The sequence below is a fragment of the Actinomyces sp. HMSC065F12 genome (assembly GCF_001814535.1).
GTDB lineage: Bacteria > Actinomycetota > Actinomycetes > Actinomycetales > Actinomycetaceae > Pauljensenia > Pauljensenia radingae_A.
Window position 1 is genome coordinate 57,672 of sequence record NZ_KV816968.1, and the last position, 43,428, is coordinate 101,099.

The following is a 43,428-nucleotide window of genomic DNA, read 5'->3' on the forward strand; positions in this document are numbered from 1 at the left end:
AAACGGCCGCATTCACGGTATTGACAAAAGATGAAGCAATAATCGCTGTCAGATTCGGCAAGACTTCAAATAACACGATTCGTGGCATGGATTCGCCGTTTGCGCGCGCCGCCTGTACGAAGTCCCTTTGCCGTAACGACAGCGTCTGAGCACGTAGCACACGCGCTCCCCACGCCCAACCAGTAATTGAAATCACGAATGCAATCGTGAATTCAGATGACGTTGGCAATTGCCCCGTCACAATGATGATCAGAGGTAACGCGGGAATCACAAGGAACACATTTGATAGAGCTGAAAGGATATCGTCTCCGACTCCTCCGACAAATCCTGCAGTCACGCCAACGAGTACTGCAAGAGCAGTGGCGATAATTCCAGCCGAAAACCCAACGATCATGACACCGCGCGTCCCGACAAGAATTTGCGACAGAATATCTTGACCGGTGTTTGTCGTGCCCAGCCAGTGCGCCGCCGATGGGCCTTGCATAATGTCTGGCCCCAGTTTGTTGGGATCATATGGAGCGATCCACGGACCAATGACAGCAAGTATGGAGAAGAAAAGCAGGATCCCTACACCAGTTGCCGCCTTAGCGTTACGCAGGAAGACAAAGCGTACTCGTTTAGGCGCACGGACACTCTCCACCTTGCCCTCGTTGGTGACCGGATCCGGAGCGAGGCCTTGCTCTTCGGTCACCTCTGTTGTCGGTTGAATCGTCATCTCTTAGGCCTCCTGCCTAATACGGGGATCTAAGAACGCATAAACAACGTCTGCCAAGATGTTCGCCACCAGAACTGAGAACGTGATCACCAGGAACACTCCCTGCATCAGTGGATAGTCCTTGGACTGAACAGCCTGGTAGAGCACATATCCCACGCCTGGATAGGAAAACACCATTTCCATGACCAATGTGCCCGAGACTACGAAACCAAGGGATAATGCGAACCCTGATATTTGAGGCAAAACTGCGTTACGTGCTGCATACGCCACCATGACACGACCTTCGCTTAAGCCCTTTGCGTGGGCAACAGTGACGTAGTCCTCAGATGAAACTGTCACCATCATGTTGCGCATCCCGAGTATCCATCCGGCAATAGATGAAAGAACAATTGTAAAAGCTGGCAGTATCGCGTGGTACAGCACTGATCCGATAAATGTCGATGTAAATGCCGGGATCAGTGCTGACTCATATCCACCGGACGCAGGAAAGATAGGCCATGCTACTGCGAGTAGTGCAATTGCAAGAAGCCCAATCCAAAAATAAGGCACCGAAGAAAAGAAAGTGGTCAGCGGAATCAGCGAATCGGCCCACGTTCCTCGCCTCCATCCCAGATACATTCCAATTGCTGAGCCAAGGACAAAGGAGATAACTGTGGCAATACCGACCAGTGCAATAGTCCAGGGCAGGGATTGTGCAACGATGCTGATAACTGGCGAGGGAAAGAACGTAAAGGACAAGCCCAAATCACCGCGAAAAACCTGTTGAAAATAGGTGACATATTGTTCCCACAGCGATGTTTCCTTATCAAGGCCAAATAGTACCGTCAATGACTGGATGGCGTCTGTGCTCAGATTGCCTTGGTAGCGTGTCATGAGAGATTGGACAGGATCACCAGGCATCAGTCGCGGCACAATGAAGTTGATCGTCAATGCCGCCCATGCAGTAAAAAGGTAAAACAGGATCTTTCGAATGATCTGTTTCATAATGCCTCCTCTGAAAGTAACCAGCATGCTGCGAGACCATCTCGGCGATGAACCGGCACATATGGTGGCAGTTCTGTGGAGCATTGCGCCTTGGCGAGAGGACATCGAGGATGGAATCGGCACCCTGGAGGCGGCGTAATCAGGTTGGGAGGCTCACCGGTTGTGTCCTCTTCCGTTGCTTCAGCCAGGCGATCTGGGTCAGGTGCGGAGGAAACGAGGAGCTGTGTGTAAGGATGTTGAGGATTTTGAGTGACGTCTTCAGAAGGACCCTCTTCAACGATTCGCCCCGCATACATCACAATGGTGCGGTCGGCGAAGTAGCGTGCCGATGCCACATCGTGAGTGATATACAAGATGGCAATTCCATCGTCGTCGCGCAGGGACTGCAACAGGTTCAATATTCCCAGTCTGATCGAAACATCAAGCATCGATATGGGTTCATCGGCCAGAAGAACTTTCGGATGAGCTGCTAGAGCGCGAGCGATAGAGACCCTCTGACGCTGTCCTCCCGAAAGCTCGTGTGGAAACTTGTCGATCCACCGTTCTGGAGGGCTGAGCTGAACTCGCGACAAGAGCTCAAGAACACGTTTGTCAACTTCAGATCTGGACAGATGCCGGTTGTGAATTCTCACTGCCCGCGACAATACGTAGCGGACTGTGTGGATTCCATTAAGAGAGGCGAAGGGATCCTGAAAAATCATCTGCACCTCAGAAACGTGTTTGCGATATGAGCGGCGCCCACGAATTCGGATTGAATGCCTGTCCAGAAGGATGTCACCGTCCGTCTTACCTATAAGCGCGCAGAGTAGTTTGGCAACCGTTGATTTGCCGGAACCGGATTCTCCGACGAGGGCGACTACCTCACCTGCATGAATTGATAGATTCACCTCATCAACTGCATGCACGGACTTGCCGCGATTGGCGATACCGCGAACAGGAAAGTGTTTAGTGAGATTGCGTGCTTCGATCACAGGGTCATGACGTGTGATGTCGGTTGCTGGCATATCAGACGATCTCCTTGACATGAAATACAGTGACGCTGGTAGGAGGCTGCAGGCGGGACCAATTGGTTGAGAGCATGATGAAGGGGCGGCCAGCGTCTGCCGCACTTCCGCATGAAGAAGTGCGGCAGACCGTTAGCTTCGCACGATCTCCAATGAGAACATGCATATCGAATTTGATTACTTGACAGGCTCAAGCGACATCAAGATCAATGCTGCGCCTGGCTGTGTTGGGTCCGGCGACATGTAGGGATTGTCTTCATCGGGCCATCCTGTGTAGTACTTGGTCGAGTACTCAGCAAGCGCCGGACGGGCGGTCGTCACAATAGCGGGCACTTCATCAACAAAAATCTGTTGAATCTTTTCCAACGCTGCCGTACGCGCATCATCTGAAGATGCAGTCGCATATTCTGCCAGCGCGTCCGTTGCCTCTTGCGAGTCGTAGCGGCCGAAGTTCCAAGCAGCAGTTTCGCCCAATGGCTTGAGCTGCAGTCCATCCATGACGTTGGAATAGATATTCCACGGCGTTGATCCTGAGTCTGTCCAGTGCAGAATTGCATCGAACTGCCCCGTTGCGATGTTGGTATTCCATGTATCAACGTTTGGGGCATCAACTGTTGCATCGATACCGATTTCTTTGACGTTTTCAGAAATGATCTGCAACGCAGTCAGGTAGTCAGCCCATCCTGCAGGGTCTGCAAGTGTGAACGTCACCGGATTCCCTGAGGGATCCATCAATTTGTCACCGCTATATGTATATCCCGCATCCATGAGGACTTTCTTAGCACCATCAATATCAGGCGTGTATTCCTTGCCTTTGTAGTTTGCAGTTTGGAATTCATCACCAGCGGGGCTCGGCAGGCCAGTCACTGACTTTGTTGCAGGGAAAACGCCCGAAGAGGCCTGTGTCGAAATCGCATCCCGATCAATGACCATTGCTACTGCTTTACGTAAATCTGGGTTGTCAAAGGGTGCTTTAGTCGTATTCAGGAACAGTGCATCGACGCTCAGATTCGTTGGAAACCACGCCTTGTTATGGTCAGGATCCGGGGCTACATACACATTTTCGTAGTCGGCAATAAATGTCCATCCCCATTGCGCGTCACCTTTTATCAGTGCTGTCGTCAGCGCAGAGTTATCATTATAGGACGTGTACCGAAGCTCAGGAACTTTCGGCATTCCGTTCCAATACTCTGGATTAGCTTTCAAAATGACGGCTTGATTTGACCAGGATTCAAAAACAAATGGGCCTGTTCCCACGGGATTTTGGTTGAGGTCGGTAACAGGATCTGCAATGTCTTTCCAAATATGCTCAGGAACAATAAAAGTTCCTAGGACTTTCTGTGCATTGACAAACACAGGTCGAGTGAATTTGATCGTGACGGTATTTCCATCGACCGCGATATCGCCAATGGGAAGGGCGTCACTGTTCAACGCTTCATTGTCTTTCCGAATCTGGAAAGAATAGGCGACGTCATCGGCAGTCAAGTCTTCACCATCGGTCCACTTCACACCTTGCCGAACGTTGATCTTGACTTCCGTGTAGTCCTCACTGAATTCCCATGATTCTGCCAAACGAGGCTTGAAGTCTTCTTGCGGTTTAACTGCGTTGAAATCGGCCAATGGTTCATAAATAACCTGTACGTAGCCCATGACACGACCTGACGACGTGGCAACAAACGGATTGGAATTATTGGTTTGAGTTCCATCCGGCTTTCCAATTGTGAGCGCTACGCCGCCCTGAGTAGCTGCGCTAGAGCCTGAGGCAGCCTGACCAGACTGGCCGCCTGCTGCTCCTCCACCACATCCAGCTACCAGCGCAGCGCCTGCAAGCGATGCCACCAGCGCCATCAGTGTTCTTTTCGATCTCATTGCGTGCCTCCTTGCACTTGATGGGTTCCTGTGATCGATATGAATGCTTGAATCAGTCAGTTATTCAAGATGACTTGTGCCCGAATGTCTGTAGCCGACCTACCAATTAGAATTCGATAGGTTCCGTGTACATTCACCCATTGATGATCGGAGTCATCCCATGTTCTAAATGTGTGACGTGGTATCTCTACTTTGATGGTGTTTTGACCTCCTGGTGCAATAGTTTCTTTGGTGTAGCCGATCAACCAGTAATTCGGCAGAGCAATGGTCGGATTTGTCGGAACTGCATACGCTTGGATCACTTCCCTGCTCTCACGTGTACCCGTGTTTTTTACGTCGACACTGAGCGTCCATCCATCGTCGCATCGTTCACACGTTGCGTTGGAATACTCCCATGTGGACCAGCCCAACCCATGACCAAATGAGCAGGCGGGTACGCGTCCGGACTCCATGCCAAAGGAACGGTAGCCGACATTCAGTCCTTCTGAGTAAAGTACGCGTGACTCATCGTTCGGGATGGCATTGGGAATGGGCACATCTTCTGCCCGGGAGGGAAGGGTCCAAGGTAGCCGTCCAGATGGCTCTTTCTCCCCTGCCATAATCGCAGCAAGTGCGTCGCCACATACTTCTCCAGGGAACCAGGTCCACAACACAGTGCGAGCTCTTTCAAGCCATGGCAGCAACACAGGAGCACCGGCATTGACAACAATGATCGCATCAGGGGCTACATCCAGGACTGCATTGACTAGGTCATTCTGTCGTCCAGGCAGATCCAGATTTGTTCGATCCCATCCTTCAGATTCGACATCGTCATTCGTTCCCACCATGACGATGACAGTGTCAGCTTTTCTGGCCGTTTGAACCGATTCCTGAATCCTCTGGTTATCTGTCGGCCCGGGGAGTTCATGCCGGAGATAGGCCAAGGCAAAGTTTCCCCACAATGAGTGCACTACGGAGAATTGGGCATCAAAAGTAACTGAGGAGCCTCCCTCCACCTCGAACAAGTTCGTCAACGGATGGTTGATCGATGAATCAAGAACAACATCGTCGCCCACTTCGCGCTCAAACTGCTCGACAAGATTGCCGTTCAACGTGAGCTGGTGTGTACCCACATGTCCCAGGCCAATACGATGCGTTCCATGTTCGGGAAGATTGATGTTTCCCGTTAGGCGAATTGTCTCTGCTCCGTCGACAAGGTCGCGGACTTTTCCCCTCCACGCTTGCGTTTCACTTGATAGCTCGTGCCCATCTTTGTCATATTGTCGAACCAACACTCCTGGACACCCAGCCGGGTCACTTAGCCTTTCAGCAGATAGAGCCGGCGCGTGGATCCTGGAATTCACTCCCTGTGCGAGTGTGATCTTCGCATCAGGAAATGCGCGATGCATTCCTTCTTCAGGGGACACAACATGTGCTGGATTCACGTGCGCAGAACCCCCACCCTGGACGTACGCATCCACTGCATTTGGGCCTATCAGTGCCAGTGAGGAGGGCGGCGTACTGAGTGGGACCGAATTATGGTTTTTCAGAACTACTGTCCCAGCGGTGGCAAGGTCAAGCAGGACAGTGTGATCTGAGGCTTCCAGTTTTGCAGGTACATGTTCGCCCAACTTACCCACTTGATCTGCCAATCTCAGCAGACGACGCACTTTGTCGTCGATCAGTGACTCGTCAACTTTCCCTTTCTCCACTGCCTGAACAAGTTGGTCGCCCCATGGGCCGTCAGGGCCGGGCATCACAATGTCAAGACCTGCATTTGCAGATTCTTCTGTCGTTAAAGTAGCGGTCCAGTCTGAAATAATCGGTCCTTGAAAGCCAAGCTCTTTCTTGAGTACATCAGTGAGCAAGTGATGGTGATCAGTAGCGCGATTAGATTCCACTCCATCATCAATGGCGTTGTATGCAGCCATGATTGATGCCGGTTGTACCTCTTCGAGGGCGCGCTCAAAAGGAGCCAAATATACTGCCCGCAATACAGCTGGATCCACGGTCGAAATGTAGCGGATTCTCTCAGTTTCCGAATCATTGGCAACGTAGTGTTTCACGCATACGCCCACACCACAGCTTTGTATTCCGCGGATTATCGCATTTGCTGATCGGGATACAAGAAATGGATCCTCCGAAAAGTTTTCGTAATGCCGACCAGATACGGGAGTACGTTGAATATTCACGAGCGGAGCAAGAATAACGTCCACGCCGTGTCGTCGCGCCTCGTACGCCATGAGGCGCCCGGCTTGTTCCAAAAGATCCGCATCCCAGGTTGCGCTCATACATGTGGGAGAGGGAAATAAGAGTGAGGTTTCTTCGTCGGATCCGCCAGTCCCTCTCACGCCAACCGGACCATCCGACATGACAACAGATCGTAAGCCGATTGTCGGTTCCGCTGGCAGACTCCACGTGGTTTCACCAGTGAGCAGGCCAACTTTGGAGCGAAGATCAAGAGCACCGATCTTCGCGTCAATATCCTGTTCCGACGTGTATCGCCGAAGTCCAACGTAAGTCGACATTGTGATCTCCAGTGATCGAGTAGTTCACGCAAGTCATGCGCATTCCGTCTTTGTGTGAGCTAGATTAACACAACTTACTGACAAGTCAGTAAGTTACGGACGAAGTGTTACCAATGCGATACGATGTCTTCATGTCAGTCTCTGAATCGCCATCACGACGTCCTCGTGGCAACCGCGCCACCACACGACGAGAGATCTTGAAAGTCGCAATGAGTGTTTTTGGAGAGCATGGGTACCGCAATGGCTCACTCCAGGAAATAGGCAACCGAGTCGGGATGACGCACTCAGGGATACTTCACCATTTCGGTTCAAAGACAAATCTGCTTCTTGAAGTCGTCCGATTTCGCGACAAATCCGATCTGGAAGAAATCGATAGGGAAGAAGTTCCCAAAGGTGAAGAGCTCTTTAAGCATCTCATGAGAACCGTACAGATTAATTCAAAGCGGCCTGGCGTTGTGCAAACCTATGCAGTCCTGTCTGCCGAATCTGTAACCGATGGCCATCCGGCAAAGGATTACTTCATTGAGCGTTTCTACAATCTGCGCGAAGAAATCGCCGAAGCCATCCAACAATGGTACCCCGACAAGGTTTTTTCTGATGACAGACTAAGTGCAGCGGCATCAGCGCTGATTGGAGCGATGGACGGAATTCAGACGCAGTGGCTTCTCGATCCTGAACACGTAGACCTTGTTGAGTCCACCCGGCTTGCAGTCAACGCGATTGTTGCCCAGGTTGTCGATGAGCCCCGAGAACGTTTCGCCTAATTCCTCAATTACCTGCACTACATCGCCTCAAGATCGCGGCGCATCTCCACCATGGCACCGGGATCATCCACCACGTCGATTCCCACGTCGACAAGCAAGTCGCGAATGGTCACTGCCAGCGACCGAGGCTGATAGTCCCATTCGTTGCGCGCTTTCGCGCCTGAAACGTGTGGCAGATCCTCAAGGGCACCCAGTGACGCCGATGTGAAAATATCCGAATTGACCCACGATCCGATCTTTTCGCCCACGGGAGCCAGCCAGTCCACCCACCGCAACGGAAATACCGGCACCGCACGCCCCGAATGTCCTGCGAGCGCGGAAGCGATTCGCACCAGTGTCGACATGGATGCTCGAACGCCAGGCAACAAGTACTGCTGCGAGGTTTGGCCCTTCTCAAAGGCGTCGATCAGCCCTCCGGCAACATCGCGTACATCCACCCAGTCGAAGCCGCCAGCCACGACCGCAGGTACCCGGCCTCGTGCAGCATCCAAAATGATTTCGTTGACGCGCGACTGTGTCGGGTCGGTCGGCCCAATAATTCCGGTCGGCATACACACCACCGCGTCCAGTCCACGCGCGATCTGTCGACGCACCGCTCGATTTCCTGCCGCCTTTGAGCGGTCATACAGCGGGCGGTCAGGCCCGGCAGGCGGCGACTTTTCAGTGATGACCCCTTTAGTCGCATTGTCGAGGGCATGCACGGACGAGCAGTGAACCATTCGGATGTGGTGTTTCAGCGCCGACCTGGCCACGACTCCGGGTCCAGCCGAATTCAACCTCCACGCCTGCGGGTCACGTTTCTTCAAGGTGATGGCGGCCGCCAGGTGAATGACACCATCAACGCCGCGCATCGCCTCATCCACCTGGGCGGGTTCCAGCACTGATCCGGTGACATACTCTCGCTGCGCACTGCACACACCATCATGAACGAGGGCGCCCTGCGTACCACTGGCAGGTGCCACCTGATCGAAACAACGCACGGCATAACCTCGTGCTTCCAAAGTGGGCACGAGGTTGCTTCCCACATATCCGCTGGAACCTGTGACTAAAATGCGTGGGTATTCAGTGGCATTCGTGTGCATCGCTATCCCCTTTTCTCACCTTAGTGCGCGTTGACACCGAGGGGGCGTCCTGGGCGGGAAGACGTGTGGGCTGGGTTCAGTTATTCAGAGCGAACTCGACTTCCACCTCGACTGACGCGTTGAGCGGCAACGCGGCTACGCCGACGGCAGAACGTGCGTGAGGCGTTCCGAAGATGTCCTGGAAGAAGTCAGAGGCCCCGTTCAGAACACCAGCCTGGCCGGTGAAGCTTGGGCGGGAAGATACAAAACCGGTGACTTTGACGACGCGTGCCAGGCGGTCGACGTCTCCGGCGACGCTTGCTGCTGCCGCAAGCGCGTTGAGCGCGCAGATGCGGGCTGCCTCGTAAGCATCGTCTGGGTCTGCGCCGTCCTCTCCGACTGCACCGATGCAGGACAGCTCGCCGTTCTCCAATGGCAGCTGGCCTGATGTGCGAATCACTCCGCGGTCTTCAACTGCCGGAACATAGGCCGCAACCGGTGCTGCAACTTCCGGAAGTTCGTATCCTGCCTGCGACAGTCGCGCGCTCACCGATTCCATTGTGATCTCCTTAGTTCGAGCTGTTCATCTAACTAGGTTTATTTGACCATTTTGGTTCGAGAAAAGCGACGCAGCAGCGCGAGATGTCTCCACCTCGCGCATCCACCTGTCATGTCGCATTACAAAGGGTGGGCCGCGAACCTTGCGGTCGCGACCCACCCCAGTTGAACTAGATCATGCCAACTAGTTCACTATGCGTGTCGTCTCGGAGGAAGACAGGAATCTTGTCCAGAGGGCACTCGACATCGATCGACTGACCGCCTTCGTGCTTGTCACCCGTTGACGCGTCAGTCCAGGAAGCTCCGGCCGGCAGATACACCGATCGGGAGGTTGCAGCGGCTTCCAGAACTGGAGCGACCAGGATGTCTCCGCCTAGCAGGTACTGGTCGGAAATGGACCAGCACTTCTCGTCGAGCGGGAATTCCTGGAAGAGCCCTCTCATCACAGGTTGTCCTTCTTCATGGGCTTCCAACATGACGTCTCGCATGTAGTCGCGGAGCTTTTCTCGCAGATGAATATACTTCTCAAGCACGGCATACACGTCGTCTCCAAAGCTCCAGAGTTCATTCTCAGCACCGCTGGGCAGTCTGTAGGAGCCATCCTTGGAGCTGACCTCTTCAACTGGCCGTCGGTCACCGTGCAGCCTCATCACCGGGCAGAAAGCTCCGAACTGGAACCACCTGATGAGAAGTTCCTTGAATTTCGGATCTGTGATGACACCATCGTGGAAGCCGCCAATGTCGGTGGTCCACCACGGGATTCCTGCGGCACCCATGTGGATTCCCGCAGCAACCTGGCACCGCAGGTCTTTCCATGTTGAGCTAATGTCACCAGACCACACAAGAGCACCGTAACGCTGAGAGCCCGCCCAGGCGCACCTCAAGAGGTTAACAACGTCGTCAGTGCCGGATTCAACCAGTCCGTCGTAGAACGCTTTGGCGTAGTTCTGCGGATAGATATTTCCGACCTTGACGTTGGGGCCAGCGTTGTAGCGGTAGTTATCGAAGTCGTAGGCACCGTATTCGGGCTCAGCCTCATCGAGCCAGAAAATCTTGATGCCGTACTTGCCGTAATTTTCTTTGCACTTCTCCCAGATGAACTTTCTTGCCTCGGGATTGGTCATGTCAATGAAAGCGCTCGGTCCCTGGAACGCCATATGAACATCTAGGCCGCGTTCTGCCCGTGCCAGCAGGTTGTTCTTCTTCAGCTCATCCCAGTTCTCGGATGCGTGCGCAACCTGGGTCCACACCGAAACCATGAGCTCAACGCCCATGCTATGGAGTTCATCAACCATTGCCTGAGGATCCGGCCAAAATTCCTCCTCGAAGCGATAATCTCCCATGTGGGGCCAGTGGAAAAAGTCGATCACGATGACGTCCAAGGGCAGTCCACGACGCTTGTGTTCTCGCGCGACTTCAAGGAGCTGCTCCTGGTTCCAGTAACGGAGCTTGCACTGCCAGAACCCCAGTCCGTGTTCTGGCATCATAGGAGCGAATCCGGTTGCCGCGGCATATGCCTTACTGATTTCCCGAGGGCTGTCTCCAGCCGTGATCCAGTAGTCGAGTTGATCGCAGCGCTCTGCTGACCACTGAGTTACGTTCGATGAGAAGCTTACTTGCCCGATGGCAGGGTTGTGCCACAGGAAGCCGTAGCCCTTGCTGGAAATCACAAAAGGAACGCTCGCCTGGGAGTTGCGATGAGCAAGTTCAAGAGTGCTTCCCTTGAGATCACCGATACCCTCTTGGTACTGGCCCATTCCCCACAGATGCTCTTCTTCTGGAGACTCGAACGACATTGTCAGGGAGATATCGCCGCCAAGAACGGGACGCAGATCGCGAGCCTTCAAGTCGAGAGACCCGCCCCGATCCCTTTCACGCAGTAGTGGTGTTCCATCCGTTTTCTCAAAACTGATACTGCAATGGAAAGTCTCGTACCCAACTTTTCCATCACACATCGCAGTTTGACGCAAGATGACGCGTAGCGATCCGACCTCGAGTACAGCTTCATCGCCCTTGAGTTCGACGCTCGATTCCTGATCTTCAGGTTGATCAAGCAGAGCCCAATTCGATTCGATGACATCTGCCATGAGTCGTGAACGCACACGGACTGCGTCCTTTCCCCAAGGCTGAACTGAAAGTGTTGTTCCGTCACCACGCCACCGTAGTCCTAGACCGTCTTTTTCAAACGCCTGCTGCAAGGCTCTTTCCTTTCATTCACTATTCATGAATTACGGCTTTTCACTACGCAGTTTCACGCATGAACAGCCCCTCAGCCAGCCCTGCTTCAGGCTCCTAGTGTTGTGCCATCTGTCCGGGATGGACGATCGACTTCAGCGTGGTCGGCGCGGGCTTGTTGATGATGGGCTGGTCAGCTTCGTCGAGGGCGTAGTGATCAGTGCACAGGCGATCCAGGTCGACCGCTCCACTGGCTACCAGGTGGATGGCTGTGGGCCACGTGTTGTTGTAACGGAAAATCCCGGTCACGTTGATTTCGTGCGCGGTGATGAATCCAACCGGCAGTGACATGTCATCGTCACCCATACCAATCAGCACTGCGGTGCCGCCAGACGCCAGGCGCATGATGCCGTCCTGCACAGCTGCAGTGACGCCCGTCGCGTCGATGAACGCGTCAAAGTGTTGACCATCTAGTGCCGGGTCACCTGGCTCAACAGCCTGGGTTGCTCCCAGCGACAGTGCCAAATCGCGCCGACCTTCAACAGGATCACTGACGACCACCTCGGCAGCGCCAAATGCCCGCGCAACCTGGATGACGATCGCACCGATCGGACCTGCGCCGGCAACAAAGACGCGGTCACCCACTTTCACGTGGGCTTTGCGGATTCCGGCAATACCCACGCTCAGGGGTTCCATCAAGGCTGCCGCATCCCACGAAATGGAGTCGGGAACCTCGTAGGCGAAATCGGACTGAATCAGGACATATTCGCAAAAGGCTCCGTCAATGGGCGGCGTCGCGTAGAACTCGATATCGGGGCACAGGTTGTATTCTCCGCGCTTGCAGTATTCGCACACTCGGCAGCACCGTTGCGGCTCGATGGAAACGCGCTGGCCGATGCGGGCCGGATCCACGTCATCGCCCACGGCCACAATCTCTCCGGAAGCTTCGTGCCCCAGGATCATCGGCTCGTTCACCACAAAGTCACCGATGCGGCCCTTGTGGTAGTAGTGCACATCCGAGCCGCACACCCCCACCGACTCCACGCGAATCAGCACCTGGTCCGCATCCGGTGTCGGAACCGGTCGTTCCTCCATCTCAATGAGACCCTGGCGAATCAGGACGTTGGCTTTCATGGTCTGTGGAATCTGCGTCATCACTGTGCCTTTCCTGCGCGTTCCATCACGCGCGCTGCTTGACGGGCGGCGCCCAACGCTACGTATTCTCCCGACTTGGGTACCGTAACTGTTGCGCCGAGGAATTCTTCGGCCAGTTCGAGGACGGCGCGCGATTTCGCTCCGCCGCCGACCATGATCACGTGTTCGAGCTTCACATCCAGTGCGCGCACCGCATCCAGAGCGAACTTCATCAAGTTCAGCAGTCCTTCCACCGTTGCGCGTGCCACGTGAGCGCGATCCGAGTTCTTCAGAGTCATGCCCTTCAGCTCAGCCGTAGCATCAGGCAGGTTCGGGGTGCGCTCGCCCTCGAAATAGGGCACTAAAGTCAATCCCGCGGCATCGTCCACACTCAAGGCAAGATTATCAAACTCGTCGTAACCCGCATCGATCACCGCCATCATTGCGTCGATGATGCGCGAGGCATTGAGCGTGCACGCCAATGGCAGCCAGTTTCCTGTCGCATCGGCAAAGCCGGTCACCAGTCCTGAATGGTCAGCAACCGGGTGATCTGACACGGCGGCAACAACTCCGGATGTGCCCAGTGACAGCAGAGCCTGACCGGGTTTGAGGTCGACACCCAGCGCTGATCCCGCATTGTCTCCACACCCTGGTCCCAGCATGATCTCACCCCAGCCTCGCGACTCATCACCACGTCCGGCCACGTCCCATGGTCCGAGGATTTCCGGTAAGATGATGGATCGTGCGACGTCCTCGTCGATGCGCAACGCGTGGGCAAGGATGTCGCGGCGGTAGGTTGGCGTAGCGCGGTCCATGTAACCGGTACCCGACGCATCGGAGCGGTCCGTGCGCAGATCCTCCAGTCGACCGGTTCCCATGATTTTCCACGTCAGCCAGTCGTGCGGCAGGCAAATAGCTGCAATACGGCGCGCGTTCTCAGGTTCGTGGTCTGCCAGCCAGCGCAGCTTCGTCACGGTCAGCGAGGCAACGGGCACTGATCCGGTGGCATCAGCCCACCACGCGGCACCGGCTTCCTCGTCACCCTCGCCGTATTCGGCAATAAGGTCACGAGCAGCGTCGGCTGAACGCGTGTCGTTCCACAGCAGGGCGGGTCGGATGACTTCTCCATCTTTGTCCAGGCACACCATGCCGTGCTGCTGTCCGCCCACGGACAGCGCCACCACGTCCTCCAGGCCACCTGCTGCTTTGACGGCCTCGTTGAACGCGTCCCACCAAGCCTGCGGGTCCACTTCCGTGCCGTCAGGGTGCGTCGCTTTACCTTCACGCACAACCGTTCCGCGCAGGGCGTCCACGATGACAACTTTGCATGATTGGGTCGACGTATCCACGCCCGCAACGTACGGTCCATACATCGTCATGTTCAGCTCCTTGTTCCATGTTGAATAATTTCACGCTGCTTGGAAGAGGCGTGGCGTGCACGAGAACCCCATTGTGTTTCGTTATTAAACAAAATAGCGGTGTGAGCGAGTATAGTCAACCCATAAGGCCACGTCGCGACGCTGACACATAACCAGAATGTGAGAGAACAATGACCCGAGCACATAAGTCCTCATCACGCCTCACCTCCCTGCCGCGCAGTGCCCGCACATCCTCACGTGGCAACGGCGGCGTCAAAGCTCAGTCGTTGCGCGCCATGAATCTCGCCCTCGTCTTTCGCTATATCCTGGCCGATCCCGGAGCAGTCACCCGCGCCTCGGTCGCGGCGACAACTGGCATTACGCGAGCAACAGTCTCCCGCCTGGTGGACGAGCTCATCTCGGCTCACCTGGTCACCGAACTCGACCCGTCAACTGATGCTCGACGAGGCAGGCCAGCGGTGCGCCTGACCCCGCGGGAAGGATATGCGACCGCACTGGGATTGGAAGTCAACGTCTCCTACCTGGCTGCACGCATCGTGGACCTGTCAGGGCAGATCGTGGCAGAAGGCGTGCAGGAAGGCGACTTTTCAGACTCAGATCCGCAGCAGACCATGCGCGCTCTGGGGGAGCTCGCTGACCGGGTAAAAGCGCAAGCCGATGCCGCGACAGAAGGCGACACACTGTTTCTTGGAACCGGGTTGGCCGTGCCCGGCATAGTTTCCGCTCAGGCTGTGATCCTCGCTCCCAACCTGGGGTGGCGCGACCTGCCGTTACACACGCTGCTCGCACCGCTGTCCCACCTGGGTGTCGTCACCGTCGCGAACGAGGCCGACCTGGCAGCGTGGGCCGTAGCATGTCCGCAACCTGGCGTCCCATCAGGGCCGCCCTCGTTCGTTTACGTGTCCGGTGAAGTCGGTATTGGCGCAGGCATCATCATTGACCACGCTCTCCTGCCCGGTTCGCACGGATGGGCAGGCGAAATCGGACATATTTCCACCGACCCTGCCGGCCCGACATGCAGATGCGGCGCGACGGGATGCCTGGAAGCCTACATCGGCCAGCGCGCACTGGTAGAGCGCGCAGGTCTGGCACGCGGCGCGACAAATGTCGATGTTGTCGCTGCTGCTCAAGCTGGCAACGCTGCTGCCCGCGTTGCATTGGACGAGGGTGGCGCCGCTCTGGGGCGCACACTGTCTGCCGTCATCAACATGCTCGACATTCCTTTGGTGGTGTTGGGCGGCTCCGTCGCTGACATTGGCTCTGAACTGCGCGAACGGGCACTGCCTGAATTGCGCACACGGGTCCTCCACTCTGCCGGCAGCCCCTCTGAAATCCGCATTGCCGAGCACTCTGCTTCACTTGCCACGATCGGCGCTGCACACCGAGTCCTACAGCACCTCGTCGATGATCCGATGGCGTGGACAGCACGCGTGGAACGGTCGCAGGAAAGTGCCTGACGGCCCTAGCGATGAAGTCTTTACGCCGACCGTCGCCTCTGGGAGGACGCAAGCCACACCAGAGTGATCTGGCGTACTTTGCCACCGATGATCCTCTGGCTCTTGACGATGTGCTCCCTGGTCCGCACTGCGGTGGAGCTGAGCTGAGGCTCCTGATCGTCGGAATCAATCCGGGATTGTGGACTGCGGCCGTTAATGCACCGTTCGCGCGACCGGGTAACCGCTTTTGGCCCTCTCTCGCTCGAGCGGGCCTGACTGACTATGAGATCGATGCGTCCTGCGGCCTCAGCGCCGAAGATGAGAAACATATTCTGTCACGCGGAATCGGCATCACGAACCTGGTCGGCAGGCCCACTGCACGCGCAGATGAATTGAGCCGCGATGAACTGCGCGAGGGCGCTGCCCACTTGGTGACTCGGGTTGGCGACCTGAATCCACGCGCCGTTGCCATCGCCGGAATTACCGCGTACCGCACGGCGTTCAGGCAACCTCACGCGAAGCTCGGGCAGCAAGATGCTGACACGATTGACAACTGGCCGCGCGGCATATCCCTGTGGGTTGTTCCCCAGCCAAGCGGCCTGAACGCGCACGAAAACATTGACTCGTTGGCCGACAAGTGGCGTCAGGTGTGGGCAGATGCCACTCGGCCCGAGTGACCGGCGGGCTGGGCCGCTCCGGGACACACTTTCTGCGTCGTAGTCCCGTCATAGCCGCTCATCCCCCAACTGAGTGCTGAGGACCGCTCGCGCCTTACTGCGCGCAGACGAGCACTCGCGTCTCACTGCGTGCGTTGGGCACGCCACCGGTCAAATTCGTCGGCTGTGGCATATGAGTACTGGGTGCCGCGTTTGAGCACCGACATTGCCGCATAGCTGTTGGCGTACTCCAGAGCCTCCGGAATTGCATCGCCGTGGACGATCCGGTGCGCAAAGGCTCCGATAAACGCGTCCCCTGCTCCAGTCGTATCCACCGGATCCACACGGAGTGCGTCAATACGCTGACTGACAACGCGCAAGCCACCCTCGTTGGCCCGCGTGAACCACCACGCCCCGCGTGACCCGAGCGTGACGATGACGTGTCGGCAGCCGTGTTCAACGAGGGTGCGCGCCGCAGCCTCAACACCTTCATCACTGTCACATGGCATGCCGGTCAGCAGTGTCAGTTCACTTTCGTTAGGCATGAGGTAGGTGCAGCGCCGCGCCCAGTCAAAGTTGAAATCAGGGCTGGCGGGAGCGGGATTGAGCAGCACGGGTACACCGACCTGTTCGCCAAGCGCAATCGCCACATAGACCGTATCCAGACGGATTTCTAACTGGCAGACGATCAGTGCGCACTGTGCAATCTGCTCGCGGCAGGCCTCCACGTCCTCAGGAGTCAGGTCGTTATTGGCGCCTTTGACAATCAGGATGGAGTTGCGCGAGTGTGGATCGACAAAGATCGGCGCCACACCCGACGTGCCGTGCGCACGCTTGACGTGGTCTGTGTCGATGCCGTTATTGCGGTAGTTTTCTACCGTCATGTCGGCAAAAATGTCATCACCTACGCAGGTCACCATCAGGACACGCGATCCCAGGCGCGCAGCGGCCACCGCCTGATTCGACCCCTTGCCACCGCACCCCAGTTGGAACGAGGGCGCCTCGAGCGTCTCCCCTTCGGTGGGCATGCGATCGATGTAGGTAATGAGGTCGACATTGTTCGACCCGATCACTGCAATATCCATGACGCCTCCTTGTGAGCGGGGACTATCGCATGGCATCCATAATACGAACCGCATCCAGCACGGGCATGTACGGCAACGGGTCAACACCTGATTCAAGGACATAGGTGGTCAGTTGGTCGCGCACCGTTGCCACCAGCTCATCACGTACCCACGGCTTGGCGATGTAATAGTCCAGACTGGCTTCATTCAAGGCGCGGATCGTGTCGCTTTGATCGGCCTGACCGGTCACCAGGACGCGCCGCGTATTGACCGTGGAGGGCTCATCCATCATGTCGATCAGGAAGTCCACGCCGTTCCGTCCGGGAAGACGGTGGTCAGCCAGGACCAGCGCAAGCTCATCGCCGTCTTCGTCAATGCTGCGGATCGCCTGCCATGCATCGTCAACATCTTCGGCAGTCTCCAGTCGCAGCGTGTCCCAGAACTCGTCACAGTCGCGTTCCAGAGCGTCACGCACTTCCGCTTCATCTTCCAGTATGAGAACAGCTAACGTCATGATCTCTCCTTGTGTTCACTGTGGGTAGGGCCGCCCTCGTGGTCGGCAGCTTTCGGCAGACGTATCGTGACCTGTGTGCGTCCGGGCTGAGATGCCACGTTGATGGTGCCGCCTGCGTCTGTGATAATCGACCGGCAGATCGACATCCCCATGCCCAGACCGTAACGAACGCGGCCCGATTTGGTGGTGAAATGCGGCTCGAACATTTTTGCCAGCACGCTGGCGGGAATCCCCGGACCGTTATCCACGATGTCGACCACCACATCCGGCCCTGCTGTGCGCGCACTGACCGTGATACTCGGTGGCTCATCTCCGCGCGCCGGCTGGGCGTAGGCATCGGCTTCGTCCTCGTCTTCGAATGCTTCAGCCGCGTTGACCAACACATTCGTCCACACTTGTTCGAGTTTGGCCGGATGACCCACCACGAGCGGCTCGCCCTCGAAATCACGGAGCACCTCGACGTGGCGTAGGCGGTGCGCCGTCAGACGCAATACGTCCTCGATCCCTTCACGCACGTCAACGATGCGCGCATCGGTACCATCAGGCCGCGCGTAGCCCTTCAGGGAATCGGTCAACTGCACCACGCGCCCCGCCGCCACCGTCAGCGAGCGCAGCGAGGATCCGATCTGCGCGCCGGTCTCCACCATCGTCATATACGAGGGAGGCGCTGACGCCGCAACAAGAGGTCGCGCAGTTGCCACATCGTGTACTCCTGCTCGCACCAGGCGGCGAGCGAACTGGCGGCTGACTTTCAGTTCCGACATGAATTCGCTGACCAGTCGGCGTTCATCGGCGGTGGAACGCGGATGTGCGTCGAGCGCGCGGGTCATGGCTTCATGAGCGGCGCGCAGCTTGTCACTGGGGTCATGGTCCGCGTAGGCACTGTCCATCAGCGTTGTGATGTCGTCACGCAAATGGTCGGCAGCCCGGTCCACCGCGGTGATCGGATTGTTCAGTTCGTGCGCGATGCCGGCGCTGAGTTCACCGAGCATGGCGTAACGGGCTCGCTCCACAAGTTCTGCGCGCGTGTGCCGCAGGTCGTCAACCAGGACGCGGTTTTCGATGTGCAGATATTCTGCGCGCACGAGGCGGCGGGCCAGGGATTGAATGGCGAGGGCAGCCAACGTCGCCGCCATCGGAGGATCTTCAGCGATGACCAGCTGGAGTTGTTCATTGGTCAGGCGCACTACCTTGACCGGCGTGGTGGTCGTCGACGTGAAGAATGCGTTTTCGCCGCGCGCCAGGGACACCAACCCTATCAGGGGTCCCGATGTGGCATGGTGCAGCAGAATGTCACCCTGGTCGGAATCGCGGTGCAGGGCAACGTGACCGTCGAGTACCAGGTGCACAGCGCGCACGGGCTGACCCTGCGTGGTCAGATCGGTATGAGGGCCAACCTCCAGGATGGGGCGCGGCCCCAGGATTCGTTCAGCCCCGGCCAGAAGGTCATTCAGTACTTCCCGTTCACTGTGGTCAAGGCCAAAGAGCACAGGGCCTCGCACGGCATTGTCGGGAACAGGGCCGGCGATTCGTTCACGTTCGGCCTCGTTCATTTCATAGCGCAACAGCAGCCGCGTGATCGCACCGTAGCTTTGCGCCACCAGCGTCGGAAGGGTCCACGGCACGGAGATGACAGATGCCAGCAGCCCCGAGGCCAGGGCGCGGCTCATGTCGGTGTGCGTGCGGCTGCGCGTCACCACCACCCATTCATTGTGCTGCGTGCACGGGTATGCCTTCAGTGCCTCGAAGGCGCGGTCAAGAGAGCCGACCTCGCTGGTGACAAATCCCAGGACGAGGCGCGTACGGCTGCGCGCCAGGTATGCGCATTCGGCGTCAATGCCGTCGATGTCGGCCATTGAGCGAACCTCGATATGGCTGAAAGCACCCGTTAAGTCCTCAACCAGTGTCGCGGCAATCCCGTCCGACCCGTCGCCTATCACCAGGATGGCGCAGGCATCTGCGTGCCGCGGATGGAGTGCGGATGGGGTGCCCTCGTCAATCACCTACAGCACCCCCAGTACGCGCCACGTGAGCGGAGCGACGAAGGCGAGCAGAAGGACGCCACTGATGCCGACAACCATGCCGACTTTGACCATTTCGGGGGTGGGTGTCGTGCCTGTCGAATATGCGATGGCGTTGGGTGGGGTGGAGATCGGCAGGCACATTCCCAGCGAGCATCCCAGAGCCAGGACAACCGCGATCTGGCTCGGGGACGTGCTGACCGTTGCTGCCAGCCCCATCCCCATCGGGATGAGTAAGTTGGCGGACGCGGAGTGGGAGATAACGTTCGAGGTCACCCAGCCCACTGCTGCCAGAGTCAGCAAGAGTAACGCCATCGGGATTGCCTGCCAGGAGATTGAGCCGATGAGCCACTCGTCCAGGCCGGTTGCTCCCACTCCCGCTCCCAGGGCGATACCGCCTGCGACCAGCCACAGTACTGGCCAGTCGAGTTTCTTGACGTCGTCGCCGCCCATGACACCCAGGATCATCAGACCGGCGACAGGGATGAAGCCCACTGTGTTGGAGGAAATGTGGTGGAGCGATTCAGTCATCCACAGGCCGATCGTGATCATGGCGACCACGTAGAACATGATGGCTTTCGGGGTGCGCTCGAAGGTTGCGGATGTGTCGACGTCGAACTTGACGTCGGAGGGGATATATCGCCAGACGATGAACAGCCAGGCGATGACCAGTACAACAAGCATGAGCGGAACTGCGGCCAGCATCCAGTCAATGAATGTGACGTGGATGCCGTGGTTTTGAAGGGCGCCCAGAGCGATGGCATTGGGAGGGGTGCCCACAGGTGTTCCCATGCCACCGACATTGGCGGCCACCGGCACCGACAACGCAAGGCCGGTTCTCGCGCGTCCCTTCGGCAAGGCTGTAATCACCGGCATCATGACAGCGAACATGGTGGCGGTGGTGGCGGTGTTCGACATGAACATGCTCATCAGCGCGGTAATCATCATGACCCCCATGACGGTCATGCGCGCATTACGCAGGAAGGGTTTGAGCATGAGAGCGGAGAGCGCTTTATCAACGTTGTATTTGGCGGCTCCGTCGGCAAGCATAAATCCGCCCATGAACAAAATGATGACGGGGTTGGCCAATGAGCCGAAGATGGCGGTTGCGGCGGGCGCTTCTTCCGAGACGCTGAGCACTGCCTGGTTGGAGATCAGGAGTACTTCCATCAAGATGACGCCAACTGCCGTTGCGGCCAGCGGGATAGCTTCGGTGACCCACAGTGCGATGGCTGCAATGAAAATGCCGAACATGCGTGAGCCGCTCGCATCAAGACCGGGCAGCTGGACGAACAGGAATGTCACAAGGGCAGCGGCCGCGATGATGCGGCCGACGAGTTTGCTGCGGGTCAGGGTTGCGGGGCGCCCTGATTCGGGGCGCGGTGAACGCCTCGGGCGTTGCCTGGCGTGTGCCTGTTTTCGTGTGCCACGCGAACGCTTCGACGTCGAAGTTGGCGTGGCTGGGTTGGGCTGGGTGTGGGTGTGAGCCGCGTCAGGATGCGGCGTGTCAGCGTGCGGCATGTCATCGGACGGGGGTCGCGTCATTGCGTCTATACCTCCGCACCTACTTTATGAAGTGGTTCACACACCAGGATCCGACGAAAGTCCCATGCCGTCAGAGACAGACGCCAAGCGCCGGGCAGCGGATGGCCGGCAGTGAGTGGGGATGCATGGCCGCGGGTTCTGCTGGACTGAGGCGGGGTGGGGGCTTCGGCTGGCGGGCGGTGGGCGATAGGTACGCGGCAGACTTTCCACACGATGAGGCATCGGAGCTCCTGCATGAGGGTTGCGTCGAGCCCCTCAAGCTGGTACCCCGTCAGATCCTCAAACATGAGTCGCGTCGGAACGCGTCCGTGTCGACTGATACCGAGCTGTGACCTGTGTTGCCTTTTTTCTAGCCCAATGTGCGGTAGCGTTGATGTCGCAGTCGTTATGTTCCGCTTTGCGGTGGGCATGAAACTGTGTCGGTCTCAACCGGGATCGAGGTTTTTCCCCTGCGCAGGGGCTTTTGTAGACAGGACAGCGCTTTCATGACCACTGGTGTCGTTAAATGGTTCAACGCGGACAAAGGCTACGGCTTCATCACTCCCGATGACGGATCTGCTGACGTGTTCGCTCACTACTCACAAATCGAGGCGTCAGGCTTCCGCACTCTCAACGAGGGTGAGAAGGTTGACTTTGAGGTCTCGCAGGGCCCGAAGGGTCTGCAGGCCGAGCACATCAAACGCGTCGAGGAGTAAGGCCGACAGGCCTTCATCTCTAACCTCCACGTCAATCCGGGTGATATTCGGGTTGGCTGGAGGTTTTTGTGTATTTTCGGTTGATGCCGAAACGTTGGCATGAACCGAAGCCTGGGCGCTGAATGGACCAAAAAGTGCGACGATGCTCCACCATGGCGACGTGTCTTCAATTCTCGGAGGGCGTGACCACCCCGCTTATTCGAAAGGTTCGGTGAAATCACCATGGCTGATTTCTTCTCCGCACAACGTGTCACAAACCGTGTGACCGCTATTCGCACATTGACTGGTGAACTCCTCTACCTGGTGGAGGGTGCTACGCGCGCTGCTCTCATCGATTCGTCATTGGGAATACGAGGCCTGCGAGCTTTCGTCGAACGTCTGACGAAAAAGCCGATCGTGACCATCTTGACTCATGGCCATGTCGATCATGCAATGGGCGGTCCAGAGTTTGACAACGTTTACATGAATTCTCTGGAGGTGCCGGTATACGACGAAATGGCAGTCCTGAAAGTTCGCCGTGAATACATCGACTTGTCTGTCGGTGATGCATCACCGCGAATGAACGACTCTGATTTTGTGCCACCTCACCCCTTGAACTTCGAAGATCTCACCGACGGTCAGATCTTCGACTTGGGCGGAATATGCGTGGAAGCCCTTCACTTCCCCGGGCACACTCCCGGCATGACTGCGATTCTTATCCCAGAAGAAAGAATCCTCATCACCGGCGACGCCTGCAACCAGCGCACCTTTCTGTGGGACCACAATTCAACGTCTGTGGAAGAATACCGCGACCGTGTGCTGAGCATGAAAGAGCGCACTGCAGATTCCTACGACCGGCTTTTCATTTCCCATATGACCATGGACATGCCGTTAAGCCTGTTCGATGAAGCCATCGAGTTGTGTGACCAGGTGCTGAACAAGGATGTTGATGACGTGCCCTTCGAGTTCATGGGCTCCAGCGCTCTGATTGCCAAGCGTTTCGACGAAAGCCAAGCCCGACTGGATTGAAAGCCTTCAATCTCGTCTACTCCAAAGATCGGATGTGGCGTCAGCAAATCAAGTGACGTTGTCAGTAGTCTGAACGCTTCACGACAGAGGTATCCCTGCACTGCGACGCAGGAACCTTTCCAGTATGTGTACGCCATTTAGCAAGAATCAGTCTCGTCAGCATCAGCTACGCCAACGGGGACTCGATCTACCACACGCTACCACGTGGCCCTGTGAGCACGCGTTCATTACTGTGATCAACTCAACCAGCATCGGTGCTGATAACGGGAGATAATGGAAGTGCATTGATCCACGGGGAAGAATCTGCCCCACCGGATTGAACACAATGCCGTGCGGGTGCACGGTGTGTGTCATCGGGTCTCCTGCATGGCCGACGAAGATAAACAGGAGAGACCATGACATCAACTCAATCGTATGCAATTGCACAGCCTGCCCTGACGCTTCAGCTGTCAGCACCGGCTCAGTATCGCATCTTTGTTGTTGCTCTTGTGATCAGCTTGGTCGCCCTCGTTGCCGGAATTGCCGCCGCTTCACCAGTTATCACACTGATTGCCGGACTGTGCACTCTGGCTCTGGGAGTACACGCACTGTTCACGCGTGTTCTTGATACCCAGGACTGACTGATCCCGATCGCGTCCAGCTGACGCGGCTTCACCTAGGCGATACCTTTCGGTATCGCCTTTTGCTTTGCTCGGGTGAGCATGCAGCATTCCAATAAGGGTGCGATGCCAGGTTGCGACCAGGTCCTGCGACCATGTGCCATCCACCGCGATGAGACATAGCGAGGACGGCCATACGCAACACCACATCTAGCAGTGCCGCGCACAGCCGCCCTCGTCAATGAAAAAGATCAGCGCACGGGAAGACCGGCGTCACTCTTCACGCTGGAACGACATCGTCGCCTCATAGGTCTTCTCACTGGGCCAGCGAGACGTGATCGCCTTGGCGCGCGTGTAGAAACGGACACCTTCCGGACCGTGGATGTGGGTATCGCCCAGCAGCGAATCCTTCCACCCACCGAAGGAGTAGTACGCAACAGGTGTCGGGATCGGGACGTTCACGCCCACCATGCCGGCCTCAACATCGAGTGTGAAGCGACGTGCGACGCCGCCGTCGTTAGTGAAGATTGCTGAACCGTTGCCGAAGGGGCTGGAGTTCACGATCTTCATCGCTTCCTCGTAGGTGTCGGCATGGACGATTGCCAGGACAGGTCCAAAAACTTCCTCGGTGTACACCGGCGCATCCAGCGGAACATCATCGATAATGGTCGGTCCCACGAAGTGACCACCCTCGTACCCCTCGATGACCAGGTCACGGCCATCGCGCACGATTGTGGCGCCGCGCTTTTCCGCATCGTCGATCAGGCCAACGATGCGTTCCTTTGCCTTGGCGGAGATGACCGGGCCCATTTCGACGCCCTCATCCATGCCGTAGCCAACCTTGATTGCATCGGCGTGCTTCTTGACCATCTCGGCCAGTTTCGGGCCGATTCCACCGACGGCGACAACAACCGGCAGCGCCATGCAGCGTTCGCCGGCCGCACCGAAGGCTGAGGCGGAGATGTGCTGTGCAGCGAAGTCCAGATCTGCGTCGGGCATCACGATCGCGTGGTTGTTGGCGCCGCCCAGTGCCTGGACGCGCTTGCCGTGGGTCACACCGGTGTCCTGCACGATGTGTGCCACCGGGGTTGATCCAACGAATGAGATCGCGTTGATTCCGGGGTGCTTGAGGATTGACTGCACCATGTCGCGGTTGCCGGACACGACGTTGAACACGCCGTCAGGCAGGCCCGCCTCCTTGTAGAGGCGTGCGGTCAGCAGTGCTGCCGACGGAGTCGGCGAGGCGGGCTTCAAGATGAAGGCGTTGCCTGTAGCGATCGCCAGCGGGTGCATCCACATGGGAACCATCGCCGGGAAGTTGAAGGGGCAGATGCCTGCTACTACGCCCACAGGCTGACGGGTGGTGAAGATGTCCACGCCGGTTGATACGTTGACGGAATGCTCACCCTTGAGTGCGACGTTGATGGCGGTGGCAAAGTCGAGGGTTTCGCGTCCACGCTGAATTTCACCGATTGCGTCGGAGTAGTTCTTGCCGTGCTCTTCAACGATCAGCTTGGCCATTTCATCCTGGTGATCCAGGACGAGTTGACGCATCTTGAACATGATCGCGGTGCGCTTGGCGAGTGACGTTGCTGCCCACTCTTTTTGCGCCTCGGTTGCAACCTCAACTGCGTGGTTGAGGTCGTCATCACTTGCCAGGAGCAGCTGGCTGACCACCTCACCGGTGCCTGGATTTTCGACATCGAGAGTCTTGACCGGCGTGCCTTCGTATTCGGCACCACCAATCCAGTGCTTAATTGTATTCACCTGTGACAGCTCCTTCGTCATTGTCATCGTTCGCGACCACTGTCATGGCCACACTTCCCGCGCCCGTGCCACCTCGTATTCCCTTGTTTCGATGAGGACGAGGGTGGCCTGCGCACTCACCACCTAGTATAACCACGCAGTCACACTTTGTCAGTACAAATTATGGGAGGATGTGTGATTGCCGTTCTGCCTCATCACACACTCTTGACTGTGCCATCGCTGCGACGCAGCAGGCTCGCGAACTCATTTGGCATACCAAACAGCCCACGAACCATTTAATCAAGTTCATGGGCCGTCTGGTATGCACGTTGGCTCGGTTTGTCGACCTCACCCGGCGTGCCACCGGAGCGATGCCGGATCAGGCCTGCGCGAGCGCGTCGATGATGTAGTTGTTGATGGTGGCCTTGACGCATTCGAGGTGGTCAGAGCGCACCGCCTTTATCAGGTCAGCCTGCGGCACATCGAAGGCATACTCTTCCAGGCTGGCAAGGGTTGCCGACCCGTCCTCAACTGTCGCACCGATTCCAGAATCGAATGACCCGTATCGGGTGGAGACCAGTTCTTCAATGAATCGATCCTCGTGCATCTTGGCGGCGACCAGCAGGCCTGCGGCATACGTATCCATGCCGACGATGTGGCCCAGGTACAGGTCTTCGGCGGTGAACGAGGTACGTCGCGGCTTGGCATCAAAGTTCAGTCCACCGCGCGGCCCGATCTGCCCCTCGTCGACGATTTCCCACATCACTGCAGTGGTTTCGTACAGGTCAGATGGGAATTCATCGATGTCCCAGCCAATGAGCTTGTCACCTTGGTTGGCATCGAGCGAGCCGAGCATTCCGGCGGCACGCGCCACGCGGATCTCGTGCTGGTAGGTGTGTCCGGCCAGGTTCGCGTGGTTACCTTCCAGATTGAGCTTGAAGTGATCGGCCAGGTCGTAGGTCTGCAGGAATGCGATCGACGTGGCAGCATCGAAATCGTACTGGTGCGTCGTCGGTTCCTTGGGCTTGGGTTCGATGAGGAACTGTGCGTCCAGGCCGATCTCCTTGGCGTAGTCCACGCACATGTGGAAGAAGCGGGCGATGTGATCCTGTTCGCGCTTGAGATCGGTGTTCCACAGATTCTCGTATCCTTCGCGCCCGCCCCAGAAGACGTAATTTTCCGCGCCCAGTCGCTTCGCGATTTCCAGAGAGTGCTTGAGCTGGCCGGCTGAGTACGCATAGATGTCCGCGAACGGCGAGGTGGCAGCGCCGGACAGGAACCGCGGGTTAGTGAACAGGCTCGAGGTATTCCACAGCAGTTTCATGCCGGTGTCGCGCTGGAGCTGTTCGATCCGGTCGACGACCTTATCCAGGTTTTTGTTGCTCTCACGCAGGGTGTCACCCTCGGGAGCGAGGTCGCGATCGTGGAAGCAGAAGTACTGCACACCGAGCTTGGTGTAGAAGTCGAATGCGTAGTCCACTTTTGCCAGTGCCAGTTCCATCGGATCGGTATAGCGGTCGAAGGGACGCTGAGCGGTTCCATCTCCGAACGGGTCAACCAAGCGCTGGTTGAATGTGTGCCAGTATGCCACGCCAAAGCGCAGCCATTCTGCCATTGTCTTTCCGGCAACGACGCGGTCTGGCTGGTAGTACCTGAATCCCATGCCCGCTTTCGGATCGTCGGTCCCGACGAAGGGGATAGGACCGTTTGACCACAATTCACTCATAGTAAAGACACCTCCATGTGCACGTACGCAGCTCTGTCGCCACATCACTTCAATTTGTTAATCACTAAAACAATATAGAGCATGAAGGCCTCTGTCAAGGCGGACACCATCGGCTTTCCGCGCTCCGCACCGACCAACCTCGCATGTCATAACAAATATTCGTTTGTCCTCAGGTGATACGATTCGCTCAATGACATGAACCCATCATGAGACGATCTGAAGGAACCCACAATGGCCAGTGACCAAGGAAATCTCGACGAACCCTTTGAGCTGTCAATCGATCTGGACCGTACCAGTTCAACGCCCCTGTACACCCAGATCGCCGAACCTCTCGAACATCTCATCTCCACCGGCACCCTCCTACCCGGCAGACTGATCGAAGATGAAATCTCCATGGCATGCCGCCTGTCCGTTTCCCGCCCCACCGCGCGCCGCGCACTCCAGGAACTCGTCTCCCGTGGCCTAGTGACCCGCCGGCGTGGCGTCGGCACACGCGTCACCCCCAAACACGTCCGCCGCCCCCTCGCCCTGACCTCCCTCAACGACGACCTGACAAAAGCCGGCTTCACCCCACGCACCGAAGTGCTGCGCTATGAAGTTCTCCTGGCCGACGAGGATGACGCCGCCAAACTCGGATGCACCGTCGACGAGGAAATTGTTCGCGTCACCCGCCGCCGCTGGATCGACAACAAGCCACTGGCGATCATGACGAATCTGCTGCCGGCTCGCTACGCCCCCTCATTCACAGATCTGGCGCACCAGGGCTTGTATTCATGCATCCGCGAGCGCGGCATCGAGCTGCTGTCCGCCACCCAGTCTGTCGGTGCCCGAAACGCCAGCGAGGTCGAAGCGGATCTGTTACACATAGGAACTGGAAGCTCGCTTTTGACAATGGAGCGCACGGCATATGACGGTGCGGGCGCAGCAGTTGAATACGGCCTTCACTACTACGATGCCCAGCGCTACTCCTTCAAGTTCACACTCTCATCGGAATAAACAGGCGCCGAAGAGCCCGGCCCGCTCGACGCTGCACGTGAAAGGAGCAGGGCCGTGCGCGATAATCCGTGGCGCCGTCTTGTGACATATCTACTCACGACATTCGCGATCACATGGATCTGTTGGGGCGCGACAGCACTCTTGGTCCACTTCACATCACTTCGCGCCACCGACATTCCCGCTATGGCGTTGTTTGTTCTGGGTGGATTCGGCCCGACCATCGCCGCTTGCGTGTGCCTGCCGGGTGGTTTTTCGTGGAAAAATCTCGCGCATTTTCTGACCCGTCGTGCCCCGCACGCTGCGCTTTATTTTCTCCTGTGCGCTTTGCTTGAGGTCGCCGCATTCTGGCTGTCATCACACGGATGGAGTGCACCCGCCGACTCGGCAGGCACCTCATTGATCGCCATCGTGTCCATCTTCTTGGTCGTGACGCTGGTGGCCGGCGGCAATGAAGAATGGGGCTGGCGTGGAATCATGCAGCCTCTGCTCGCGCGCCGCTTTCACAATTTCATAGCGCCAGACCTAGTAGCGGCCCTCGTTGTAGGGGCGGTATGGGCATGCTGGCATATCCCCCTGTGGTGGATCGACGGCAACCCGCATCAGGGATCCTCATTTGCGGCATTCGCACTGACCTCTTTCGCGCTCAGTGCGTGGTTGGGACTGTTGGTCGCCTTCACCAGATCAGTCCTGTGGTGCATGGTGTTCCACGGGATGGCCAATACGCTCATGACTGTGTTCCCACCGGCTGACGACATGCGCCATCACCTCGTCATTGCCGTCTGGTTCCTGCTTGCTATTCCCGCGTATTACGTGTTCCAGCGGGTGGCCCGTACCCCTTAGTTTCCTCCGGCCAGCATTGTGGTTCGAGGGCGAGCGCCCCGCATGCGCATATGCATACGCACTTCCTCAACGTCAATCATCGTCGTGTCGGTGTGACTACGGGCGGCAATATGGCGCGCATTCGTGCATTGAACATGGCGACGATCAGTCTGGTCGAATGACCGCAGCGTCGGGGTCATAGGTGTGGTGCCACGAAAAGTGTCGCGGAGTGTGCTCATCAGGTTTCACTCTCCTTCCTTGCCTTCTACCGTGCAACACTCAGCGCCGCTTGGCTACCCTCCAAACCGAAGGCAAGGGGAGATTCAGGGTAAACCCTGATGAAGTGAAGGGGTTATGCGCCCGGTTCTTCACGTCCCGTGAAGTTCGCAAAACGTGCCATATGACCCTGGAAGAGTGCGCGAATCGTCGCAGTTTCACCGTTACGGTGCTTGGCGACGATGATGTCGGCTTCACCGGGGCGTTCCTCGGAGTTGTAGTACTCCGGGCGGTGCAGCAACATGATGACGTCGGCGTCCTGCTCCAACGACCCGGATTCACGCAGGTCAGCCATCATCGGTTTCTTATCTGTTCGCTGCTCGGGCCCACGGTTCAGCTGTGCGACAGCCACGACCGGAACTTCAATATCTTTGGCGAGCAGCTTCAGCTGGCGAGACAGCGTGGACACTTCCTGCTGACGCGATTCCATCTCGCGTCCAGCTGTCATCAACTGCAGGTAGTCCACCACAACGAGGCCCAGGTTGTGCTGCTGTTTCAGTCTGCGGCACTTGGCCAGAATCTCCGTCATCGCCATGTTGGGCGAGTCGTCAATAAAGAGCGGAGCTTCGGACACTTTCGCCGTGGTGGCAGACACGCGCCTCCAGTCTTCACTGGTCATCTCACCTGCGCGCATCTTCTGCAAGAAGACGCCGGATTCTGCCGACAGCAGGCGCATGGCAATTTCGGAGCGCGACATTTCCAGTGAGAAGATCACCGATGTGACACCGTGGCGGATCGATGCCGAGCGGCAAAAGTCCAGTGCAAGTGTCGATTTACCCATTGCCGGTCGAGCGGCGACAATAATCATCTGACCGGGGTGGAGACCCTGGGTGAGTCGGTCCAGATCAGCAAACCCGGTGGGCACGCCCTTGAGCTTGTCCTTGTTGCGTTCAATTTCCTCAAGTTCGTCAAGGATGGACTCCGACACGTCCGACATCGACAGGTAATCCGTGCTCGCCTGACGTTCTGAAACAGCGTAGATTTCCGCCTGCGCCTGATTGACGATTTCATCGACGTCGCCGCCGGCATCAGCGTAGCCGAGCTGCACAATGCGTGTACCGGCACTGACGAGGCGTCGCAGCAACGATCGCTCGCGCACGATTCGCGCATAATATCCGGCGTTCGCCGCTGTGGGGACGGCTGCAATCAGGGTGTGCAGATATGTGGCGCCTCCGACGCGCTGCAGCTCGCCGCGACGCTGTAATTCGCCGGCCACGGTGACGGCGTCGGCCGGTTCGCCTCGACCGGAAAGATCCACGATGACGTTGTGGATAGTTTCGTGAGCAGGCTTGTAATAGTCCGAGCCGCGAATCTCTTCCGTGACGTCGTTGATGGCTTCTTTCGACAGCATCATCGAGCCCAGCACAGAAATCTCCGCATCCAGATCCTGCGGTGGAACCCGGTCAAAATCTGAATCTGACGCCATCGGCCTGCCAATCCTTCCATTGCCTGCGCCCGCTCGTGCGCGCATACGCGAGGTTATCCTCTTTTTCCGCCTCACGCGAAGCTCTCAAGGATCACTTGATGTGGATAACGTGTGGATAGACTGTGGACAACTCGGCAGGTCGTCCACAGTACATGTGGATAAAGTTGGGACGGGGATCTGATCCCCACCACCATGCAAATCGCTCAAGAGGCGTTTTCATGCGGAACATCACCACCAGGTTGTCCACAGATCTATGCACAATGTGTGGACAACAAATAGGAGCGTAATCAGTGGATGAACAGAAGATGAATTCTTGCGACCCTCAAGATGAACATAAAGGTACGGTTTCATCCACGTCACACTCCTCTCACAGCGCCCCCACCACCCCCTCAGGGTCACTGACCCGTCAGATTCTGTCCCTCGCAATCCCGGCACTGGGAGCACTCGTCGCAGCACCCATCTTCACCCTCATCGACACCGCGATGGTGGGCCACCTTGGCACTGAAGAGCTGGCCGGCCTGGCCACCGCCACCACCATCGTCCAAACCATCGTCGGACTGTTCGTCTTTCTGGCCTATTCCACAACCGCGCTCGCTGCACAGGCACTCGGGGCCGGTGACAGCGTGCGCGCCATTCGCTCCGGTATTGAAGCAATGTGGCTGGCAGCCGGATGCGGCATTGTCACCGCATGCGGCTTGATCCTGGGCGGTCGGGCGCTCGTGGAAACCCTGGGCAATTCACCTGACGTCATGCCGCACGCGCTCGCCTACCTGCACACGGCCTCTCCCGGCCTGGTCGGAATGTTCGTTGTCCTGGCGGCCACAGGCACACTGCGCGGCCTGCTCGATACGACCACGCCGCTGTATGTTGCCGCCGGAGGTGCAGCACTCAACGTCGCCCTCAACGCGCTGTTCATCTACGGGCTGGACATGGGAATCGCCGGGTCGGGACTGGGAACCGCGCTGGCTCAGACACTGATGGCTGTCGTCCTTGTCGCCGTCATCTTGTCCAAAGCGCGAGGCCGGCACGTGTCCTTGCGGCCATCAGGAGCGGGAATCTGGAATGCGGCTCTGGACGGCGCTCCCCTGTTCGTGCGCACCGTCGCCATGAGGATCGCCACCATCGCCACCCTCATGGTTGCCACCTCCATTTCCGTCACCGCCTTGGCGGCACACCAGGTGGTCAACGCCGTGTGGATGTTCACCGCGCTGGCACTGGATGCGCTGGCCATCGCCGCGCAGGCATTGGTGGGCTTCGATCTGGGTGCCGGACGCCGCGAGCACCTGCGCACCCTGCTGCGCAAACTCACCGTGTGGGGCGCAGCTGTCGGCCTGATTCTCGCGGTACTCATCGCTGCTTCCAGCCCGTTTTTGCCTCACTTCTTCGGCTCTGACCCATCGATGCACCACATTGCGACATGGGCGCTGATTGCCAGCGCCTGCGCCATGCCGTTGGGAGGGGTCGTGTTTTTGCTTGACGGCGTCCTGATCGGCGCGGGGCACGGCAAGACCTTGGCCTTTGGCGGTGTCTTCATGATGGTGGTCTACCTTCCGTGTCTGTGGACACTGGAGCGATGGATGGCTGCCCAGCGCATTGATGACGCACTGAGCCCAGCGGATCAAGGTATAGCAATGGTGGCGCTGTGGCTGATCTTCGGTTACGTGTTCCTGGGGGTGCGCGGCCTCGTGAACGCGTGGCGCACCTGGTGGTCACCGCGCCGCGCTATTGCCGACCTGCACTGAACATGAGCCTCCTTGCCGGCCGTTGGATGTGGCGAACTCGACCGCACAGATTCACTCCGCGGGGTAGCTAAGAGAGCCTCGAAGCGACTAAAATAGACACTCGGACCGTGTTCTGCATAAGGGACACTGTCCACGCATTACCCTCCTGTCACGGAAAGTCCGTGACCGCTAAGACCATAGGAGGTGGGTACACACGTGCGTACATATGAACTGATGGTGATCCTCGATCCAACGATCGACGAGCGCACCGTCGTCCCCATGATGGAAAAGTTCCTGGCCCCTGTGAAAGCCAGCGACGGCTCCGTCGAAAAGGTGGACGTCTGGGGCAAGCGTCGTCTTGCCTACGACATTTTGAAGCAATCTGAAGGCATCTATGTTGTCATTAACATGACAGCAACGCCTGAGGCTGCACAGGAAGCAACACGTCTGATGGGCTTGAATGAGTCCATCCTGCGCCACAAACTGATGCGCCCTGACGCACGCTGAATTAAGAGCGTTTGACCACCCACCAAAGGAGTTGACATGGCTGGAGAACCTGTCGTCACAATCGTCGGAAACCTGACCAGAGATCCCGAATTGCGTTTCACGTCATCGGGAGTAGCCGTTGCCGACTTCTCGGTGGCAATGACCCCACGCTCGTTCGACCGCAGTGCGAACGAATGGCGCGACGGAGACACACAGTTCTACCGTTGCTCCGTCTGGCGCGACGCGGCTGAGAACGTGGCCGAAACCCTGCGCAAAGGCATGCGCGTCATCGTCCAGGGTCGCCTGACTTTGCGGTCCTATGAAACGCGCGATGGCCAGCAGCGCAGTGAATTGTCCCTGCAGGTTGACGAGGTCGGCCCATCCTTGCGTTACGCAAAGGCTGAAGTGACCCGCATTCCTCGAGGCGATTCCGGCCAGGGCGGATACTCCCAGGGTGGATACCAGAGCCAGTCAGGCGCTGGCGCGCAAGGTGGTTCCGGCAGCTACCAGGGTGGATATGGTCAGCAACAAGGCAGCTACAATGCGCCCGCCGGAGGGTCCACTTCCGATCCGTGGCGCACCGAGGGAGCGTCCTCTTTCGGTGAAGAGCCGCCTTTCTAAATTCAATTGACGAGGGCGACGCTGATCTGACGCAACGCGCTTTCGCAATGCATTCTTATCGCTTCATTTTTCGTATGGGGTAATCACAGCGATTACCTGGATCCAAGGAGAACACTATGGCGAAGCCTCAACTTCGCAATAAGCCCATTAAGAAGAAGGCCAACCCGCTGAAGTCGGCCAAGATCGAATCCATTGACTACAAGGACACTGCTTTGCTGCGTAAGTTCATCTCGGACCGCGGCAAGATCCGTGCCCGCCGTGTCACTGGCGTATCCGTACAGGAACAGCGCCGCATCGCCAAGGCCGTCAAGAACGCCCGCGAGATGGCTCTGCTGCCGTACTCTTCGTCCGGTCGCTGAGATTCATAGGGAGGCTTTTTCTGATGGCAACAACGAAACTCATTTTGACCCACGATGTCGACAAGCTCGGTTCAGCCGGTGACGTTGTCGAGGTGAGAAGCGGTTACGCTCGCAACTACCTGGTTCCTCGCGGCCTTGCCACTGCATGGTCCAAGGGTGCTCAGCGCCAGATTGACGACATGGCTCGTGCTCGCCGCAAGCGCGAAATCGCGTCCGTCGACGATGCCCGCGTCGTGCGCGATCAGCTCCAGGAAGTCAAGTTCGTGACTGTTTCCGGCAAGACCGGTTCCAACGATCGACTCTTTGGCGCCGTTTCAAGTGCCGACATCGCTCAGGCCGTTCAGGATCAGATCGGCCAGACGATTGATCGCCGCAAGATCGTTATCCCTGCTCCGATCAAGACGCTGGGAGACTACACCGTCAAGGTCAACCTGCACTCTGAGGTGTCTGCAAACCTGCATGTCCGCGTCATCGCTGAGTGACAGTGACACACCACCGAGTGTGATCCCGGCGTTCCGATGAGTACTCCGTTTCTGTAAGGAGGCTCCGGGACGCCGGGCACATTCATACCGGGCCGCACCCGCGCAGTGGATTTTTTCCACACTGTGGGTGCGGCTCGATTTTCATGCAGTCGGATAGCCAACCGGCTAGGCCCACGTGCCCACCAGCGCCAGACGCCTAGGAGGATTGAGAGCCGCCCGTATCGTGGTCGTCATCGTGACCCTGACCAGGCTGGCTGGGCTGAGTCGGTTCAGCTGGTTCGGGTTGTGTGGGCTGAGTCGGCTGGGTGGGCTGGACCGACTGAGGTTGTGTCGGCGTTGGTGGAGTGTTCTGTTGAACTGGGTTCGGTTCGGTGTACCACGAGTAGTCACCGTTAGGCAGGTCAGCAGTTGCAGCCTCCATGAATTTCACCCACACGTCAGCTGGCCAGTCGCCTCCGTGGAACTGATACAGGCCGCCGATGTTATCCAGCGAAACCGGGTTGCCGGCCTCGTCGGACTGATACATCGAGACACTGGCGACAAGGCCCGGAACCATTCCAACAAACTGTGCGGACTTCTGATCATCTGACGTACCAGACTTACCGGCCGCTTCACGTCCCAGAACTGCCGCCTTCTCACCGGTGCCACCCGGCTCCATCACTGCCTTGAGCGCCGGCATAATCGCGCTGACCGTCTCTGCATCAAAGACCTTTTCCGACTCAAGCTGCGCGCTGTAGACCTTGTTGCCAACAGAGTCACGCACCTCTCGCAGGATATGCGGGTTCATCCGTGTCCCGCCGTTGGCGATAGTGGCATACGCATGGGTGAGGTCAATGTTGTGCGTTGATGCCACACCCAACGTGTTGAGCAGCGTCGCATCGAGCCCGTTCGTGTCTTCAGGGATTCCCAGCTTCACGGCTGTGTCCACTGTCGCCTGCGGACCGACTTTCTCATTCAACGTCACAAAAGCCGTGTTGATTGAATAGGACGTTGCCTTAATCAACGACACATTACCCCACGAGGTGTTCCCCACGTTCGACACTGGTTCAGCCAGGCCGTCAAATGAGCGCGGTGAACTGCCATCAACCTGATCGTAGACACTGCCGCCCTGATCGGCATACGCCAGCAAGGTAAACGGCTTGAAGGTTGAACCGGCCTGTGCAATGTCATCAGTGACCGCATTACGTTGAACTTTTTGATAGTCACTGCCCGCAAACTCAGCGACGATCTCCCCCGTTGCAGGGTCAATGGCAGACAGCGCCACGTGCATGGAATCAGGGTTCCATCCCTCGACCTCGTTCATCATCTGGGCCGCATTGATTGCGGCTTCCTGACGAGCCTTGTCGATAGTGGTGATGATCGACAGGCCACCCGAATCGATCTGCTCATCAGTGAACGCACCTGTCTCGGCCAGCTCGCGACGCACCTGCTGCAGGAGGTAGCCGGTCGTCCCGGTCATTGACGAGGTCGTCTCCTGGAAATCAATGGTCTGCGGGAATTGCTGCTGATCTGCTTCCGCCTGGTCGATCCACCCGTCCTGCACCATCAGTGAGATGACTCGTTCCCACCGTGAGTGCGCCATATCAGGATCTTCTGCAGGATCCCACGCCGATGGTGCCGGGATGATCCCTGCCAGCAGCGCGGATTCTGACAGGGTCAGTTCTGATGCCGGATGTCCGAAAAAGACTTTCGAGGCTTCTTCGATGCCGTAGGCTCCCCGGCCGAAATAGATAGTATTGAGGTAGTTGCCCAGCACTTCGTCCTTGGTTTGCTCACGGTTGATCTTCACCGCCAGGACCGCTTCCTTGACCTTGCCTTTCAGCGAAGTAGTCTCACCCATGTAGTAGCGCTCCACGTACTGCTGGGTGAGCGTGGAGCCACCTTGTCGCGGCAGTCCTCTCAGATTATTGACGAGGGCACGCGCAATGCCTTTCAGATCTATTCCGGAGTTGGAATAGAAAGTGCGGTCTTCGGAGGCAACAACGGCCTGCCCCACATAGTCCGGCAATGTGGACGTGTCGATAATGGAGCGATTGATCTCAGAGAACTTCCCCATCTCGGAGGTGCCGTCCGCGTAATACACGGTGCTGGTCTGAGCCAAGGCCACCTGGTCGGCCTTGGGAATATCCAACGTGGCGTACAGGAACAGGAAGGATGCCAGTCCGGCAATAATGACGCCGAGGACGCTGAACACGAAGGCAAGGCCGATGCGTTTACCCCATGACCGCCTTTTGCGCCCATTCGCTGTGCGTCCACTGGTCTTGCGTGAGTTCGACCGGCTGGTTTCGCCTTTCCGTCCACCGGCATTGCCTGCCGCAGCGGAGCCAGCCTGCCTGGAAGTCCCGGGCGACGAGTTGGAAGCGGATGACCGACGGGTTCCTTCATGTCGCGCTGCGCGCTTGGGGAATGCCGGATCGGGACGCATCGCCCCTCGCGATGTGCCGTGCGATGAGCGGGACGAGTGACGCCCGTTCTTGGCCTCATCCGGATTCATCCTGCCGTTTTTCGACACGCGTTCACCTTTCGTTACAGGCACCGTCTCTATGAGCCTTGCCCTTCAGCGTAAGCATGTCGACGGTGATCGCGCCATGAACCGCGCCACTATTCCCCTCGTTTCACATGGAAATCCCAGCTTTTCCATGAAGGGAATCACACCTGGGTATGGTCCGAGCCTAGTCCCACTGTTCTTCGGGCTTGCCCTCGTCAGCCCACCGCGTGTGGAATGTTCCCTCGCGATCGACGCGCCGGTAGGTGTGCGCGCCGAAGAAATCACGCTGACCCTGAATCAGTGCTGCCGGCAGTCGGTCGGCACGCACCGTGTCGAAGTAGGCCAGGCACGACGAGAACACGGGGGTAGGAATGCCGTGCGTCGCTGCCAATGCCACAATCTTGCGCAGTGACGGGATGCATTCCTCGATCCGGGAGGCGAAGGGTTCGGCTGCCATGAGCAGAGGCAGATCGGGATCCTCGTCGTATGCCTGCCCAATGTCGGACAGGAACGTGGCACGAATGATGCATCCTGCGCGCCAGATCCGCGCCACAGAGGCCTTGTCAATCGTCCAGTTGTAGGCGTATGCCCCCTGAGCGATCTCATCGAATCCCTGTGAGTAGGCGATGATCTTGGAGGCGAACAGGGCGCGTCGTACGTCCTCAACAAAGGAGTCATGATCGGCCTGTTCTACCTTCAGTTCCTGGGCGTGGCCCTCCATGTGTTGTGCGGCTTCACGCTGCGTGGTCTGCGAGGATGCGCCGCGCGCAAAGGTTGCTTCAGCAATGGCGGTGACGGGAACTGCCAGGTCCAGCGCTGTTTGCACGGTCCACTTGCCGGTGCCCTTCTGCGATGCCTGGTCCACGATCATATCCACCAGCGGCTCACCTGTGCTTGCATCCTTGTGGCGCAGCACCTGCGCCGTGATCTCGATGAGGTACGAATTCAGCTCGCCCGCATTCCATTCGTCGAAAATGTCCGCCAGTTCGCACGGTGTAGCACCCATGCCGCGGCGCAGCACGTCGTAGGCCTCCGCGATGACCTGCATATCTGCGTATTCGATGCCGTTGTGTACCATCTTGACGAAGTGACCCGCGCCATCAGCACCCACGTGCGTACAGCACGGCTCGCCGTCCACATGGGCGGAAATCGTTTCAAACATCGGGCCAAGGCGCTTGTAGGACTCTTCGGTTCCACCCGGCATGATGGACGGCCCCCACAGAGCACCTTCCTCACCGCCTGAAACGCCAGCACCGACAAAGTGCATCCCACGCTCACGCACCCACTTTTCACGGCGAATCGTGTCAGTGAACAGGGAGTTTCCACAGTCCACGATAATGTCACCCTCGTCCATGTGGTCCGCAAGCTGTTCGATGACCCAGTCAGTGGCCTCACCTGCCTGCACCATAATGATGGCCACGCGCGGCTTTTCGAGCGATTTCACGAAGTCTTCGGTGGTTTCCGAGGGAATGAAGATGCCCTCGGATCCGTCGCCATGTTGGTCCATGAGGCGCAGCGTGCGACCGGGTGAACGATTCGTCACCGCAGTGCGATACCCGTTGCGTGCGAGGTTACGCGCAAGATTCGACCCCATCACGCCCATTCCATACACGCCAATATCAGCACTTGCCGTTTCAGGTGAAGTAATCGTCATCGTGAGCTTCTTTCATCCTTTGTCGTGGCGCGAGGGCGTCTGATCCGCGCTATGACGCCCTTCACATTCAGTGTACAGTCCGGCCACTGTTTTACGGTGCGAACGCCGTGCCTTGGGCGGCCGGCGGGTGTTTCAGTCCCTGGCACCCTGCCGGGTCCACCAGCGCAGTAGTTCCTCACGTGCCGCGTCCTGACCCATCGGGCCGTTCTCCATGCGCAGGTCCAGCAGGTGCTGGCGTGCTCGACCCACATCGCGGCCAGGTGGAATGTTGAGGATTTCCATGATCTGACTGCCATCCAGATCCGGCCGGATCGCATCGAGTTCTTCCTGTTCACGTAGTTGAGCGATGCGTGCTTCCAGATCGTCATAAGCGGCCGACAAGTGCATCGCTTTCCGGCGGTTGCGCGTCGTGCAGTCAGCTCGAGTGAGGCGGTGCAGGCGCTCCAACTGGTCACCAGCATCAGCAACGTAGCGGCGCACAGCCGAATCAGTCCAGGCCTGTTCGCCATAACCGTGGAAACGCAGATGCAGCGCCACCAGATGCGTCACCGCATCAACTGTGTGTCTGTCAAAGGTCAAGGCCTTGAGGCGTTTGCGCGTCAGTTTCGCGCCGACAATCTCGTGATGGTGGAACGACACGGTGCCGTCTTTTTCAAAGCGCCGCGTGGCAGGCTTGCCCACATCGTGCATGATCGCGGCCAGCCGCAAAATCAGGTCCGGTGCCGGCACAGGGCCATCGAGCCCGGTTTCCAGGTCCATCGCCTGATCGAGCACGGTCAGCGTGTGCTCGTACACGTCCTTGTGGCGACGGTGTTCGTCGCGCGTATCGACCAGTGCGTCCAGCTCCGGAATGACAACAGCTGCCACGCCGGTGTGCACCATGACTTCGATGCCGCGCCGCGGGTACGGGCTGACCATCAGGCGTTCAAATTCGGCCCGGATCCGTTCGTTGGACACAATCGACAGCCGTGAGGCCATCGACTCCATCGCATCCATCACATCCATGTCGACGTCGATGCCCAGTTGGGCGGCAAAACGCGCCGCACGCATGATGCGCAGCGGGTCGTCGTCGAATGATTGTTGAGCGGTGACAGGTGTGCGCAGGCGTCCGTCGGCCAGATCGTCAAGACCGTGGTGAGGGTCCACAAGTGCCATCGTCGGCAGCCGCATCGCCATGGCGTTGACAGTGAAGTCTCTGCGCGTCAGGTCTCCCTCGAGCGTGTCTCCGAATGTGACGTCAGGCTTGCGTGAGCCGATGTCATACTCGTCGCACCTGTATGTGGTGATTTCCACAACGATGTGATCTTTGCGTGCCCCGATCGTGCCGAACTTCTTGCCGATGTCCCACACGGCGTCGGCCCACTTGCTGAGCAGCTCCTCGGTTTCGTCGGGGCGTGCCGATGTTGCGAAGTCGAAGTCATGCGGCGTCACGCCGAGGAACGCGTCGCGCACAGGTCCGCCCACCAGCGCAATTTCCTGGCCAGCGTCGTCAAAAAGGTGCGCCATTTCCAGTACTTGCGCAGGTAGATGGCTGAATGTGCGTTGAGCGTTGACCAGCAAAGCTGGCACGTCCTGAGATCCGACACCCTCGAGTGCGCGTGTCTTCACACCGTGTCCTTTCAGTTGCTGGCGGTCAGCGTGGGAACCGTGCTTGTGCGTATCCATTACGTACTAGAGTGCCACGTTTTCAGGCCTCGAAAAACCTCAGGAGCCGCGACGCAGGAATGTCACGTCACCCGCCATCGCTCCAAGACTAATAGAGTGGAACTATGTCAGCCCGTCGTTATGAGCGCCGTGTGGGGACACCTCGTCCCCCACGCCACCATGCCTCGATACGGGCGTATCACTCTGCCAGTTCCCGCCTGCCGATTGTGGGAGAAACATCGGCGGGCGGCCTCGTTATCGATGTTGTCAACGGTACCCCTTACGCGGCGATCATTGCGCGACGTAACCGGGCCGGCCGCATCGAATGGTGCCTGCCGAAAGGCCACCTGGAGGGACGCGAAACCGCTCAGGAAGCCGCATTGCGCGAAGTTGCGGAAGAGACGGGGATTACCGGACGGATCATTCGTCACCTCGCGTCGATCGACTACTGGTTTTCCTCTCCTGATCGGCGTGTTCACAAGGTGGTGCACCACTTCCTCATGGGCTACGTGTCGGGATCGATCACCGTGGAAATGGACCCTGATCACGAAGCTGAAGACGCGTCGTGGGTATCCTTGCAGCAGCTGATGCGCCAACTCGCCTATCCGAACGAGCGTCGTATCGTCAGAATCGCATTGGATCTTTTGTACCGGGACGTGTGATGAAGAGCCGCGCACGCGTTTTCTCCACGGTCGTCACTGCCATTGTGACTGCCGCGTGCCTGTGCGCGCCCGCGGGTGCCTCGAGCATGCCACTAACTGACACCAGTGCGCGTGTTGCTTCTTTTACTTCCACGTCCGAGGGTGACCCGTCCGGTATTCACACCACGCGCCCCAGCGTGCTCGGTGAAGCCGATGAGGGCGGCAATCTGCAGGTGTCGATCACGTCGATCACACCCACTGTCCTTGATGACACGTCAACGCTCACCGTGTCGGGCACATTGACGAACCTTTCGGGTGCACAGGCCACCTCGTCAACTGTGCTGCGCCTGTTCATGTCCGTCCATTCAGCGGTCGCGGCACCTGACCTGAGCGCATACTTTTCGGGCCACACTGATGCCGGCATCCCGGTAGCCGAACGCACCATCGACAGGCAGCTTGGCCCGCGTCAGAAAGTGGGTTTCACCTTGTCGGTTCCCGCCGAGGAGCTGCCGCTGGATGACAGTTTTGAGTGGGGGCCGCGCGGTATTTGCGTCCAGGCGCAGGCCACCACTGATGAGGGTGATATAGACGGTGAGGACCGCTCCGTGGTCGTGTGGGATTCTTACTATGAGCGTCAGCAGACACCCATATCGGTGCTGGTTCCTTTCACGTCGACTCAGGCATTTGGCTCCACGGAGCAGTGGAAAGCTCTCAGTGAACTTGCCCGCACACCAGGCGTGACACTGGCTGTTGATCCTGAAGCGTTGACCAGTTTTGTGCGCACCGGCATTCTTGACGCCGACGGGCGGCTGCGCTCACCGACTGCGACCGCTGACCAGGCTCAATCTGCCGGGACAAGCGCCCAGCCGCAGTCGACTGCTCCGACCAGCCAGTCCCAATCCACTGCCCGTTCCGATTCTGATTCGGCCTCCCCGGCGCAATCCGGTAAAAGCAGCCAACCTGAAGGCACTCAGTCCGACAGCGCGAACGGCACGGCGGCAGATGCAGGCTCTCAATCCGGCGATCAGCCTCAAAGCGGAAGCGCCGGTCCAGCAGAGATGACTCCGTTTCCTCATTGGCCTTCACCCAGGTACCCCACACCGTCATGGTGGCATTCACCGGCAACTTCCGCGTTTGTCTCGCGCGCACTGGACACCCTCGTCGGATCGGGGGGGCAGGTTGTTGCCCTGCCCAGCATGGATGCAGACCCCGCTCGGCTGCAAGAGCTAGGCGATGAGCGTCTGACCGAACTGGCGCGTGAGTCGATGAGCGTTTTCGGCACGCTGTCCACGCCCGAGCAGGTCGTCAATCAGGCCGGTCAGGCAGATTCGACCACATCACGCACTGGTTCAGCTCAGTCAGTCAGCGTCATCGGATCAGTGCTGTGGCCACGCTCATCGACTTTCGGGCTGTCCATGCTGCCGGAGTCAACTGGCCGCACGATCATTGCACCCGCCGGTGAAGTCGCGCCTCCCGAGGACGCCTCTTTCACATCCGTGACACGCGTCGAAGTCGATGCTGATGATGGTCACACCCACACGGAGGGCGCATCTGATTCGACTCGCACGGTGCTGACCTCGACTCGTGAGCTCACGGAGTTGCTGGCGTGGGATGCGCCTACAGACAGCGATGAGCTGGATGCGCGTCAGGCAGCCCAGGCAATGGGTGCTCTGATCACGCGTCAGCTTCCCAATATCGCCCGACCTCAGCTCGTGACCGTGGCGCGCAACACCGCCGTCAACTCCGAACTGGTATCACGTATCCGCTCCCTGACACAGTCGGACTGGATGGCACCGCGTTCCTTCGCCGAGATTGCAACGTCAGAGCCCACCGATACCGAGCGTGAAGACGTACATCCCACACCTGAGGTCCCTGACCATTGGGAGCACACACTGCACACGCTGAACGAAGTACGCGCTCAGGTTGCAGCCTTGGCGACCGCACTCGACGAACCCCACCAGCTGACGAGCGTCGTCAACATGGCGATGCTCAACGCCGTCAGTGCAGGACACGACGATGATCACGCCATTGAGGCGGCGAAGAACCTGCAGGGAGCGATCAGCGAGCTGTACTCACTGGTCCATGCCGAACCATCAGCGACGATCAATGTCATTAACAAGACGGCTGCGTTCCCTGTGCGCGTGACGAATAAGCTGCCGTGGACAATCACCGTCACCGCAACGCTGAAACCTGACGATGCGCGTCTTCGTGCGACACCCAGCGCCGCTCAGCCCCTCGAGGCGAACTCCACTGGTAACGTCGAAGTTCCAGTTCAGGCCATCGGATCGGGGAATATCGACGTCACCTACATTGTGGCCACACCGCGTGGCACCATACTCGATAGCTCTCAGTCCGTCATGGTACGTTTGCGCGCACAGTGGGAGGATATTGGGACGTGGTCAATCGCGGGGCTGGTTGCAGTGGCGTTCTGCGTCGGTTTGATTCGCAATGTGCGCTCGCAGTGGCGATCACGCGACCCGTTAGTGTCGTCGCGACGCAAGCACACACACTCAGATGATGGAGACACACCATGAACCAGTCACACGATGCATCTGATTCGCGTGCCCCCAGGCAGACGTCCCTGCTGAAGTCGTCAGCCATCATGGCGTCAGGCACCCTGGTCTCCCGCATCCTCGGATTCGTGCGAACCGCGCT

Annotated in this window: 36 protein-coding genes (1 of these 36 cut by a window edge); 15 read left to right on the plus strand and 21 right to left on the minus strand. The window is 58.0% G+C overall.

All coding sequences use genetic code 11. The annotated features are described in order from the left end of the window. The 5 genes from HMPREF2975_RS04535 to HMPREF2975_RS04555 all read right to left on the minus strand — a co-directional run. Positions 1 to 715 carry the 5' portion of an ABC transporter permease gene (locus HMPREF2975_RS04535; protein WP_083314401.1) on the minus strand. The gene continues 371 nt to the left of window position 1, outside the view, so 715 of the gene's 1,086 nt are visible here — the first part of the coding sequence; its start codon is at positions 713 to 715; its stop codon lies beyond the left edge, outside the window. Positions 716 to 718: 3 nt separating this feature from the next. Next, the gene (locus HMPREF2975_RS04540) at positions 719 to 1,699 is read right to left on the minus strand and encodes an ABC transporter permease (RefSeq protein WP_070726026.1); all 981 of its coding nucleotides are present in this window, start codon (positions 1,697 to 1,699) and stop codon (positions 719 to 721) included. After that, positions 1,696 to 2,703, minus strand: a complete 1,008-nt coding sequence (locus HMPREF2975_RS04545) for an ABC transporter ATP-binding protein (RefSeq protein WP_070726028.1) — start codon at positions 2,701 to 2,703, stop codon at positions 1,696 to 1,698. Before HMPREF2975_RS04545 ends, HMPREF2975_RS04540 begins: the two co-directional genes overlap by 4 nt. Positions 2,704 to 2,880: 177 nt before the next feature. Beyond that, positions 2,881 to 4,572 carry an ABC transporter substrate-binding protein gene (locus tag HMPREF2975_RS04550; RefSeq protein WP_070726030.1) on the minus strand — a complete coding sequence of 564 codons (1,692 nt, stop codon included), beginning with the start codon at positions 4,570 to 4,572 and terminating at the stop codon, positions 2,881 to 2,883. A 56-nt stretch (positions 4,573 to 4,628) separates the two neighbouring features. Then, positions 4,629 to 7,079, minus strand: coding sequence for a beta-glucosidase family protein (locus HMPREF2975_RS04555; RefSeq protein ID WP_070726032.1), 2,451 nt, complete (start codon positions 7,077 to 7,079; stop codon positions 4,629 to 4,631). 131 nt (positions 7,080 to 7,210) lie between these two features. Between HMPREF2975_RS04555 and HMPREF2975_RS04560 the strand changes: the two genes are divergently transcribed. After that, complete coding sequence (locus HMPREF2975_RS04560; protein ID WP_070726171.1) at positions 7,211 to 7,843, plus strand: TetR/AcrR family transcriptional regulator; 633 nt, start codon at positions 7,211 to 7,213, stop codon at positions 7,841 to 7,843. A gap of 17 nt (positions 7,844 to 7,860) precedes the next feature. Here the strand turns inward: HMPREF2975_RS04560 and HMPREF2975_RS04565 are convergent, their stop codons facing one another. The 5 genes from HMPREF2975_RS04565 to HMPREF2975_RS04585 all read right to left on the minus strand — a co-directional run bounded on the left by HMPREF2975_RS04565 (position 7,861) and on the right by HMPREF2975_RS04585 (position 14,150). Then, complete coding sequence (locus HMPREF2975_RS04565; RefSeq protein WP_070726034.1) at positions 7,861 to 8,925, minus strand: NAD-dependent epimerase/dehydratase family protein; 1,065 nt, start codon at positions 8,923 to 8,925, stop codon at positions 7,861 to 7,863. 76 nt (positions 8,926 to 9,001) lie between these two features. Next, the gene (locus HMPREF2975_RS04570) at positions 9,002 to 9,463 is read right to left on the minus strand and encodes a RidA family protein (RefSeq protein ID WP_070726036.1); all 462 of its coding nucleotides are present in this window, start codon (positions 9,461 to 9,463) and stop codon (positions 9,002 to 9,004) included. Positions 9,464 to 9,632: 169 nt separating this feature from the next. Next, on the minus strand, positions 9,633 to 11,660 hold the full coding sequence (locus HMPREF2975_RS04575; protein WP_070726038.1) for a glycoside hydrolase family 31 protein: 2,028 nt from the start codon (positions 11,658 to 11,660) through the stop codon (positions 9,633 to 9,635). Between the two features lie 94 nt (positions 11,661 to 11,754). After that, positions 11,755 to 12,792: an NAD(P)-dependent alcohol dehydrogenase gene (locus HMPREF2975_RS04580; protein WP_070726039.1), complete on the minus strand. Its 1,038-nt coding sequence runs from the start codon at positions 12,790 to 12,792 to the stop codon at positions 11,755 to 11,757. After that, positions 12,792 to 14,150: a xylulokinase gene (locus HMPREF2975_RS04585; protein WP_070726041.1), complete on the minus strand. Its 1,359-nt coding sequence runs from the start codon at positions 14,148 to 14,150 to the stop codon at positions 12,792 to 12,794. Before HMPREF2975_RS04585 ends, HMPREF2975_RS04580 begins: the two co-directional genes overlap by 1 nt. A 170-nt stretch (positions 14,151 to 14,320) precedes the next feature. On the opposite strand from HMPREF2975_RS04585, the gene HMPREF2975_RS04590 reads away from it, so the two are divergent. Together HMPREF2975_RS04590 and HMPREF2975_RS04595 are read left to right on the plus strand one after the other, a co-directional pair. Then, positions 14,321 to 15,607, plus strand: coding sequence for an ROK family transcriptional regulator (locus tag HMPREF2975_RS04590; RefSeq protein ID WP_070726042.1), 1,287 nt, complete (start codon positions 14,321 to 14,323; stop codon positions 15,605 to 15,607). Beyond that, positions 15,568 to 16,263, plus strand: coding sequence for a mismatch-specific DNA-glycosylase (locus HMPREF2975_RS04595; RefSeq protein ID WP_227469233.1), 696 nt, complete (start codon positions 15,568 to 15,570; stop codon positions 16,261 to 16,263). Before HMPREF2975_RS04590 ends, HMPREF2975_RS04595 begins: the two co-directional genes overlap by 40 nt. A gap of 122 nt (positions 16,264 to 16,385) precedes the next feature. Here HMPREF2975_RS04595 and rbsK read toward each other — a convergent pair whose 3' ends face one another. From rbsK to HMPREF2975_RS04615, 4 genes are read right to left on the minus strand one after another with little or no spacing between them, the layout of a single operon-like run. Beyond that, a complete protein-coding gene (gene rbsK / locus HMPREF2975_RS04600) occupies positions 16,386 to 17,327 on the minus strand; it encodes a ribokinase (protein ID WP_070726045.1) in 942 nt (313 codons plus the stop codon). A 22-nt stretch (positions 17,328 to 17,349) separates the two neighbouring features. Beyond that, positions 17,350 to 17,820: a response regulator gene (locus tag HMPREF2975_RS04605; RefSeq protein ID WP_058237613.1), complete on the minus strand. Its 471-nt coding sequence runs from the start codon at positions 17,818 to 17,820 to the stop codon at positions 17,350 to 17,352. Continuing rightward, positions 17,817 to 19,823, minus strand: coding sequence for an ATP-binding protein (locus HMPREF2975_RS04610; RefSeq protein ID WP_070726047.1), 2,007 nt, complete (start codon positions 19,821 to 19,823; stop codon positions 17,817 to 17,819). The genes HMPREF2975_RS04605 and HMPREF2975_RS04610 overlap by 4 nt, the downstream gene beginning before the upstream one ends. After that, positions 19,824 to 21,386, minus strand: coding sequence for an SLC13 family permease (locus tag HMPREF2975_RS04615; RefSeq protein ID WP_227469235.1), 1,563 nt, complete (start codon positions 21,384 to 21,386; stop codon positions 19,824 to 19,826). Between the two features lie 485 nt (positions 21,387 to 21,871). Between HMPREF2975_RS04615 and HMPREF2975_RS04625 the strand changes: the two genes are divergently transcribed. The 3 genes from HMPREF2975_RS04625 (at position 21,872) to HMPREF2975_RS04635 (ending at position 23,709) form a co-directional block, all read left to right on the plus strand. Further along, complete coding sequence (locus HMPREF2975_RS04625) at positions 21,872 to 22,081, plus strand: cold-shock protein (RefSeq protein ID WP_058237610.1); 210 nt, start codon at positions 21,872 to 21,874, stop codon at positions 22,079 to 22,081. A 222-nt stretch (positions 22,082 to 22,303) separates the two neighbouring features. Next, the gene (locus HMPREF2975_RS04630) at positions 22,304 to 23,089 is read left to right on the plus strand and encodes an MBL fold metallo-hydrolase (protein WP_083314403.1); all 786 of its coding nucleotides are present in this window, start codon (positions 22,304 to 22,306) and stop codon (positions 23,087 to 23,089) included. A gap of 395 nt (positions 23,090 to 23,484) precedes the next feature. Continuing rightward, on the plus strand, positions 23,485 to 23,709 hold the full coding sequence (locus HMPREF2975_RS04635) for a hypothetical protein (RefSeq protein WP_058237608.1): 225 nt from the start codon (positions 23,485 to 23,487) through the stop codon (positions 23,707 to 23,709). Positions 23,710 to 23,961: 252 nt separating this feature from the next. On the opposite strand, the gene HMPREF2975_RS04640 is transcribed toward HMPREF2975_RS04635, so the two are convergent. Both HMPREF2975_RS04640 and xylA read right to left on the minus strand, forming a co-directional pair. Further along, entirely contained in the window at positions 23,962 to 25,455 is a 1,494-nt protein-coding gene (locus HMPREF2975_RS04640; RefSeq protein ID WP_058237940.1) for a CoA-acylating methylmalonate-semialdehyde dehydrogenase, read from the minus strand. A 358-nt stretch (positions 25,456 to 25,813) separates the two neighbouring features. Further along, on the minus strand, positions 25,814 to 27,160 hold the full coding sequence (gene xylA, locus HMPREF2975_RS04645) for a xylose isomerase (protein ID WP_070726050.1): 1,347 nt from the start codon (positions 27,158 to 27,160) through the stop codon (positions 25,814 to 25,816). 231 nt (positions 27,161 to 27,391) lie between these two features. Between xylA and HMPREF2975_RS04650 the strand changes: the two genes are divergently transcribed. Both HMPREF2975_RS04650 and HMPREF2975_RS04655 read left to right on the plus strand, forming a co-directional pair. Beyond that, positions 27,392 to 28,156 carry a GntR family transcriptional regulator gene (locus tag HMPREF2975_RS04650; protein ID WP_058237606.1) on the plus strand — a complete coding sequence of 255 codons (765 nt, stop codon included), beginning with the start codon at positions 27,392 to 27,394 and terminating at the stop codon, positions 28,154 to 28,156. Between the two features lie 54 nt (positions 28,157 to 28,210). Continuing rightward, entirely contained in the window at positions 28,211 to 28,996 is a 786-nt protein-coding gene (locus tag HMPREF2975_RS04655; protein WP_058237605.1) for a CPBP family intramembrane glutamic endopeptidase, read from the plus strand. On the opposite strand, the gene HMPREF2975_RS04660 is transcribed toward HMPREF2975_RS04655, so the two are convergent. Both HMPREF2975_RS04660 and dnaB read right to left on the minus strand, forming a co-directional pair. Next, on the minus strand, positions 28,993 to 29,214 hold the full coding sequence (locus tag HMPREF2975_RS04660; protein WP_058237604.1) for a hypothetical protein: 222 nt from the start codon (positions 29,212 to 29,214) through the stop codon (positions 28,993 to 28,995). The two genes, HMPREF2975_RS04655 and HMPREF2975_RS04660, sit on opposite strands and share 4 nt — an antisense overlap. Positions 29,215 to 29,327: 113 nt before the next feature. Next, positions 29,328 to 30,677, minus strand: coding sequence for a replicative DNA helicase (gene dnaB / locus HMPREF2975_RS04665; protein WP_058237603.1), 1,350 nt, complete (start codon positions 30,675 to 30,677; stop codon positions 29,328 to 29,330). Between the two features lie 290 nt (positions 30,678 to 30,967). Between dnaB and HMPREF2975_RS04670 the strand changes: the two genes are divergently transcribed. The 5 genes from HMPREF2975_RS04670 to rplI all read left to right on the plus strand — a co-directional run bounded on the left by HMPREF2975_RS04670 (position 30,968) and on the right by rplI (position 34,346). Then, positions 30,968 to 32,419: an MATE family efflux transporter gene (locus HMPREF2975_RS04670; protein WP_227469238.1), complete on the plus strand. Its 1,452-nt coding sequence runs from the start codon at positions 30,968 to 30,970 to the stop codon at positions 32,417 to 32,419. 195 nt (positions 32,420 to 32,614) lie between these two features. After that, complete coding sequence (rpsF, locus tag HMPREF2975_RS04675) at positions 32,615 to 32,905, plus strand: 30S ribosomal protein S6 (RefSeq protein ID WP_058237602.1); 291 nt, start codon at positions 32,615 to 32,617, stop codon at positions 32,903 to 32,905. A gap of 36 nt (positions 32,906 to 32,941) precedes the next feature. Continuing rightward, positions 32,942 to 33,505, plus strand: coding sequence for a single-stranded DNA-binding protein (locus HMPREF2975_RS04680; RefSeq protein WP_070726052.1), 564 nt, complete (start codon positions 32,942 to 32,944; stop codon positions 33,503 to 33,505). A gap of 116 nt (positions 33,506 to 33,621) precedes the next feature. Then, a complete protein-coding gene (gene rpsR, locus HMPREF2975_RS04685) occupies positions 33,622 to 33,864 on the plus strand; it encodes a 30S ribosomal protein S18 (protein WP_058237600.1) in 243 nt (80 codons plus the stop codon). A 23-nt stretch (positions 33,865 to 33,887) separates the two neighbouring features. Then, positions 33,888 to 34,346 (plus strand): 50S ribosomal protein L9, encoded by a 459-nt coding sequence (gene rplI / locus HMPREF2975_RS04690; RefSeq protein WP_058237599.1) that lies wholly within the window; start codon positions 33,888 to 33,890, stop codon positions 34,344 to 34,346. Positions 34,347 to 34,542: 196 nt separating this feature from the next. Here the strand turns inward: rplI and HMPREF2975_RS04695 are convergent, their stop codons facing one another. From HMPREF2975_RS04695 to HMPREF2975_RS04705, 3 genes are all read right to left on the minus strand, one after another. Beyond that, on the minus strand, positions 34,543 to 36,882 hold the full coding sequence (locus HMPREF2975_RS04695) for a transglycosylase domain-containing protein (RefSeq protein ID WP_070726054.1): 2,340 nt from the start codon (positions 36,880 to 36,882) through the stop codon (positions 34,543 to 34,545). Between the two features lie 136 nt (positions 36,883 to 37,018). Next, complete coding sequence (gndA, locus tag HMPREF2975_RS04700; RefSeq protein WP_070726055.1) at positions 37,019 to 38,488, minus strand: NADP-dependent phosphogluconate dehydrogenase; 1,470 nt, start codon at positions 38,486 to 38,488, stop codon at positions 37,019 to 37,021. Positions 38,489 to 38,620: 132 nt separating this feature from the next. Further along, positions 38,621 to 40,045, minus strand: a complete 1,425-nt coding sequence (locus HMPREF2975_RS04705; RefSeq protein WP_083314423.1) for a CCA tRNA nucleotidyltransferase — start codon at positions 40,043 to 40,045, stop codon at positions 38,621 to 38,623. Between the two features lie 212 nt (positions 40,046 to 40,257). Between HMPREF2975_RS04705 and HMPREF2975_RS04710 the strand changes: the two genes are divergently transcribed. Both HMPREF2975_RS04710 and HMPREF2975_RS04715 read left to right on the plus strand, forming a co-directional pair. Then, positions 40,258 to 40,794 carry an NUDIX hydrolase gene (locus HMPREF2975_RS04710; RefSeq protein ID WP_082628632.1) on the plus strand — a complete coding sequence of 179 codons (537 nt, stop codon included), beginning with the start codon at positions 40,258 to 40,260 and terminating at the stop codon, positions 40,792 to 40,794. Continuing rightward, positions 40,794 to 43,307, plus strand: coding sequence for a DUF6049 family protein (locus HMPREF2975_RS04715; protein ID WP_070726057.1), 2,514 nt, complete (start codon positions 40,794 to 40,796; stop codon positions 43,305 to 43,307). The genes HMPREF2975_RS04710 and HMPREF2975_RS04715 overlap by 1 nt, the downstream gene beginning before the upstream one ends. Positions 43,308 to 43,428: the final 121 nt, after the last annotated feature.

Coding starts and splice junctions, on each gene's coding strand:
- HMPREF2975_RS04540 (WP_070726026.1), bottom strand. CDS start 1,699: ATGAAACAGATCATTCGAAAGATCCTGTTTTACCTTTTTACTGCATGG.
- HMPREF2975_RS04545 (WP_070726028.1), bottom strand. CDS start 2,703: ATGCCAGCAACCGACATCACACGTCATGACCCTGTGATCGAAGCACGC.
- HMPREF2975_RS04550 (WP_070726030.1), bottom strand. CDS start 4,572: ATGAGATCGAAAAGAACACTGATGGCGCTGGTGGCATCGCTTGCAGGC.
- HMPREF2975_RS04555 (WP_070726032.1), bottom strand. CDS start 7,079: ATGTCGACTTACGTTGGACTTCGGCGATACACGTCGGAACAGGATATT.
- HMPREF2975_RS04560 (WP_070726171.1), top strand. CDS start 7,211: ATGTCAGTCTCTGAATCGCCATCACGACGTCCTCGTGGCAACCGCGCC.
- HMPREF2975_RS04565 (WP_070726034.1), bottom strand. CDS start 8,925: ATGCACACGAATGCCACTGAATACCCACGCATTTTAGTCACAGGTTCC.
- HMPREF2975_RS04570 (WP_070726036.1), bottom strand. CDS start 9,463: ATGGAATCGGTGAGCGCGCGACTGTCGCAGGCAGGATACGAACTTCCG.
- HMPREF2975_RS04580 (WP_070726039.1), bottom strand. CDS start 12,792: ATGACGCAGATTCCACAGACCATGAAAGCCAACGTCCTGATTCGCCAG.
- HMPREF2975_RS04585 (WP_070726041.1), bottom strand. CDS start 14,150: ATGACGATGTATGGACCGTACGTTGCGGGCGTGGATACGTCGACCCAA.
- HMPREF2975_RS04590 (WP_070726042.1), top strand. CDS start 14,321: ATGACCCGAGCACATAAGTCCTCATCACGCCTCACCTCCCTGCCGCGC.
- rbsK (WP_070726045.1), bottom strand. CDS start 17,327: ATGGATATTGCAGTGATCGGGTCGAACAATGTCGACCTCATTACCTAC.
- HMPREF2975_RS04605 (WP_058237613.1), bottom strand. CDS start 17,820: ATGACGTTAGCTGTTCTCATACTGGAAGATGAAGCGGAAGTGCGTGAC.
- HMPREF2975_RS04615 (WP_227469235.1), bottom strand. CDS start 21,386: ATGACGCGACCCCCGTCCGATGACATGCCGCACGCTGACACGCCGCAT.
- HMPREF2975_RS04625 (WP_058237610.1), top strand. CDS start 21,872: ATGACCACTGGTGTCGTTAAATGGTTCAACGCGGACAAAGGCTACGGC.
- HMPREF2975_RS04630 (WP_083314403.1), top strand. CDS start 22,304: ATGGCTGATTTCTTCTCCGCACAACGTGTCACAAACCGTGTGACCGCT.
- HMPREF2975_RS04635 (WP_058237608.1), top strand. CDS start 23,485: ATGACATCAACTCAATCGTATGCAATTGCACAGCCTGCCCTGACGCTT.
- xylA (WP_070726050.1), bottom strand. CDS start 27,160: ATGAGTGAATTGTGGTCAAACGGTCCTATCCCCTTCGTCGGGACCGAC.
- HMPREF2975_RS04650 (WP_058237606.1), top strand. CDS start 27,392: ATGGCCAGTGACCAAGGAAATCTCGACGAACCCTTTGAGCTGTCAATC.
- HMPREF2975_RS04660 (WP_058237604.1), bottom strand. CDS start 29,214: ATGAGCACACTCCGCGACACTTTTCGTGGCACCACACCTATGACCCCG.
- dnaB (WP_058237603.1), bottom strand. CDS start 30,677: ATGGCGTCAGATTCAGATTTTGACCGGGTTCCACCGCAGGATCTGGAT.
- HMPREF2975_RS04680 (WP_070726052.1), top strand. CDS start 32,942: ATGGCTGGAGAACCTGTCGTCACAATCGTCGGAAACCTGACCAGAGAT.
- rpsR (WP_058237600.1), top strand. CDS start 33,622: ATGGCGAAGCCTCAACTTCGCAATAAGCCCATTAAGAAGAAGGCCAAC.
- rplI (WP_058237599.1), top strand. CDS start 33,888: ATGGCAACAACGAAACTCATTTTGACCCACGATGTCGACAAGCTCGGT.
- gndA (WP_070726055.1), bottom strand. CDS start 38,488: ATGACGATTACTTCACCTGAAACGGCAAGTGCTGATATTGGCGTGTAT.
- HMPREF2975_RS04710 (WP_082628632.1), top strand. CDS start 40,258: ATGTCAGCCCGTCGTTATGAGCGCCGTGTGGGGACACCTCGTCCCCCA.
- HMPREF2975_RS04715 (WP_070726057.1), top strand. CDS start 40,794: ATGAAGAGCCGCGCACGCGTTTTCTCCACGGTCGTCACTGCCATTGTG.